The sequence below is a fragment of the Parapedobacter flavus genome, assembly GCF_035818675.1.
Lineage (GTDB): Bacteria > Bacteroidota > Bacteroidia > Sphingobacteriales > Sphingobacteriaceae > Parapedobacter > Parapedobacter flavus.
The window spans coordinates 173015-230685 of the sequence record NZ_JAYKZZ010000015.1 but is presented as its reverse complement, the minus strand read 5'-3'; the positions used below and the strand labels follow the sequence as shown (position 1 = coordinate 230685).

Here is a 57671-nt window from a genome sequence, read left to right as displayed (position 1 = left end):
GGGGAGGGCGGCCGCCTGTTGGTCCAGGGCGACCAGTAGGCGATCTGCAAACTGATTTAATGTGTGCGGGCCCGATGAGTCATCACGCAAAATGGTAAGCGGATAGGTCAGCAAGCGCGCGAACCACTGATACAGGTCGCCAAACGCCGACTGCCCGGCTTCCATGCCCAGCATGCCGGGTATGATGGAGCCGTCTACCTGACCGCAAATCCCGTTTACCAACTGGTTGGCATGCCGTTCCGCCGGTGCTACAAGCATATCACAGGTGGAGGTACCGATGACTTTCACCAACGCATAAGGTTTGATCATGGACCCTACAGCGCCCATATGGGCATCGAGCACACCCACGCCGATTTTGATATCGCGAGGCAAGCCGGTCCGATCGGCCCACTCGGGAGCGATGACACCGGCCGCTTCATCCGCGGTATAGGTTTGATGGAAGTGGCGATCGCGGATGCCCTCTAACCGGGGGTCGAGGGCGGTGAGGAAGTCTTGTGACGGGAGTCCGTCAAATTCAGCATGCCACATCGCCTTGTGGCCCGCGGCGCATCGGCTGCGCTTGATCGCCAACACGTCGGTAGTGCCACATAACAACGCCGGTATCCAATCACAATGTTCTAACCAGGAATAGGCGCCTTCCGCTACAGCGCGGTCGTGGCGGACAACATGGAGTAACTTTGCCCAAAACCACTCGGATGAATAGCTGCCACCGGAATACTGGGTATAGTCTACTTCCCAACGACGGGCCAGCTGGTTAATCTCTGCCGCTTCATCGATGGCGGTGTGGTCTTTCCACAACAGGAACATGGCATTGGGGTTGCTCTCGAATCCAGGCAATAAAGCCAACGGCGTGCCGTGACGGTCCACAGCCACCGGTGTGGAACCCGTCGTATCGACCGACAGCGCGCGGATACCTGCAATCACGTCGTCCGAAACACCGGCAAGTACGTTATGGATGACGGTCTCCATGGCGTCGATATGGTCGAGCGGATGCTGGCGGAATTGTGACCTGCCGTTGTCGCAGTATAACCCTTCGGCCCATCGCCGATAATGCGATACCGCACTACTGATTTCCCTACCGTTCGCCGCATCCAATAACAGGGCGCGTACGGAGTCTGTTCCGAAATCGAGCCCAATCACATAGTTCTGCTTGGCTTCATTCATTAGTCCAAATTTACGTTTCCACAAAGATGGACAACCATGCCGAGTTCATCAAGCGCGGCTGCCTTGATGCGGCAAGCCCGATGTGCCAGCGATTCGCTATCTGCGTACACGACATGGATGTGGTTGGCTTGATGGCGGGCCATCAATTGGTCGCGCCCTACCCCATCCAATACGGCATGCATGATGGGCCATTCGGGTGAGGTAGACTGCCACCGTCGTTGGGTTTCTGCTTCGGGCAGGGCCACCGCCCTCCCCATGCCCAAGTCGGCATGCAGCTGACCACCCTTGACGTAGATACGGCTCCATACGATGGGGCCGGGTTTGCTTACCCCACGCAGGGTACCGCCGCCCAGCCTGAAATACATGGGCGACTGCCGCCAGCTGCTGGCCGACGCATAGCCACCATCGAAATGCGCTGCTGGAACAGCGCCCGAAATGAGGAACACCCATACGAAATCGTCAATACCTTCGCCTTTGTAATGTTCACCCCAACGGATATCATGCAGTGTATTCTCGCCGGTCATGCCCAGCTCGTTCCAAAGCCGGTAGGTAACCAGGGCGTCGATACCGGCACATTCATCGACCTCATTGAAATGTGGAATGGCCGTCCCGGCGAATAGTTCTTGTCCGGTTTCGGAATAGACCGGCGGACGTTCCGTGTTATTGAGCAAACCTTCTACCAGGTCGCTGGCCACGGTAAGGTCCTTCAATCCCTGCTGGTACTGGATACCGATGGTATCGCATCCGAATTCGGCCGCGATGCGCACGGCAGCAATATACATTTTACATTGCTCTAGCGTTTGTCTACGGGTCAGCTCGGTTTCTTCATTATGGCCCCACTTAAACGCCATCCCCCGTGCCAGCAACCAGGCCAACACCGCTTCCGCTTCGTTATCATCCACGGATTGCATGCGGGCATACAAGGCAGACTGGCTGAGCCGCTCCTTGAATATACCAGTGGCATGGAGCAGTTCATCCGGAACAATGGCGTTATACATGCCCATGCACCCTTCGTCGAAAACGCCCATGATGGCCTTTGCATCGCGCATCCGGCGGGCAAAAGCCCGGCCTGACCCCTCATCGTCGGCAGGGATTTCCACCTTATTAAATGGGGTCACATGGCTCACATCGTGTTGCACGCGTCCCTTGTCCAACCATTCCTTGAGGCCGTCATTGAAAAAATCGTCACTGAAATCGACACTCCACAGTGTGCTATGAGTAACGCCAGCTTTGGTAAGCGACCCGTTGAGGTTGAGCATCCCAACCAAACCGGGCCACTGGCCACTCCAGTTGGCCGCGGTGAGGATGGGGCCACCGTGGGTGGTGAGCCCGGCCAGCACATGATGGGTGTATTGCCACACGCTTTCGGCAACGATCAATGGGGCATCGGTTGGTATGGTTTTGAATACCTCCATCCCCATGCGTTGGGAGTCGATAAAACCATGCTGCTTTTCCAGATCATAAGCATGTGCCCGCTTTACGGTCTTTCCTAATCTTTCGATGGCGGCAATAAGCTGCACTTCCATCGCTTCCTGCGCCTGCCAGCAACGTTGATTTGCCGCGAGCCGCAGGTCGCCACTCGCTACCAGCCAAACTTCTTGATGTTCCATTCTATCCATATCAGGTTTTACTATGGGTACAGCACAAAGGTGCGGGTAACGGCGCGAGGTTTGTTGGTGGTTATTACCTACTTATTGTACGATGTTATCATTCGTTTGGAAATCGAAATGCTATTGCATACTTTAGTACTCAGGTTATGAATGGGCATAATAGATTCCCATTCCAACAGCAAATTATAAACCCCTTTTTTCCGGCCGCAAAGGAAAAAACATTGATTATGCGTTATGAAGCCACTTTTCCACAAAGTACCTACCCAAATCCAGGCGTCGTTCAGTGCCCGCCACGATGTCCAACCCAATTTCGGATCGCTCTGGCATTACCATCCGGAATTGGAACTCCACCATGTTATCCGGGGCAAGGGCGTTCGCCTTATCGGTGATAATATCGGCAACTTTTCGGCAGGGGAAGTCCTCCTCCTGGGTGGCAACCTTCCCCATATGTGGCAGTCTAATGAAGAATATTACCAAAACCACCCCACGCGAAAAGTGGAAGCGATCGTCATCCAGTTTCTTCCCGATTGCATGGGGCGGGATTTCACGAACCTACCCGAGATGTACTTGTTGCCTAAACTATTTGAAAACGCCCGGAAAGGCATGAAATTTACCGGAAGAACCCGTGCACGGATTGTTGAATTGATGTACAAGGTTACCCAGGCCACGGAGATGGAGCGGTTGATTATGTTGTTGTCTATCCTCAAAACGATGGCCGAAACCGACGAATACCAATCGATCGCCTCGGCCCATGCGTTCTATAAATCGAACGAAATGGATGCCGTGCGCATTAATAAAGTATGCACTTATACGTTGAGCAACTATAAAAAGGAAATCAATCTGGAAGAGATTGCGGCCATTGCCAACCTCAGCGTTACCTCGTTTTGCCGTTATTTCAAACTGATGACCAAAAAAACGTTTTATGATTTCCTGATCGAGATACGCATTAGCCATGCATGCCGGTTGCTGGTGGAGGATATCCTACCCACCGAAGTGATCTGTTTCGAATGTGGGTTCAATAACGTGTCCAACTTTTACCGGCACTTCAAGAAAATAACCGACATGACCCCACTGGAGTACAAAAAGAAATACCTGTACAGCAAGGTGGCCGTTGGGTTTTAACCGCTAGGTATCGATCTTCGCATACTTCGCGTTGCGTTCGATAAATTCGCGGCGCGGCGCCACTTCGTCGCCCATAAGCATGGAGAAAATCCGGTCGCATTCCGCGGCGTTTTCAATGGTTACCTGCCGCAGGGTCCGCGTTTCGGGATTCATGGTGGTATCCCACAATTGCTCGGCGTTCATTTCCCCAAGACCTTTGTACCGCTGCACATGCACGCTATCTTCCTTACCAGCGCCTTTGAGGCGTTGTATGGCCGCATCCCGTTGGTCCTCATTCCAGGCGTACTGCTGTTCTTTCCCTTTCTTCACCAGATAAAGCGGTGGCGTTGCGATATAGACGTATCCGTTTTCAATCAGTTCTTTCATATATCGGAAGTAGAACGTGAGGATCAACGTGGTGATGTGTGATCCGTCAACGTCGGCATCCGTCATGATGATAACCCGATGGTAACGTAGTTTGTCGAGGTTCAGCGCTTTGGCATCGTCTTCGGTACCCACGCTCACACCGAGGGCGGTGAACATGTTCTTGATTTCCTCGTTTTCGTAGATTTTGTGCTCCATGGCCTTTTCCACGTTGAGGATTTTACCGCGCAGCGGCAATATCGCCTGGAACTCACGGTCGCGCCCCTGTTTGGCCGTCCCTCCCGCGGAGTCCCCTTCCACCAGGTATATCTCACATTTGGTGGGGTCGTTGTTGGAGCAGTCGGCCAATTTGCCGGGCAATCCGCTACCGCCCATCACGCTCTTGCGTTGTACTAGATCGCGGGCTTTGCGGGCAGCAGCTCGTGCCTGCGCTGCCAGAACGACTTTCTGTACGATGGTTTTGGCTTCTCTCGGATTCTCTTCGAGGTAATTGTTCAGGATTTCCCCCACAGCAACATCCACCGCGCCCATCACTTCACTATTGCCCAGTTTGGTTTTGGTCTGCCCTTCGAACTGCGGCTCGGCCACTTTGACCGAAATGACGGCTGTGAGCCCCTCTCGGAAATCGTCGCCGGTGATTTCCACTTTCATGTTCTTGAGCAGGCCCGACTTATCGGCATACGCTTTCAGGGTACGGGTAAGCCCACGGCGGAAACCGGCCACATGGGTACCGCCTTCTATGGTATTGATATTATTGACGTAAGAATGGACGTTTTCGGAATACGTCTCGTTATACTGCAGGGCAAGCTCAACGGGAATCCCTTGTTTGATGCCTTCCACATGGATAGGCTCCGGTATGAGCGGCTGGCGCGTACCATCCAGGAACCGCACGAACTCTTTTAAACCACCTTCGGACAAAAATGTCTCCTGCCGCAACGTGCCGTCTTCCAATTCCTCACGCTCGTCGAGCAGGGAAAGCGTTATTCCCTTGTTGAGGAATGCCAACTCGCGCAACCGGCTGGCTAATGTATCGTAGTTGTATACCGTGGTGGTGGTGAAAATAACAGGATCGGGAAGGAACGTAACTGTCGTGCCCGTACGATCACTTTCGCCGATGGTTTTGACGTCAAACTGCGGCTTCCCCTGCCGGTACTCTTGGGTGAATACTTTCCCCTCGCGGTATACCTCGGCGGTCAATACAATAGAGAGTGCATTCACACAGGAAACACCGACGCCGTGGAGACCGCCAGACACTTTGTACGTATCCTTATCAAATTTACCACCGGCATGCAGTACGGTCATCACCAGTTCGAGCGCCGATTTGTTTTCCTTTTTGTTGATGCCCGTTGGAATCCCCCGGCCGTTGTCTGCTACCGTGATGGAGTTATCTTTATGGATAATGACCTGGATATCGTCGCAGTAACCAGCTACGGCTTCGTCAATGGAGTTATCCACCACCTCATATACCAAATGGTGAAGCCCTTTAACACCGGTATCGCCGATATACATCGAAGGCCGCTTACGAACGGCCTCCAATCCTTCCAATACCTGGATATTATCTGCGGAATACGTTGAATTTTGCTTATTTTCTTCGCTCATTATCGTTTTTAAATTCGTCGCCCAAAGATACGAAAAAAGTACCACATAAGCGGGGATGGAGCACGGAAATATCGAATTTTTATCTTAGGTTTGCGCTTTGATTGAAAAGAAAACTAGAAAGACTATGAACAACGCATTCGCATGGATGGCAAAAGCTGGGATTGGCGTTTTTTTAATCGCCGGATTAATGTCTTGCAACCAGCAAGGTAAAGCACCGGCTTCCGTTTCAGCTATAGGTGATTCTACACAGGCAAACGCAGAAAAAATCGTCTACGTCAACGTGGATACGCTTTTGGAGAAATATGAGTATTTCAAAGACATCAGGACCAAGCTAGAGGAGAAAGCGAAGAAGGCGCAGGCCGACCTCCAGTCGCGCAGCAACGCGTTCCAGCGTGAGGTGGCCGATTACCAACAGAAGGCAGCAACCATGAGTGCGTCCGACCGGCAGAGCACGGAGGAGCGCCTTGCCCGTAAACAAGACGAGCTGGCCCGCCACAACCAGAACGCAAGCACTTCTTTCGCCCAGGAGGAAGCTTCTGAAAATGAAAAGCTGTATGGACGGATTACCGACTACCTGAAAAAACACGCAAAAGAAAACGGGTATAAATTCGTGCTCACCTATTCGGCAGCGAGCCCAGGCGTATTGTACGCCGATGAAAGCCTCGAAATCACCGATGAGGTGTTGACGGCGTTAAACGCGGAATACACCAAAGAGAAAGAATAATACAAGCCACGACGCGATCGATCAGCCCCGTTTAGGTGGGGTAGCCACGAAGTCCTTCAGGTAATAGGGCTCGAAATAAGCGACATCGACAAACTGTTGTTCCCGAAAGGCACAATCGGCTAAACGGCTCAGGTGGCTGGCCGAATTTTTGAAACCGGTTACGACCTCAATTGATGGGCTTTCCGCAAACAATTCCGTCAGCTTATCCGCACCGGTTCCAAAGAGGACGATACGATGCTTATCACCAAGGTACGCGAACGACTGTGAATCTACGATTACGGCGCTGGTCGGGCTGATCGATTGCAGTTGCCTGTCAAAAACGGCCGTGTACACTTCCATGCGCCGGGCATCGACCATCGGACATAGCCGGGTATTCGCATCGACAGCGCTACCACCCTGAGCGGCCGCAAAACCCGTTGCCATTGCGGCCAGTGTATCGATGCCGATCAGTGGCAAATCGGTCGCATAACACAACCCCTTAGCGGTAGAAACACCAATCCGCAGTCCCGTGTAAGACCCGGGACCCTTGCTGACGGCCACGGCCGATAGATCACCAAATGTAAGTCCAGTTTTCTGCAATAGCTCCTCCACCAATAGCGTGAGGCGCGAGGCGTGGACATTCGGCTCATCGATATCAATGTTCGCTACTGTTTCGCCGTTGACCGATAGGGCCGCGGAACACACCTGGGTGCCGGTCTCTAGTTGTAAAATATAGTGCGTGGACATACTGAACGGTAAAGTTAGCGATTTTATTTGTGCTGGTTAGTCGGTTTTCACGGCACAGGATCGTGGCCATGTCCACCCCAGGGGTGGCAACGGGTTATCCGTCTAATGGCTAACCAGCCGCCTTTGAACGGCCCATATTTGCGTATGGCTTCAATGGCGTATTGCGAACAGGTGGGAGTGTAGCGGCAGGAGGCACCCAGCATGGGTGAGAGCAGCAATTGATATGCGCGCACCAATAGGAGAAAAACACCCGCTATCGCTGCCTTAATCACGTCATTCCAGATGTAGCGTACCACCTTCATCACGCCTCATTGTGGAGCTTTTCCAACACGTCAGCCATCCGGTCGCGCATAAAGGAAAAGTCCAGCAGCTCTTTGCCCACGTATTGAATAGCAATAGCCAAGCCATATGGTTTACCTTCCATTGTGGGGTATAAGCGTTCGCCTTTCTGCAAGCGATAGCTTTCGCGCATGCGGCGTTTCAAGAGGTTGCGCTGTACAGCGTGCCGGAAACGGCGTTTGGACACAGACAGCAATACCTGCACCATTGCGGCGCCTTCAACCCGCATAAATACCACCCGGTAGGGGTAAACAAGAAAAGAAGAACCACTGTGGAAAAGGCTGTCAATCAACCTTTTGCTACACAATCGTTCTTCTTTTGAAAATGTTTTTCTTTCCATTATCGATGACCTACCCCCTATCCGGCAGAAAGCCCCGGGTGTGAGCGGTCACCGGCAATGTCTACGCTTAGGCTTTGTGGCGGCCTTCGTCCGATACCGACAGGCGCTTCCGCCCTTTTGCCCGCCTAGCGGTCAATACACGACGGCCATTGGCAGAGCTCATGCGCTCCCTAAACCCATGTTTATTCCTTCTTTTCCGTTGCGATGGCTGAAATGTTCTCTTCATGACGCTTGATATCTTTTTTTATTGTTGTCTCAAAATGAAAGCGCAAATGTACGGGTAAAACAGGTAATTATCAAATATAAGTGCCTAATTTTTCAATTCAACAACCGCACTAATGGGCAGATGGTCGGAAAGCTCCACCCTATTGGTGGTGGAAGAAACCACCTCCCATCCCGCTTTGGGGTAACAGAAAATATAATCAATGGTATTGCGCGGGTTGTTGGCCGGCACGGTGGGCTCTAGGTTCGACACAATTTTCCAATCCCCCATCCCTGCACTGATTTCTACGGCATCGGGCTGTGCATTGAAATCACCGGCCACGATAACCGGATAGCTGCTCTCCAACAACACCTCATTCAGCTTTTTTACCTGCCCCTGCCGTTCTTCGGTATTGGTATAATCCAGGTGGGTGCTGGCAAACGTGATGTATTTGCCTTCCTGGTATTCGACATCGGCAACCAATACGGCCCGTTGTTCCTTGCCGTTTGCGGTCTTAGGCAAATAAATGCGTTCTACTTTCGCCAATGGGTATTTTGACAAGATGGCAATCCCGTAGTACCCTCCCGCATAGGGAATGGTTTTTCCGTACGCCGGAATCATCCCTGTCCGAAAGGCGAGCTCGGTGGCGAAATCTTTGCCGTTCTGCGCCGGCGCCCGGTCGCGGTATGTACGGCAATCGACCTCCTGCAAGGCTACGATATCTGGCTTTTCCGCCGCAATGAAAGCAGCCAGTTCTTCCAGCGATGCAAGCTCGCCGAAGCGTAAATTATAGGAAAGGACCTTTAACTGAACGGATGATTGCTGGTCGCGCTCCGTCTCGAGTTGCGCGTATGACGAGCAGCTTACGGTAAGCAGTAGGCAGAGGAAAACGATTGGAGTTATTCTCATGAGCGATAAACTTTTTAATTAAATATGGCAAAGAAAAGGAAAACCTCCGGTTTGAAGAGGTTTTCCTTGGTTAAAATTTCACGTTACCAACTGATCAATTACCATCGTTGGTGGCGCCGTTTTCCCAGCCCGGATTTTGTTCCAACTGGGGATTTTGATTGAGCGCATCAACCGGAACGGGATAAAGATACTGTTTGGGGCCCCACACTTTCTTGTCGTCGTTGTTCGTAAACCAAGCGAGGTGGTAACCTGTGCCGTCGCCGGCCGCGTGTACCTGGATAATCTCCGCGTCGGGGTCGGTGCTTACCCGTACCCGGTACAGGTTGGTATTATTAGCGAGGGCTTCCGCCGCTGCCAACCCGGCGTCGTCAGTGTAGTAAATTACATCGTCCGAACCATTGTGATCAACGTCTAACGGCTGATTGATACCGGCGATATACATCCCTGTCCAGCTTTTCTTGAACAGATTGCCACGCCTCCATCGCCGAAGGTCGTCAAAACGGAATCCTTCGAGCGCCAATTCGACGGCACGCTCACGGCGGATTTCGAGGATCACGGGGTCGCTGATATCGGGGAAATAGTAATTCTTCAGGTAATCGTCTACAACCGTAGGTTTACTGTCGGTACCGCCCGTAATGCCTGCCCGTTCGCGCAGCGCACCGATTGTTGCTGCCCAATCGCCATCGGTGAGGGTGCCTTGTTCGGCCTTGGCCTCCGCATAGTTGAGCAGTACCTCACCGAAACGTACCAACTGGATGGCGTGGGTACTTTCGGACTGGCTGTCACCAACGGTCGCATCGACGGTCAGTTTCATCGGCTGGTACCCCAAACGGGCATAACCACTGAACACGGGCAGCGCCAATGTACCCTCCCGCTCGTAGCCGGGGTGACGCAGCGTCGCATTCAATCGTTCGTCGCGGTTCTGGAATTCTTCGTAGAAGTCTTCATATTGCCACCCCGGGCGGTCGGTGTAAGGCGTCCCGTCTTTTTGCAGGTAGGTGCAGACAAACGGCCGGATAAAGTTTAGGCCGGTACCATAGGTTTCGGATGTCCACCGCCAGTTGGCATTGTGCTTGATGCCCAATTCTGCACTTGAAGCGATGGCCAGCATCGTTTCAGACAATGGTGGGTCATCGCTGGTAAACAGGGCGCGGTAGCTGCTGTGCAGGGATTTTCCCGACTGTTGCATCACTACATAGGCGGCATCTTCCGCCCGCTTTAACCAGGTATCGGCGGAGGTGGCCAAATCCAGGTTATGGTATTTACGGAATGTTCCTTCAAACAAGGCGACCCGAGAAGCAAACGCATAGGCCACCCAATTGGTAACCATCGTTGCTTGTTTAGCATCAGCGGTACGCGTAATGTGCGCTGCGGCAAACATCAGGTCTTCGTAGACCTTTTCCATAACCAGTTCGCGCGAATCGCGCGTACCGTAAAGGATCTCCTCTTCGCTGGGATCCAACGGATGGTCTACCCACGGCACGTCACCAAACCGGCGTACCTTTTCGTAATAGAACCAGGCCCGGAAAAAACGGGCGAGGCCGATGTAGTTGTTCCTCACGGTTTCAGGAATGGCCGGATCGGTGCAGTTGGCTATAAAATAGTTGACGTTGCGTAGTTTCTCCCAATCTTGCCAGCGCCAGCCCGAAGCGTTATTCTCGCTGTACGAGTTGCGAAGCGTAAAGCCACTGAGTGTATTGGTGGCCCCGTAGTCGACCAGCGACTGTTCAACAATGGCTTGGTCATTCGCGCTGGGAAGCAGGTCGTAAAAGGAGATTGAATAAGCCGCGAGCCCTTCTTCGGAGCTGAAGACGGCATTTTTATCTGCATCGGTTATCGGTGGTTCGTCCATCTCACAGCCGGACAATAGGAAAACCACCGCTGACAAATATATGATGTATTGTTTCATCTCTTTTCTTTTTAAACGTTAGTAGGTGAACGAAAGACCAAATGACACGGTTTTCAATAGGGGGTAACTATTCCCCGCTCCTTGGTTATAGCTACTGTTCAAATCCGAATCGGAATCGCCGATGGCCGATGATACGTCCATAAAATTCTTGGCCCGTTTGTAAAGGGGCGACCAACTAGCGAGGTTCTCACCACTGAAATAAACACGGGCATTACGCATACCAATCTTCGAAACCCATTTATTGGGCAGGTTATAACCAACCTGCAGGTTTTTCATCCGGAGATACGACACCCGCTGCAAGTAACGATCATTCGGCACGTGGTTGGAGTAACCCAGCGTACCGTTATACTGCGCATACCGCGGCAGGTAGGCATCGGGATTTTCGGGCGTCCAGTAATTGCCCAGGTGCCATGCGGGCATCTGGTTATATCCGCGGTTATACTGCCCCCAGAAGGCGGTTTCCCTACCGGGGTACCAGTCTTGTTGACCGACGCCTTGGAAGAACGCGGAGAAGAAAATACCGTTCCAGTCGGCACCCAGCGTAAAGCTGTATTGGTAGCGTGGCTCCGTATTGCCGATGATGGTCATATCGCCGGGATTGGCGACTGTTTGTTCACCTTTGGTGATCATGTTATCCGCGCTTCCGTCACGGTTGCGTATTTTAAGATCACCTGCACGCCATACCGCATCGGCCGAGGCATTGAAAATGGTATTGATGTATTCGCTAGGGTCGGGATCTTCTTGGAACAGCCCGTCGGTTTCGAAACCCCACAGCTCGCCGATAACCTGTCCATCATAGTGTTCAGTAAACCTTTTGGTCGGATTATTGAATTTGTCGATCGTTGACACATAGTCAAATAGCGACCCCCGGATTTGATAGTTGAACGGCTTACCGGCCAGTGCAAACTGATCTTGCCAAGTCAGCGTGGCCTCAAACCCTTTGGTGGTCATGTCTGCGTAGTTGCCCTTCGGCGAAGGCGCACCGAAAATATTGGGCAATGTAGGGCCGAACACATACATATCGGTTGTTTTCCGGATGTAATAGTCGCCGCTGAAGCGCAGCTTCCCCTGCACCATCCCGAAATCGAGCCCCACATCGGTGGTCGTGGCGCGTTCCCAGGTAAGCCCGTCGGGAATGGGTTCGGGTGCACCGGTCCTCATATTTCGCACCCCGTCGAGCAAGCGCCCGGAGGTACTGATGCTCAACAGTTCGAGGAATTGATAGGGCGATATATTGCCATTGCCCAATGAACCGTAGGATCCCCGAAGCTTAATATCGGAAAAGATATCCTCGCTGACGTTCCAGAACGGCTCTTCCGACAACCGCCATCCCGCCGAGATGGACGGGAAAAAACCCCACTGCTGGTCGACCGGGAACCGCGATGAACCATCGTAACGACCGTTTATTTCGACCAGGTAACGGTCTTGGAAGCCGTAATTCAACCGGAAGAACATGCCCGCGGTTTTCCATCTGCTCGCGCTGGCACCTGGGGTGATCGACTCTCCTGTCGCCAGATCAACGCTCTCGGCATCCTCCAGCAGCAAACCATTACGCTGGATGCTATTGGCCTTATAAGCGGAGGTTTCGTAATTCCACCCGGCCATCGCTTTCAAGTAATGCTTTTCGGCGAAGGTATTTTCATACTCGGCATACAGGTTGGAGGCCGTATACATGGTGTGCCCAAGCCATTCGTAGATGACACCATTACGATCGCCCATGTAAGAGGGCGCTGCTGCGTCCGCTTTCTGGTAGTACGGTACTTTCACCCGCTTAGAAATTCGCGGTCGTCGTAACGAAAGGTGTAATCGCCGTTGATCCGGAAGGTGTTGTCGAAAAAATTGGTGGTGAAACCCACGGTATTCCTGAACAGGTTCCGCTGGTTGTTTTGGTAGTTATTGCCATCGACAAAAGCACCGAGTGTGGCCGCACCGCCGCGCGTATATGTACCGTCGGGATTATACATGGGCAGGCTGGGAAAGGCATTGACCTCGATATATCGCTGGATATTGGCGCTCCGGCCCTGTGCAGAAAACGGCATATGGTAACTGTTGGTAGAAAACTCCATGTTGTTGGTGATTTTCAACCACGGGTAGGCTTGCAGCGATCCCTTGGCCCGAAGGTTATAGGAACGATAGGTATCGGGATCGAAATTGTAGATACCATCGAAATCGTAGAAGCGCCCCGACACGTAGAAATCAGCCTTGTCGTTTCCACCGGAGAGGGTCAGGTTGTGGTCTTGCGTAAACGTACGGTCCTTAAACAGGAGGCCCAGCCAGTCGGTATTCGAATAATATTCGTAGTTGCCATTGGAAAGGACTTCGGTTTTCGGGCCTTCGCCCGATGCTTTCCATTCCCTCAACCGTTCCAGCCACTCATCACTGTAATACTGTGTGTTGTTATTGATGGAGGTTGGCACCGTTCCTTGCCGGTTGTAATAGGATTCCCTGAAATGTTCCACCCAGGTAACGGCGTCAGTGACGAACTCAGGCTTGCGGGCCTGCGATTGAACGGAGGTGTTGCCGGTATAATTGATTGTAGTGCGGCCTTTCTGCGGGCGCTTGGTGGTAATCAGCACCACGCCGAAAGACCCCCGTGCGCCATAAATTGCCGCCGATGCGGCGTCTTTCAATACACTGACGCTTTCAATGTCGTTCGGATTCAGGAACGAGGGGTCGCCTTCTACCCCATCGATAAGGATAAGGGCACTTCCCCCTTGACCGATGGATGTCCGCCCGCGTACATTGAACGATGCCGACCGTGTGGGTTTGCCGTCCTCCAATGAAATATTCAGGTTGGGTACGGCACCCTGCAGTGCTTGTGTCGTATTGGATGTCGACCGGTTTTCGAATACTTCACTACCCACGGATTCGACCGCACCGGTTAAGTTTACTTTGCGCTGCGTTCCGTACCCCACCACAACCACTTCTTCGAGGCTTTGATTATCGACATGGAGGGGCATATTGATCTTCGTATCGTTGCCGACGGCCCGTTCAGCCGTTAGGTAACCCATATAGGAAAAAATCAGGGTAGCGTCGTTGTTAGGTACGGTAAGGGTATATTCGCCCGACAAGTCAGTGACCACACCACCAGCCATACCTTTTACCTGCACACTCACCCCCGGCAAGGGCTCACCCCGTTCGTCAGTGACCATACCGGTAATACGGATTTCTTGTGCCACGGTAACGTCTTCCGTAATGATGACCATACCATTGTCGGCGAGTTTATACGACAGATCGTAGCCTTTCAATACTTCGCGCATAACCTGTTCGAAGCTTTTATTGCGCACCTTTACCGAAATCCGGCTGTCCATGACGGCGAGGTCGTCGCTCATAAAAAACCGCTTTCCGCTTGCCTTTTCCACCTGTCTCAATGCGTCGCGCATGGGCAGATCCTTAACGTCAATGCTCAATTTCGCGTTTTGGGAATAGACGCTGGCGTTTGCCGACAATAGTCCAACTAAAACTAGAAATAACGCTAATCTCATAATAAGGAAAAGTTTGGTTCTCCATAATATGGAGAGTTTGATATCATAATTATTATGCATAAGTTTAACATGTTAATTTTCACGAATTAATAAATGTCTAAACAGGACATGGAGCATCCGGGATGTGGCGCATCCCGATGCTTTTTTTTGTTATAATTGTTTCATCTTTTTTCCATAGGCACTCCTTTTTTTGGTTAGCAGCATACACATTAAATTCACATTGTTATTTCTCCGAAAAAACCACCGTTTTTCCCGTTACGGTATAGCGTATGGGCGATACCATACTCATCATCTTCAACACCTGCTCCAAAGGTTCATCGGGCAAGGTGCCATTGTATCGGAATGATTTTAAGTGATTGTCCACAAAAATGATCTGCACATTATAGCGACGTTCCAGTTTAACAGACAAATCACCGAGACTTTCCCGGTAAATCACCCATTCTTCATCTTTCCAAGAAACATTCGGTGCGGGGTCTATATGTTCTTGCTTAATAATATTCCGTGCGGGCTTTGACACCTGGCTCGTCCCGCCGACGGTCGATGCGGCAAAGGCTTCCTCGTCATCCGGCGAAACGTCGCGCTTGGCAACAATCAACTTTTGGTTGGGCAGAAGGGCAACTTCTTCGGGCAGATCCGACAACCCGCTCGTGTCTCTTACCAATACCTTACCCGAAATCAGCGTGGTCTCGACCTGGCCTTCCGACGAATACGCGCGCACATTGAACTCGGTACCTACTGCTTTGATCTGCACCGTACCGGAATGGACGATGAAGGGCATTTGCGACTTCTCGACGACAAAATAAGCTTCGCCATCGAGCCATATGTTGCGATGAGCCTCCCCAAAGTCTGTATTATAGCGTACAGTAGTACCTGCATTTACCGTGATGAGTGAACTGTCCGGCAAACGGATTTTCGAGCGGGACCCGTTGGGCACGATGATTTCCTGGTAGGAAACGGTTGCTTCGGTATAAATACCTACCTGGCCAACGTAATAAAAGGCGATACCCGTCAATAACGCAAAAATGACAACCGCTGCCGCCCATCGGTAAGATAAGGCGATTGATTTAGGCCTCACACGACTTGGCAGCGCATAGGAAGGCTCCGATATCGCTCTTTCGAAACGTTCAAATGCCGCCTCGCTATCGAATCGGACACGCTGATCAGCATTTGCAGCCAGCCAGATTTCTCGCAATTGATCAAATGCTCGCCGATTGGCTGCCGACAGGTCTACCCAGGCGGTTAGTTCCTGATATTCGACACGGGAAATCGTGCCGTTCAGGTATTTGACAGCGAGCAGTTCGATATGATTTGGGATATCCATAATAGATCTTACTTAATAATAGATGCAAAAATGAGGTTAGCGGGTGATGCGTAATTAAAAAAAGAAGGGAAACGTGGTGAACACGGCCATGATTGGGAGGTATTCTTTTAATGCATGGCGCAATCGGGACAAGGCTGTTTTCATTTGCGTTTTGACCGTGTTTTCCGAGACTTGCAATGCTTTCGCAATCTGAATATAACTCAGCTCTTCAACGCGGCTCAGGAGGAATACTTTTCGGCATTGCGGGGGTAATGCTTCAATGGCCTTATCGACGATGTTGGACAATTCCTTTTCAAAAAGTTGCCCTAACGGGTAATCGCTGCTCCAGGGAATGTGCGCTGCGACAAAGTCGTCGGTTAGGCTCTGCGTCTCCAGCTTCCGCTTACGGAGGTATTGCAAACAGGTATTCTGGGTCGACTTAATCAAGTAGTTTTTTACAGAGGTGGTGATCTGAAGCGACTCGCGCTTTTCCCACAACGCAAGGAATGTGTGGCTAACCATTTCCTCCGCTTGTATCTGATCGCGCGTGTATTCATAAGCGATCATGCAAAGCATGCTATAGTATGCTTTGTAGCACCGCTCAAAGTCTTCTACCCTTGACAATGATTCACAATCGGCCATACGCGTGTGTTCGGGCAAATCCGGAGTGGCGTTAAAAAACTTTTTCGGGGCGCGTTAGCGCCCCGATTTCTGCTATTCGTTTTATTTTGATTGCAACAAATCCCTGATTTCCGTAAGCAGTACCTCCTCCTTTGATGGTGCGGGCGGAGCCGCCGGAGCTGCTTCTTCCTTCCGTTTCATGGAATTGATCCCTTTGATGACGAGAAAAATACAGAATGCGATGATAATGAATTGAATGATCACATTGATGAAATTACCATACATAATAGCGACTTCGGCGATCTCATTGGCTTCGTCGGCGGGCTCAATGACATACTTCAACTCAGCGAAATCCATTCCGCCGGTGAGGTAACCGATAGGGGGCATGATTACATCATTGACCAAGGAGGTCACGATTTTGCCAAAGGCCCCGCCGATGACCACACCGACAGCAAGATCTACCACGCTGCCACGCATGGCGAACTCCTTGAATTCTTTCATAAATCCCATAAAACAATAAGGTTAATTTGTTAATAAAATATTTATCAACGTCTAAATTGGACATTTTCGTTGGCTAAACAAATTTTTTTCATCTGTTTCTACCCATTTGTTATTAAATTTAATCTAAAACACTGTTGCAATTATATTTTAACTTATATTTGCATTAATTGCGTGACTTACTTATGAAATAACCAACTGCTTGGATAGGGGGCATCTATGATAAACATTTAACAAATGACAGAGATATTGATAGCAGATGATCATGGAATCGTTAGGCTGGGCACGTCAATCGTGGTGAAAGAAGCATTGCCGCTTGCACGGGTTACCCAAGCTGAAGATTTCGACGAAATGATCAAGTTGTTGTCGGAAAAACCTTACGATCTTGTGCTTCTCGACATCAATATGCCGGGCGGGAACAATATCAAAATGGTTGAAAAAGTCCTACTTATCCAGCCAACCATAAAAATTTTGGTGTTTTCGTCGTATGATGAGACGCTTTATGCACTCCGTTACCTCCAGGCGGGTGCTGCGGGTTACCTGAACAAAAACACCTCGAAAGCGGACCTGAAAGAAGCCATCCTTTCTGTCATCCAACGGGGTAAATATATGAGTCCAGAAGTACGCGAGCTGTATTACAATACGCTGACCATGGGGAAATCCGTACTAAAGGCAGACAATCCGTTGAACCACCTTTCTAATCGGGAGGTCGATGTAGCAAAATACCTCGTGCAGGGATTGGGTATCATGGATGTATCGAAGGCGCTCAACCTCAGTACATCTACGGTGAGCACCTATAAAACGCGGATTTTCGAGAAGCTGCAGGTTGAAAACATCGCCGAACTGATCGAAAAATTCCGATTGCATTCGGGCGCTTGAGCCATTACAGCTGGTCGATCGTCGTGACCGAAATATTTCGCAGCGACGGCGGCGTAAGTGGCGAGCCGTGCAGGTATGTATAACCAAGATCTTCCTGAAGGTTCCAGACCATCGGTGCTAAAAACTGGACGGCCGCTTCATAACCTTGTATCGTTGCCGCAAGATTACCTGTATCTTTTGAATTTTTAGCCTCATTCTCGATCTCAAACGGCCCATTAAATCCCTTTTCCATAAGCCGATCAACGAATGCCCGCCAATCCATGCTATCCGAACCACCGAACCCGGGCAACATGGCCTCGTAATGGTGCCGATCCCAATCATTGGTAGGGATATCGACACCCGCTCTTTCGGCGAGCCCGGCATCTACACGTTGCATGGGGTACATACCGCCCCAATCCACACGTGCTTTCGTTTTAAGGTTACGGGTTGCCTTTACATGGATACGGTGCACTCGCGAGATGTCGGTCTGCGTGATTACATCCACCGGATCGGTATGTTGCCACACATCGTGGGATGGATCATATATCTCACCGTGTGCCCTACTGGGTATCATTTCATACATCAGTTTGCGTGCGGCAAGTACCCCTGGCAGGTTATTATATGTCGTGGTATAAGAGGCTGAACGCCAACCTTCCATCGGACAATTCTCATACAGTATGGTTACACCCAAGTCTTCGGCATACCGTAGAATGGGACCAAACACCCGCTTGTATTCCTCGAGGTTCTTTTGAAAGCCATCTGCCTGCACACCGAGCTCATGGTTGTACCCTACGAATGTTCCTACCTTCACGTTGTTGCCGTCGCCCCCCAACAGGTGGGCTATCCGTATGAGTTTAAGTAGGTGATTTTGGTTTTTTACGCGTTCTTCCGGGTCGCCACCTATCATATTCTCGAAAGCCCCCAGCGAGAGCCCCAGATTGGCCATATTGAAGCGATCGATCAGTATTTTTGCCATATCCGGCGTAAAATGGTCATAGTCCAAATGGGTAGCAGTGTGGTCCTGACGGGTTCCATCTCGCCGGAACACACACAGGTCGATGCCTTGTGCACCGATCCGCAACGTGGTGTCTATCAGTTCGGGCAACGCGAGCTTATCGAATGCAGAGCTCATCACCCAAATGGGGTTATTTCTTTTGTTAGCCATCATCTTCCGTTTGTTTGGAGCGATAATACGAAAAATAAGGGAGACCGTAAAGCGTTGATTACCTTAAAATGGCTACCGACCCCGACAACGGCTGTATCAATATATCGGAAGATAGGGTGTAATAGTATGTTCCCGTAGGCAATGGTGTGCCATTGTGCTGACCCTTCCATGGCATTGCGTATCCCCTTGACGAGAAAACCAACGTACCCCATCGGTTGAACACTTGCAAGTAAGCATTCGGATAGTTGGCCAGCCCTTTGATTTCCCACGCATCGTTGAAGCCGTCGTCATTGGGGGTAAAACTATTCGGTACAATGAGGTCATCCAGCACGGTAATGGTAACGCTTTCCATTTTTTCACAACCAAAAACATTACGGGCTGTCAGCGTGTATGTCGTTGTCTCCACGGGTGATGCGACCGGATACTGTGTGTTGTAATTATCCAAGCCGGGCTCATTGCTCCAATGGAATTGCGTGGCATTCGTTTGCGGCCGCAGCGTGGCGGTCTGCCCGGCGAGCATGATCACGTCCATCATCGGCTCGATGTATACCGTATCATGCACGGTAATGATTGCTTGGGACGATTGCTGGCACAGGACATCCGGTGGTGGTGAAAAAGTGATGGTGTGTGATCCAATACCTGCGACAGCCGGATAGAAAGTGCCATCGACCACACCCTTCCCGTGATACACGCCTGCCATACCGGCATTCCCATTGCTAATTTCGCCACCCGAAAGCAGCAGCGGACCATTATCCGCACACACCTCGGGCTGGGGCAACGTCAATGACGTACGTATTGTCTCCGGTACCTCCATTTGGAAAACATGGGTAATAAATGCCTCACCACAGCCGTTGATAGCCTGGCGGCATATGTAGAAGACACCTGGTCCGGACGCTTCAAATTCATACGTAACTGAGGTGGCTCCGGGTATCTCCGTGAGCCCTGTTTCGGTACGCAGTTGCCATTGATAAGTGAGGGAACCTACGCCGGTACCGACATACGGTGGCGGATCCAGCAAAACAGAACCGTCTACACATATCGGGGCTTTTACCACCACATCGGTGGTGTTGGGTTGAGGAACGAGCCTCGCAATGCGGATCGGCTCGGAGGAAATCCGGCACAGTGGTTTACCAAGATTATCTTCACTTGCTGCTGCCGTGAGCCTATACCATTGGTTGTGTGTGGGCATAACGGTCAGCTCTTCATTCCGCTCACCGGACATATCTATCCAATCGACCTCCTCTCCCGCGCGGGATTGCCACTGAAACGCCGGTTCTGCGGCATAGCTATCGTCGGCCGTGATGCTACCGCTTAGCGCGATAGGTTCGGTATCTCCATCGCAAAAGAACAGTGTATCCGCCTGCTTTAGCGTCTCATCCATAGCTAACGAAATCGGTGGCCCACAGGGCGTGAATTGAATATCATCGATGGCCAGGTCGTTGCCACAGCCACCGGGATTATCGTTGATGAGTACCAGATAAAACTCGGTCTGGTTACCGGTATCGAACTCGAAACCGTATTCCTGCCATCGTGGGGACGGAGTAGCGACGATATCCCGGGTAACATCATCAGTTGAATTCACTCGATTTCCATCCATATCCTCAATAACAAAGCGCACATTGGGCGGTATCGGGTTCCCGCCACACTCTTCCGCACGATTGGCATTCGCAATCCATGCGCTGAAACGGAAACGGGTGTTTTCACACAAATCCGACACGTGGATACGATAGAATTCGCCCGGATAATCATCGGCATTGAAAATCATCATCAGTCCACCCGCATCGCCAGTATGGTCTCGAAGGTTATGCCAGGAAGAAAGACCGTCATTGATATTGGACACCAGATTATACCAACCTTCACCTCGAGGAGATTGGCCCGGCGGAACGGCATCGTACGTGGTCTCCCCCCTTCCGATATCCGGATCATCAACCGTACCAAACGTAATATTAACAATCGGGTCGCCTGACGAGCCGCATTGGGCCAACACGGTATACGTCCCCGATACCGACAACACCAACGTAACCAATAGCATGGGGAATAACTGAAGAAGTGTTGCTCTCATCATCGTAAAATCGTTATCGTACCGCTCAACGGTTTTGGCAGTGCGTCGGAAGACAGGGTGTAATAGTACACGGCTGCCGGCAAACTCCGTCCGTTGGTGAACCCGGTCCAGGGTGTGGCGCTTCCTTTGAAGGTATGAACCACCACTCCCCAGCGGTTGAACACGTGGACAATCGTATTCGGATAGTCAGCTAACCCATCGATTACCCACGTATCGTTTACTCCGTCTCCGTTGGGTGTAAAGCTATTCGGTATGCGAAGCGGGGGGAGCACCCGAACCGTAACCGATGTGAAGTCGGTGCACCCCGCCTCATCACGAACGGTCAAATGGTACGTCGTGGTCGATTCGGGAGCAGCAAAAGGTGCCGGGTCCGTGTAGCTACTCAATCCGGGATATGCGCTATCCCATGTGAAGTGACTGCCATTGGTTTTTGGGATCAACCGGATACGTTGGCCGGCTAGCACCACGTGATCTACCATCGGTTCTACATAGACCGCTTCCCGCACCGTTATCATCGCCGTGGAGGGTACGGGACAAGCGACGCCGTTGGGCGGTGAATAGGTAATCGGGTGCTCTCCCACACCGGCCAGGGACGGATAAAAAACGCCATTCTCCACGCCCGGCCCGCTATAGACCCCGGCCTCACCCGAGGTTCCGAACGCTGCGGGGAAGCCTCCCGTTAACCGGACCTCGGGGCTGTTCAAGCAGAAGACGGCCGCGGGGAGGTCGAAAGAAGTTTCCGTTAAAGAGACGATTTCCAACTGGTAGGTATTGACCGGAAAACTGACGCCGCAGACATTCGTCGCCCGGCGTTGGAACCCGTAATTGCCGACTCCGCCGATTGGGGGAGCATACGAATCTGTGGCCCCATCGGCCAACATGCGCCAGTCACCGTTACGCCATTCGTACCATTGATAGGTCAGTGGTCCGCTGTCGGGCAGTTGGGCATCTTCGGGGCTAAGCAGCCGATTGTCACCTACACAAAGTTGCACGTGTTCGACCGCCGGCAGCGTCGTTGGCACCTCTGCAGGCGTTACGCGAAAGGCATCGGAAACCACACGGCATTTCTGGTTCCCGAGGCTTACCTCATTGGCGGCAACAGTAAGCCGATACGATGTGCCTTGCGCCGGGCTAACCGTCAGCGATGCCTGCCGCGCGTCCCGAATATCTCTCCACCCCTCTTCGACATCCTCCCGCTCCTGCCACTGGTATGCAGGTGTACCATAGCCTGCGCCCACCTGGCCTTGGAACGTCACCTCGTTCGCATCTTCACATAGGAATATCGTATTGTCTTGCGTTACCACTATGGAAGGCAGTAGCTGGAGTTCGGGGCCACATGGCCGGAATTGTATATCATCGATGGCCAGGTTGTTCCCGCAACCTCCGGGGCCAATGTTGCGCATAATCAATACCACGTCGGTATGGTCGCCTGTATTGAAAGAAAGACTGAAAGGTAGCCATTCGGCATTAGACCCGCTACGGATTTGGCCGGTTGGCTTACTGATTATCAACTCGCCGGTTGTTGTCCATATTTCAAATTGCACATTCGGATTCCATTGGGTATTATTTCCACCACAATTGAGGTTGGGCGGACTGGCATTAGCTATCCACGCACTGAATGTAAAATCGGTGTTTTGGCAAAGGCCGGATTGCGTTTCCGTATAGAATATGTCCGGTTCATAGTCTGCATTCACCAACAGCATTCCCCCACCGCGGTCGCCCGTGTGATCGGTAAACGAATGGAAAACCGAAGCACCGGCTGTATTTGCGTTTGCCGTAATGGTGTAGTGATTGGGCCGCATGAAAAAACCGTCATCCTGGTATAAATTATACGTAGTGACCTCATCGGCAAGCTGTGTGATGGGCGCTTCCGCACTACCAAAGGTAATGTGTATGATGGGATCGCCGAAGTTGGTACAGCCCTGCTGTCCAAACGCCCCTCCGGGTAGGCCCGCTACCAGCAGGGCACCGCCGATTACCAAGCGATTGTTGGGCATTTCGGTCCTTTTTGGTTGTTGAGATTAATGCCTAGGATGATTTCATGCGAGCCCAGTGAGTGCCGCCGAAGGTCGGAGTTGATGAAATCATACGCGTATGCGACGTTTAGGGTGGAGCTAACGAAAAAACCAGCCATGGCTGCAACTCCATCGCGATGCCGCCAGCTCAGTCCGGCCCAAAAAGCATCAGACACCTGTCCCTTCAGGTTGACATCGTAAGCTATGGGTGCGGGCTCGGCGAATTTAAGCATCAGGGATGGGGTGAGGTAGAAATCGCCAAACCGGAAACGATAACCCGCCGTTGCAAAATAGTGTCGCTCCATCGGCATGGTTAGCACATCTACAGACGACGATGCCAAACCATCTCCCAGCAGGTTCTGGGCCGATACGCCCACATACATATCATTGGTATACAACCACAGACCGGCACTGGCCGCGGGCGTAGCCTGCCTAAAATCATCCGTTCCATAAATAGGATCGTTAGGGTCTTCCAGCTGAACTTTGGAAAAATCGATCCGTCGGTAATTCACCCCCAGTCCTAGTCCAAACGACAGCCGATAGGCTTCATTGAGTGGTAGATGATAAGCCCCATTCAGCTCGGCAGTGGACAGCAGTATGGGCCCGGTCTGATCCACCAACACCTTGCCACCGATACCGACATTCCGCTTCCGGCCGTCGGACCTGCGCAACGGCATATTCAACGTGGCATATAACGTTTTGGGCGCATCGGCAATCCCTGTCCACTGTGACCGGGCCGATAACTTCAGGTCGGTATAATCTTCCAGTCCGGCCACGGCGGGGTTGAGGACGAAGTTATTCGCCATATACATGGTGTAATGGGGTTGTTGTTGGCCTACCGCTGCGGTGGGCAGGCCGGCCAAAAACAACAAGAGCACTTTTCCATAATTTATCACTGCATTGATCAATTGGAAGTGCTAATATACGCATTTAACGAAAAAAAGCCCTGAAATTCAGGGCTTTTTAGCTATTTGACAACGTCAAACAGTATGCTTATTTTGCATTCTTTGCGTCTTGAATTTCCAAGCGGATTGCTTGAGCCAGGTTCTTAACGTCTTGCAGGCCTTTTCTTACCCGAGTACCGGCTGCGTTGTTGCCTTTGTTGAAGAATTTGTCCGCATCCCCATCTAACCCTTCGATCAAACTCTTAAGCTCATTGAATTTTTGGATACTTGCCATAATAAATACTCCTTTTAGTTTTTAAATTAAATAAGTTAATAATCTACAGTGCGTTAAAAGTAGAATCTTTTTTTGGAAAAAAAAACTTTAAAACACCCAAAACAGGCTTTAAATGCACTTTTTTTTCCACAACCGCTGTTCCTAGGCGAGAACCTAGCAGCGCACAAACGATGCATTTACTTGACACACAGAATAATAACAAAAAAACTTTCGCAAGAAGCCCTCCTATTTATTCCGTGTTAGCGGTCTCATTATTTTTTCCTTTTTGCAGCGAAATTATTCGGATTGTAAAGAAACCACCTGTTTATAATCGCCAGCCTGTAGCTTTTCGCTAACAACGGTAAAGGCATCCAGCGTATATTCGACGTCCTCTTGGGTATGAACTGCCGTAGGGATAAGCCGCAATTCAATCAGGCCCTTGGGGATAACGGGGTATACCACTATCGAACAGAATATCCCATGTGTTTCACGCAAATCTCTGGTGAGTGCCGTCGCTTCGTGCAAATCACCCTTCAGGAATACCGGAGTTACCATCGTATCGGTAGCGCCGATATCGAATCCGCGCTCCTTCAATCCGAGTTGCAATGTCCGAGCAATAACCCAAAGCCGCTCGCGGAGGTTGGGGCTGTTCTTCAATAATTCAAATCGCTTCTTCAGTCCAATCACCATGGGCATGGGAAGTGATTTCGCGAAGGTTTGCGACCGCATATTGTACCGCAGGTAAGTAATCACCTCATCGGTGGAAGCTACGAATGCGCCAATCCCTGCCATCGATTTGGCGAACGTACCGAAATAAACATCGACATCCGATATGCAATCCTGGGCCTCGTGGGTACCCGCGCCTGTGGGGCCCATGGTCCCGAAACCATGCGCATCGTCTACCAACATCCGAAATGCATATTTGCTTTTCAGGGCTGCAATCTCTTTCAACTTGCCTTGGGCACCCGACATACCAAACACCCCTTCGGTAATCAATAATATGGAACCACCACTTATACGGGCCAACTTGGATGCCCGTATCAGTTGCCGCTCACAACTTTCGAGATCGTTATGCTGGTAAACAAAACGTTTTCCCATGTGCAGGCGTACGCCGTCTACTATACAGGCGTGTGATTCAGCGTCATAAACGATAATATCGTTGCGATCTACAAGGGCATCGATAATGGACACCATACCTTGGTAGCCATAATTGAGCAGGAATGCATCTTTCTTGCCCACATAACTAGCGAGGTCCTGTTCCAGTTCTTCATGGTGAATACTATTGCCCGACATCATCCGGGCACCCATGGGGTAAGCCATGCCGAAATCGGCGGCAGCTTGGGCATCCACCGCCCTCACCTCCGGATGATTGGCCAAGCCCAAGTAATTATTGAGACTCCATACCAAATGTTCCTTCCCGTTAAATAACATCCGGGGTGCTATTTCACCTTCTAGTTTCGGAAACGAAAAATAGCCATGCGACCACTCGTAATGCTGGCCTATCGGTCCTAGATTTTTCGCTATTTTATCAAATAAGTCCAATATCTATGTTGTATTATTAATGAGACAAAAATCGTTGCAAAGATAAACTTTAAATCAAAAGCTACCAATAAGACGGAATGGTGGCCCATACAAAAACTGCTTGGTCGGGTATCCCCACCAAGCAGTTCTTTCGTTTTGATATAAAAAAACCGAATAGGTCGAGATGCACTAATCTACATTATCGTGCAAAAACGAGTTATTGGGTCTGATTTCCGTGATGCCCTCTTCGGTCGACAGCGTAAATCTTGATACTTGCGACTCGGATGAGTGTGGTACATCGTCCAGCGCCATTTGTTTGCGCCGGTATGCGGGTTCCGTTTCCAACTCTTGTAAACCATTGGCAGATTTGAGTTTCATGCTCAATTCCTTCAGCCGTAGGATACGTTCCTTGGTTTTTAAAAGTTCTTTTTCCACGTGTTCGGGCGTCTTGTGCTCATCGGCCCCGCGACTTACCTCTCCTTTCACTCCATCTTCCCCTACAGCTGTATGGTCTTGTGCGGCAGGGTTGTTGCCGGCCGGCGTTACGTCGTGGGTTATTTCCTCACCAAAGGTTGTTGGCAGTTCAAAATGGAAAGCAGACGAAGTCGTTTTCACTTCGTAGCCATCGCTAGGGATATCGTCAGCTTCTGTTTCTTTCGGTTCGTCGCTTTCGGGAGCGAGTTTGTGGCGGATAATACCATCGCGATCGGGCGTATTATTACGCAGTTGCGGTTTGGATGAAGAAGCACTGAACAGGTCGGCCTGCTGTGCGGCAGAAGGCACGCCTCGTTGTTCGCCGACGGGCAAGGCGACCGGCTCCGGCGCATCGGCAGATGCGTTATCCGTTAACACAAACTGGTTAATCGGCTTTACATACGATGCCTTGGGTTCTTCGGGTGTGAGGGGAATTTCAACCCGTTCATTCTCTTTTTCCTTTATGCGTTCTTCCGAGGTCTGGAACCCTGTGGCGATAATGGTTACCGACAGCTCGTTTTCAAACCCTTCATTAATACAATTACCCCAGATCAAATCGGCTGACAAACCGGCCTTGTCTTGGATATAGTCGGTAATGATGGTTACTTCGTCCATGGTCACCTCCTGTTTCCCGGAAGTGATATTGAGCAAAATGTAACGTGCACCTTCAATCTCGTTGTCTTTAAGCAGCGGCGATGCCAATGCGCCTTCGACAGCGCGCAATGCACGGTCCTCACCCTCGGCAACATCGTTACCCATAATGGCGACGCCGCTATCGTTCATGACGGTCCGCACGTCTTTGAAGTCTACATTTACGTACCCCGGAATGGTGATGATCTCGGCAATCCCTTTCGCCGCGGTTGTTAAAATGTCATCGGCTTTTGCGAACGCAGCGGTCATGGTAAGGTTACCGAAGATATCACGTAAACGGTCGTTTGAAATAACCAGATAGGAGTCGACGTATTTCGTCAGTTCGCCCAATCCATCTTCGGCCTGCATACGGCGCCTTTTCCCTTCAAAAGCAAAGGGCGTGGTAACAATGGCTACCGTGAGGATACCGAGTTCTTTAGCCGCCTTTGCCAACACCGGACTGGCTCCCGTACCGGTGCCGCCCCCCATCCCCGCGGTTATAAACAACATCTTCGTATTGGAGCCCAGCATGCGTTTGATGTCTTCGATGCTCTCAATGGCCGAATTTTCGCCGACACTGGGATCGGCACCCGCTCCCATTCCCTCCGTTAGGCTAGCGCCCAATTGTACTTTATTGGGTATGGAACTTAACTCCAATGCCTGGGCATCTGTATTGCAAACGATGAAATCCACACCACTGATTCCTTGCTTATACATGTGGTTCACCGCATTTCCGCCACCTCCACCTACGCCAATTACCTTGATAATTGCCGACTGTTCCTTTAACATTTCAAATTTAAAAGACATATTTCAATCGTATTTTGCTCCAACAGAGCGTGATACAAAACTCTATTTCATTCAATATTCGTAGTGTAATAATAGCACTTTTTACACAATGGTTTTCCACAATTGTTAACAATGTGGAAAAAATAACGGTTGTTGAAAACTATCTCTTACCGAGGTAGGACGCATCGTCAATTTCATTTCCGTCTTTGATGATATCCTTAAACCAACCCAGTAATCCGGTTTTCTTGCTTTCGCGCTGCGCAATGTCTTTGATAGACATGCGATCGGCTTTATCTTCATCCATCTCCTCCTGTTCTTCTTCCGCTTGGATGCCTTTAATTAATAGACCGATGCCTGTGGCGTACAGGGGGCTCTTCAGTTCGTCATAGCTGGTTTTGGGCAATACTTCATTTTTGGCCAGATGCTCGTTCGGGAAACCGACGCGGCAATCGATGCCAGTGATGTATTCGACCAGTTGGACAAGGTGTTTCAACTGGGCGCCACCGCCGGTAATGACGATACCACCGATCAGCTTGTTTTCATAGCCCGACGATTTAATCTCGTAATAGACGTGCTCGATGATTTCCTCCATCCGTGCTTGAATAATATAAGCCAGATTCTTGACCGAAATTTCCTTCGCCTCGCGACCGCGTAGCCCAGGTACACTAATCACCTCGTTTTCCTTGTTCTCATCGGCCAGAGCCGATCCGAAACGGATTTTCAACAGTTCAGCTTGGTTGCGCAATACGGAGCATCCTTGTTTGATATCCTCGGTGACGATATTCCCGCCCAACGGAATCACAGCTGTGTGGCGGATAATGCTCTCATGGAATATAGCGACGTCGGTGGTACCGCCGCCGATATCGACCAGCACTACCCCGGCGTCTTTATCAGCTTCGTCAAGCACAGCTTCGGAAGAGGCCAGTGGCTCGAGGATCAGATCCTGCACCTCGAGTGAACCGTTATCGATGCATTTTTTGATATTCTTCACGGCACTCACAAGTCCAGAAATGATATGGAAGTTGGCTTCCATCCGACGCCCCGCCATACCGATGGGGTCTTTTATCCCCGGCTCATTGTCGATGGTAAACTCCTGGGGCAATACGTGGATGATCTCCTCGCCCGGAGGGAGTACCAGCTTATACATATCTTCGATAAGCCGCTCGATGTCCAGACGGTTAATCTCGCTGTCGTCCTTGCGCGTGAGAATACCCCGATGCTGGATACTCTTGATGTGCTGGCCGGCAATTCCGACATTGACAACTTTGATGTCTACGTTGGACTGGCCGGCAGCCTCTTCGACGGCCAGTTTGATACTGTTTACGGTCTTTTGGATATTGGCAACCACCCCACGGCTTACGCCAGATGATTCCGCTTTTCCAACACCGAGAATTTCAATTTTGTTCGTGCCACTCCGCCTGCCCACGGTGACGCATATTTTCGTCGTACCAATGTCAAGCCCCACGATGATTGGCGAGTCCTTTTCCGTTGTTACTTTTGCTTTCATAATTATTGTGTATTGTTGCTATTTATTGAATTTTGATGCGTTGAATCCGATAAAATAATAATGTCGTCGAGATTGAAATGAGGGCTCCGCTCACAGATAATCTGCCCTGCGTACTTTAGGTTTACCGACTTGTAAGCATTGATACCCGTTTTGGGGACAATTTTGCGGTAAAACAGCAGTAGTTTTTCGAATTTTCTATCCAGTGAATCGGCGTTACCCAAAATAATCTGTTGCCCACCTACACGGGGCACCAGTTCGATATCGTGATGCTCATTGACATAAAGCTGAACCACTTGGCTGCTCCATAGACTATCTGCGCTGATGTACTGCGCTGTTTCGAAAATAGCGGTCACCAACTGACTCTTCGTGCTGTCGAGCGTGCCGTCATAGGGTTCTGAAATAAAGCCATTCACTATGGGTACACGCGGGACGTATTTCGGCGAAACGGGCATCTTATGGCCTTGCAGATCGATATAAAAATCAGGACCGTCGCGGTTGATGACCCTTACCACAGCTTCCCGTTGCTTGACCCGTACGGTCAATAGTCCATCCATATCCGTCGTAACAATTGCCGAAAACACGTAGGGGATTTGCCGCAGATCGTCTTCGATTTGATGGATGGGGATACTTTCCAGCGTGCGACCTTCCAATTCGCCGAACTTATCGACCAAAAGAGCCGCGATATCTTTCTGTTCGATGAACGACTCATTACCTAATAAAATGACCCGTACCGCCGTGCAAGCCTGCTCGCTGCCTTTGGTATCGATGAAACTCATCAACACGATGGTTCCGGCAAGCCATACCAGGCCGATCGCCCCGTACCCGAGGCTACGCCAATTGAATCGGTATGGTACCCTATTATTCATGCTCCAATATGGCTTTCAATGGTTTCACCAATAAATCGATATCTCCCGCACCCACCGTTACCAGCAATTCGGGGCGCTTGTTACGCACGTACGTCTGTATGTTATCTGAACTCAAGACATGCTTATCGTCAATGGACACTTTCTCAAGCAGCATCCGTGCGTCAACGCCTTTAATGGGCATCTCCCGGGCTGGATAGATTTCCATCAATAGCAGGGTATCCACCGTACCAAGCGCTTGGGCAAAATCGGCGGCAAAATCACGTGTTCTGCTATATAAATGTGGCTGAAAGATGGCCGTCAGTTTCTTTCTGGGATACAGTTGCCGTACCGCTGAAAAAAATGCCTTCAATTCTTCGGGATGATGTGCATAGTCATCGATATAAACGGTATCCGCTGTTTTCACAATGTATTCGAATCGACGCTTCACCCCTGCGAACGACGACAATGCGTCGGTGATTTTCAACATAGGAATTTTCAGCAATTGCGCAACAACGATTGCCGCAATACTGTTTTCTACGTTGTGTTGTCCCGGCACGCCCAAGTGTATATCTGTTACACGCCCGCCCTTGTATACGTAATCAAAATAAAATTCACCGCCTTTTACGCGTATATTATCCGCATGGGCGTCGGCAGCTGTTGCCGCCGAATAATAAGTATCCGCTTCGAATGGCAGGTCTGCCTTGATGATACGTTTGCCCTCATCATGCAACTGGCCCAGAAACAACCGAAATGATTCATGAAGCTGGCTTCTGTCACCATAAATATCCAAATGGTCGGCATCGGCGGAAGTCACGATAGCAATATCGGGATACAACGTGAGAAACGATCGGTCAAACTCATCGGCCTCCACCACCATGATATCATTGTCGGAGAAAAGCACATTGGTATTGTAGTTTGTACTCAACCCGCCCAAGAAAGCTGAGCAGCCCAAACCACTGTCCGTTAGGATATGGGCGATCAGTGCTGTAGTGGTAGTTTTGCCATGCGTGCCCGCAACCGCAATGGTAAACTTATTTTGGCTGATCAGCCCCAACACTTGCGACCGCTTGAACAGTGTATGGCCCAATTCCTGAAATTGGTTGAGGATCCCCAACTCGCCGGGCACGGCGGGGGTATAGATAATCAGGCTATGCTCGTCGACCGATTTAAACACATCGTTGACCACACCAAAATCGTCGGTGTAATTTATGGTGATTCCTTCAGATACGAGCTGGCGTGTCAAATCGGTTTCCGTTTTGTCATATCCACCCACCAGACACCCCAAATGACGGAAGTAGCGCGCCAGGGCACTCATGCCAATGCCACCGATCCCGATGAGATATACTTGTCTGATGTTGCTTATATTCATTGTCTGTTGTCTATTGTCTGTTATCTGTCGTCTCACTCCTCATTTTTCCCTGCCAATTTCAACACTTCCTGCGCAATTACTTCGTCGGCATCCACGACGGCTAATTCTTTCAAATTTGAGCGCAATGTTTCGGACGCTTCGGGGTTGCTTAGCAAATCCAAAGCGGTGTCTATCAGTTTTTGTGGCGCTTCCGAATCAGTCACCATCAGTGCTGCTGTCTTATCCACCAACGCTTGGGCATTTTTGGTTTGATGATCTTCAGCCACATTTGGCGATGGCACCAGTATGCTTGGCTTGCCAACCACGCAAAGTTCCGCAATGGTGCCGGCACCGGCCCTTGCGATGATGATATCGGCAGCGGCGTAGGCAAAGTCCATGCGTTGGAGGAAAGCCGTCAGTTTTACGGTACGGTCGTACTTCGCGCCAACGGTTTCGCGCAGTGAATCGTAATAATACGCTCCACATTGCCAAATTACTTGTACATCGGCTGCCGCCAAACGATCCAACCCTTCCCACATGCTTTTATTCAATGTGCGTGCACCGAGGCTACCACCGGTGAGAAGAATGGTTTTCCTTTCGGGCGATAAACCCAATGATTCGATTGCCTGGGTGCGCTTATGCCGTATATCCACCGCATCACGGCGAATCGGGTTGCCGGTAAACAAAATTTTATCTTTGGGAAAAAACCTATCCATCCCCTCAAACGCTACACACACCTTTTCTGCTTTATCAGCCAGCCGCTTATTGGTGAGGCCTGCATAAGAATTCTGTTCCTGAATGAGACAGGGCACATTCATCCGCGCCGCAGCGTGCAGTAAAGGGCCGGAGGCATATCCGCCTACTCCTACTGCTGCATCCGGTCGGAAATCACGAATAATACGTCGTGCTTTACGGATACTCTTGTAGAGCTTAAAGGGTAGCGCAAGGTTCTTCCAAAGTGATGTCCTGTTGATCCCTTGGATATCGAGCCCTACAATTTCGTATCCCGCAGCCGGCACTTTCTCCATCTCCATTTTCCCATTTGCCCCCACGAAAAGCAGTACGGTATCGGGCGCCAAGCGTTTCAATGCATGGGCAATAGCGATGGCCGGAAAGATATGCCCTCCTGTACCCCCGCCGCTTATGATAATCCGCTTTGCCATTGTCGTTGATTTCGTTTACGTTACCCGTATATTTCTAGCTCATTGCCGGAATTTCGCCCACAATCACTTTCTTACTTTGTTCGTTTTGCGTGCCTACTGCCTTCATTTCATCGATATTACGACTTACGCTCAAGATAATACCAAAGGCGAGGCTGGTAAACAATATGGATGTGCCCCCCATACTCACGAGGGGGAGCGGAACGCCTGTTACGGGGCCCAAACCGACCGCGACGGCCATGTTGCCCAATGCCTGCAACGCGAGGCTGAACCCCAAGCCAGCAGCCAACAGTGCGCCGAATGCTTTGGGGCTTAAGGTAACGATGCGTATACATCGAAACATCAGCGCGACATACAGCGACACCAATATCACGCCTCCGACCGCGCCATATTCTTCAATGATGATGGCGAAGATAAAGTCGGAGTATGGGTGGGGCAGCACGTTTCGTTGTGTACTATTGCCCGGGCCTTTGCCAAACAACCCACCGGATGCGATAGCTATCTTTGCGTGGTCTGCCTGATAGGATCGGTCGGTATCTGCCTTTTCGCCGTTGAGATACGTTTCTACCCGCGACATGTACGTTTCCCGTCTGGGTCCCAGCGCCACAACCAACACCAATAACACGAACACGCCTAAGCACACATAGGCAATTTGCTTGATACTGATACGACCTATGATCAACAACAGCACGCTAACGCCAAACAACATCAGTGCAGTGGAAAGGTTTGCCGGAGCGATAAGGACAAATATGACACAAACCGACCCCATAATCGGCAGGAACGCCTTTTTGACATCTTTGATGTTTTCCTGCTTACGAGTCAATGTCCGTGCAAGAAAGGTAATCAGTGCCAGCTTGGCCAGATCGGAAGTCTGGAACGTCTGGTTGATCACCGGAATCGTTACCCACCGGCTCGCTTCATTGACGGTATTCCCAAAAAGCAACGTGTACAGCAATAGCGGGATGGTTATGATCATCAAAATCTTGGAAATACCAGCATACCAACGATAGTCGAGCAGATGCGAAAAATACATCAAAGCGAAACCACCGAAGATAAGCAGGGTATGCTTGATCAGATACACTTCCGTGCCCTTCCCTTCCTTATAAGCCAAGGTACCCACAGAGCTGTATACTGCAAGCAGTGACCATACCGATAACACGATGATGATGATCCATAACCATCGGTCTCCCTTCAATTTTGAAAATGCTTGTTCCATCTTATTTCAATTTGAAAATTTGAAAATTTGAAAATTCAGCAATTCATCTTCAAATCGCCGCATCTCCGCGTTTTCAAATCAACTCACAAATCCATCACCGCTTCCTTAAACTGGTCGCCCCGGTCTTCGAAATTCCGGAACCAATCAAAACTCGCACACGCTGGCGAAAGCAGCACTGTATCACCTTTCTGAGCCAAATGCGACGCTATCTCAACGGCATCACGCATACTCGAGCTGTTGACGATAATCTTCGCATCATCCTCCAAAGCGTCGTATATCCTTGAATTATCTTTACCGATACATACAATTGCACGTACTTTGGTTTTCACCAGGTCGCGCAGCATCTCGTAGTCATTGCCTTTATCCACGCCGCCCATTATCAATACGACCTGGGGTGCAAAGCTCTCCAGTGCATACCAAACCGCATTTACATTGGTTGCTTTTGAATCGTTGATATAATTGACGCCAGCGATACACGCCACGAATTCCAAGCGATGCGGAATGTTTTTGAACGACCCCATGCTTTCCTTCATGGAAGCGTTGCGAAGTTCTTGGGCCTTGGCCACCAGTCCGGAGGCCATGTTGTTGTACACATTGTGTTTACCCTGGAGGGAAAGTTCATTGATATCCATCGTAAATATATCTTGGTTTGGTACGTTAATTACAAGTTCATTGCTGCTATTGAGGAAGGCGCCTGGCTCTACCTTCATATGAAGGCTAAATGGCAACGCCTGCGCTGCGGTGTGGTGCTTTGGCAACGCTGCCATCGTAACGGGGTCGTCAGCGCAGTAAATAAAAAGATCTCCCGGCTGTTGGTTTTTAACAATACGGAATTTCGATTCTGTATATTTTTCCAATGTATATTCATATCGATCCAGGTGATCCGGGGTAATGTTAAGCAGCACCGCCACATCGGCACGGAAATAAAACATATCATCTAGCATAAAGCTGCTTAACTCCAATACGTAGTAGTCAAACTGCTCACGGGCGACCTGCCACGCAAAGCTCCGTCCGATATTACCAGCTAACCCCACGTTAAGCCCCGCTTGTTTCAAGATATGCCACGTCAACATTGTGGTGGTTGATTTCCCGTTCGAACCGGTAATACCGATTAGTTTGGCATCGGTATATTGTGCTGCGAACTCGATTTCCGAAATCACTGGCGTTTGTTGCGCTTTCAACTTTTGCACAATCGGTACGGTTGCCGGAATCCCCGGGCTCTTTATGGCAAGGGCAGCCTCCAAGATACGTGATGCGGTGTGCACCCCCTCCTCGAACGGTATACCGGCATCGCCGAGCACCTGTTTATAATTATCGGCAATCTTTCCGCTATCCGACACCCACACCTCAAACCCCTTTTTACGGGCCAATATAGCAGCACCTACACCACTCTCGCCTGCGCCGAGCACCGTAAGTTTTCCCTGTTGCGGATAATGATATGTGGGTATCGCTGCCATTTTGCTACCTAACTTTCAATGTCACGATGGTAAGAATAGCGAGTAGAATACTCAATATCCAAAAACGAGTAACAATCTTAGCCTCATGGTATCCCTTTTTTTGGTAGTGGTGGTGAAGGGGCGACATCCTGAATATCCGGCGCCCTTCGCCGTATTTCCGTTTCGTATATTTAAAATAAGACACCTGTATAAGGACCGACAGATTTTCGACAAGAAATACCCCACATAAAATCGGAATGAGCAACTCTTTCCTGATCAACACGGCAAACGCGGCGATAATCCCGCCGATGGCAAGACTTCCCGTATCGCCCATGAAGACCTGCGCGGGGTAGGAGTTGTACCACAGAAATCCGGTGCAAGCTCCCACAAACGCTCCAGCAAAGATAACGAGCTCACCGGAATTGGGGATATACATAATGTTGAGGTAGTCTGAAAAAATCACGTTACCCGATACATACGCAAGGATAGCGAGGGTGCCGCCGACAGTAGCGGAGGTACCCGTAGCAAGCCCATCGATGCCATCCGTAATATTGGCGCCGTTGGATACGGCAGCAACAATAAAAACAACGACAACTAAAAAGACGATGAATGTCAAGGTCGACTGATTGCCGCCGAACGAACCTAACACCTTAGCGTAATCGAATTCGTTGTTTTTGTAAAAGGGGATATTGGTCTTCGTCGATTTCACGTCTTTCGTATAATACGTCTGTCCGGTATCGTTCTTAACGTGTCGCTCCACGGTTGCACCCGGCGCAGGGTGGGCCACTGTCTCACGAACTACGATATCTGGATGGAAGTACATGGTACAGGCAATGATGATACCCAAACCTACCTGGCCGACGATCTTGAAGCGACCAGCCAACCCTTCTTTGTTTTTACGGAATACTTTGATGTAGTCATCTAAAAAACCGATGGCTCCCATCCATACGGTGGTGACCAACATGAGGATGACGTAAATATTCTCCAGCTTGGCGAAAAGAAGCGTTGGCACCAAAATCCCAGCAATAATGATCAGCCCGCCCATGGTTGGGGTACCTTGCTTCTCCTTTTCACCCTCAAGACCCAAATCGCGGATGGTCTCCCCCACTTGCTTGGCACGCAAAATACGGATGAGCCGACTACCATAACCTGTGGTGATGATCAGCGACACGATAACCGCCATAGCGGTACGGAATGAGATGTATTGCCACAACCCTGACCCGGGAACGCGGATATAGTCTTCTATCCAAGTAAACAAATAGTATAGCATAGCGTTATCGTTCGTCCAATGTTTTAATCAATATTTCCCGGTCGTCGAAAGCGTGTCGTTGACCATTCATCTCCTGATATTTTTCGTGCCCTTTACCAGCGACCAACACAATGTCGCCTGGTTGGGCGAGGTGGCATGCCGCCCGGATGGCCTCTCGCCTATCGGCAATGGAAAACGTGTTCCGTTTTTTTTCTTGCGGCACGCCCACTTCCATATCTTTTATAATTGCCAGCGGATCTTCAGACCGCGGGTTATCTGAGGTAATGATTACCTTATCACTATGATCGACTGCAACAGCCGCCATCTTAGGACGCTTTGCCCGGTCCCGGTCCCCGCCACAGCCGAGGACCGTAATAATCTGCTGGCTGCCTTTACGGAGGTCACGTACCGTTTCCAATACGTTCCGGACGGCATCCGGTGTATGAGCGTAGTCTACTATCCCAATAATTCCGTCCACTGAAATAACGGTCTCAAAACGGCCCTCGGCCCCCGAAATATTGCTCAGGGCAGTAAGTACCTTCATGGTTTCCTGCTCCAATAAAATAGCTGCGGCATACACTGCCGTGATATTATAGGCATTGAAACCGCCTACAAGCTTCACCCATACTTCGTTACCATCGAGCTGGAGCAACATGCCGTCGAAATGGCTTTCCATCACCTTCGCTTTGAAGTCGGCCATTCCTTTAAGTCCATACGTTCGCTTGTGTGCGAAGGTGTTTTGCAACATGACGGCGCCATTTTTATCATCAGCATTTGACAACGCAAATGCAAAACGGTCCAGATCATCGAAGAAACGTTTCTTGGCTTGGATATATGCATCAAACGTTTTATGGAAATCCAAGTGGTCGTGGGTGATATTAGAGAAAATACCACCCGCGAAATTCAGTCCAGCTATCCGTTGCTGTACGATGGCATGTGAGCTCACTTCCATAAAACAATAGTCACACCCGCTATCGACCATATCTTGCAGCAACGCATTCAACGCCATCGGATCCGGCGTAGTGTGCGTTGCAGCCACGATGCGGTTGCCCACTTGGTTTTGTACCGTAGAAATCAGTCCGGCCTCATATCCGAGTTGCCGGAAAAGTTTATAGAGCAGCGTAGCTATCGTGGTTTTGCCATTGGTTCCGGTAACCCCTACTAGCTTCAATTTAGTTGAAGGATTGTCGAAATAATTGGATGCCGACACTCCCAACGCAAAAGCGGTATCTTCAACTTGAATATAGGTAACGTCATCTTTCGTGGCTTCCGGCATCTTTTCACACAGCACCACGGATGCGCCGAACGTTATGGCTTGGTCCACATAATGGTGACCATCGACCTGTGTGCCTACCACCGCAACGAACAGGCTATCCGGCGTCGCATTTCGCGAGTCGAAGCACACGCCGGCGATTGCCACGTTGAGGTTGCCTACGACGTGATGCACCGGAATACCGTGTAATATATCTTTCAGCGCCTTCATTTCAGTTCGATTACGACCGAAGTCCCTGTTTCAACATGCTTGCCAGCGGCCAAAGACTGGGCAACCACTTTTCCTTTTCCATTTACAGTGGTTCGGTATCCCGAATTCTCAAGGGCATACATCGCATCGATGAGCCCCATTCCTTTTACATTGGGCACCACCCCGGCTTTTATTGTCCCGTCCGAAAAGGGAATTCCCTTTACCGTATCTACCTGCTGCATGGGCTCAACGGATGCATAGGTCGCTTTGACGCCCAGTGCATCATACACACGTAGGGTGGCAGCCTTAGAACCCTTAAGTGAGGGGGGTAACGCTGTATTGCCAACGAAACGCATGCGGTCAAAATCATCCTGAAGGTCGAGATCATTGGCATACACCATATCGGCCAGCTCACGGAACACCGGTCCGGCTACCGATGCACCGTAGTAACCATTCCGAGGGTTCTGCACTACCACGATCATCGAATATTTCGGGTTATCGGCTGGGAAATAGCCTGCAAACGACGACTGGTATTTACGGTTGCGGTAACCTGCCGCCCCATCCGCCATTTGTGCAGTTCCCGTTTTACCCGCCATCGGCAACTGCGGATTGCGCAACCGCTTACCGGTACCTTCTATCATTACGCCGGCCAGCATTGCCTGTAATTTACCGATGGTAGCATCCGAGGCAATATGTTCGTCGATGACACGCGTATCGAAATGCTCAATGGTGTTTCCCAGTCGACGGATTTCCTTAACGAAGAGCGGGGCCACCATCTTACCATCATTTGCTACCGCGTTGTATAAGCTCAACGTCTGCAAGGGTGTCAGTTTCAATTCATACCCGTAAGCCATCTGCACCAAGGAGAGGCCGCTCCAGCTTTTACTATCGGGTGTTTTGATCAGCGGGTTTCCTTCGCCCGGTATCTGTAGCCCCAATGGCTCGTTGAGGTGCAACTCGCGCAACCGCTTGGTGAATGCGGCCGGATTGTTTTTATAATAGGTATTGATGATTTTGGTAATGGCGACGTTGGATGATACTTCGAACGCCTTTTTTACCGATAGCGTACCATAAGCATGGGTATCGCGAATGGTGTGCCGGTGTACCCGGTAGGTACCATTTCCCGTTTCAACGATGGTGTTCGTATCGATTTTGCCGTCGTCAAGTGCCACAAGGTAGGAAGCCAACTTAAAGGTTGACCCCGGTTCGGCGCTTTGGGCGATGGCATAGTTGAATTTTTCGCGATAAACACCTTCTTCAATCCGCGTGAAATTGGCAACGGCACGTATCTCGCCAGTGGCAACCTCCATCAAAACGACGCAGCCATTGTCGGCATTACTCACAATTAACTGCTTTTCGAGCGCTCGTTGCGCCATGTCTTGCATGTTTACATCGATGGTGGAGATGATATCCGCGCCGTCGACCGGGGCCACTTCAATTTCCCGGTTCACCGGCATCCACACTCCACCGGCTATTCGCCTCACCAGGCGTTTACCGCTCTTCCCGTCGATATACTCTCCGTACGCTCCCTCTAAACCCACATGTACATCCTCCGCCGGCACCTTATAACCAATGGTCCTCGCAGCGAGGTTCATAAACGGCAAGATGCGTTTGTTACTACGTTCGGCAATCAAACCGCCTTTATATTTGCCTAAGTTGAAAATTGGAAATTCCTTGATTTCCTTCAGCTCCTGATGTCCTACGTCTCTTTTGAGCAGATAGTACCTATTCCCATCCTTACGCGCTTGCTTGAGCAACCGGGAATATTGTGCAGACGATTTATCTTTAAAGAACGCCGATAACCGAGCTGCCAGTGAATCGACTTTGGCATAAAAAACATCATCCGGTGCAATACCCGGGGCTAGTAAGTCCACACGAAGATCGTATTCGGGAACCGATGTAGCCAACAGACTACCGTCGTCCGAATAGATATTGCCGCGCACTGCTTCCACATCAACATATCGAGTAGAAAGGCTATCAGCCATCGCCCGCCATTCAGCACCCTCCACGTACTGCAGGTGGAAAAGCTTAGCCAGCACAGCGATAGCGAAAAGCACAATCAGCCCGAATGACAGGTAGACTCTTAGCAATATGTCGGTTCTGATGTTCATGCCTCTTGTATTTAGCTAACCTTAAATCAATTCGTTGTTCTGATGACCACAATTTTCTTGGGAGGTGCCTTCCGCTCCTTCAACCCCATGGTATCCACCCGTTTGGCTATTTCGCTTTGGGTGGTAAGCTTCATCAGATCGGCCGAGAGCGACTTGTAATCCCAGTTCATTTCCTTCACATCCTTACTTAAGTGATCGATCTGTCTGATCGTCCGTTCAGCGTAATGGCGGTTGGCGATGTAAAGGATGGCCAGCAGGCCAACAAAAGCAATGAACGGTATATACCCGACGAATGCAGACGACGAAAACCGCTCGGTAGAAAATAAAGCCTGGAAAAAGCTGCGAGTGGCGTCCGCCTTTTCTTCTACGGTTTCCTGCAATTCGGCTTGCTGCTCTTCACTCAGCGGCTGTCTTTTATATGCGTTTCTTGCCATATTTGTTTGCTTAAACTCGCTCGCTTAAACTTTCTCTGCTATCCGGAGCTTAGCGCTTCGGGCCCTGCTGTTACGAATCACCTCATCGTGGCCAGCCACCTGTGCTTTACGGCTGACAGCGTCCAATGGCTTGATCTCATTACCATAAAAATCTTTCTCCACTTCGCCCTTGAACTTACCTTTAGCTATAAAGTTCTTCACCAACCGATCTTCCAACGAATGGTAAGACATCACCACCAGTCGTCCGCCCGGCTTCAGTACCGCAACCGCTTGCTGCAGAAACTCCTGCAGGGCATCCAATTCACCATTCACTTCAATGCGCAGCGCCTGAAACAATTGTGCATGGTACTTATGCTCCTTACCACGGGGCGCAATATTTTTGACAACATCTTTCAGTTCATCTACCGTATTGATAGGCCGTATACGTCTTGCAGCAACGATGGTCTTTGCCAATGTACGTGCGTTATGAAGCTCCCCATACATACCGAAAATGCGATGCAGATCGGCTTCCGGATAAGCATTAAGCACCTGTTTGGCATCCAATGGCCCCGTGCGATCCATACGCATATCCAACTCGGCTTCGAAGCGTGTGGAAAATCCACGTTGAGCATCATCAAATTGATGAGACGACACGCCTAAATCCGCAAGGACGCCATCTACAGCTTTTACGCCGTGAAGCCGGAGGTTGTTTTTCAGGAACCGGAAATTCTGGTGTATGAGCACGAATCGCTCATCATCTATGGCGTTTCGCAACGCATCGGGGTCTTGATCAAAGGCATATAGTCTACCGTTGGAGCCCAAATGTTTCATGATTTCTTTTGAATGGCCGCCTCCCCCGAATGTCACGTCTACATACGTGCCGTCAGGCCTCATCGCCAATGCATCCATGCATTCGCGCAGCATTACCGGCACATGATATTCGCTATCCATCATCCTCGTCAGTTAATTCATCACCCATCACCTCTTCCGCCAACGCTGCGAAATCATCATCCTCATCGTCTTCCCACAATTTATGGTATGCCTCTTTAGACCAAACTTCAATCTTATTGAACTGACAAGACAGCACAACCTCCGTTTCAATCTGACCATATTCAAGTAGCGACTTAGGCAACAGCACACGGCCGGCTGAATCTAGCGACAACTCGGTAGCCCCCCGGGTAAAGTCACGGATAAATTTCCGGTTCCTTGCCTTATAGGTGTTCAGTTTCGCCAACTTATCGGTAATCTTATCCCACTCGCCCCTTGAATAAATAACGAGATGTTTTTCGAACCCGCGATTGACAACAAGCCCAGAGCGCTCAGCATCAGGCATCTGCCTCTTGAGCGCAGCCGGCAACACCATTCTTCCTTTGGTGTCTAGCTTACAATCAAATTCGCCTATCAAATGGCCCATAACTACACTTCTCGCAATAAATACGATGTAAAAGTAGGCATTTACTCCACTTTCCCCCACTTTTCCCCACAAAAAAGTTTTCCACATTCCCAATTCCCCACAACAGCCCCTATCTTCAGCATTCACACTTTCTTGCGACGACCCAATGAACGGATAGCATATGTAGTAGAATAGCTACAAAATCAAAAAATCCAATAAGGTTTATTGCCTTACAGCTTTCATTATCGGCATCTTTGCAGGGATTGTTCATCTCTTATTAGATTATGCGTTTAACCGGTATCGTCAGTTCATTATTAGTTGCCTCTGCCATCGTGCAGTCGTGCGACGAACGCCTGGAACTCACACCCGCGCATTGCAATTGCGATATTGATGGTGTACAATTAGATGAACAGCGCTCGGTCACCTATCAAGTGGCCGCACATGACGAAGCCTTTGTCTCGTCGATTACATACCACACGAACGATGGCCCGGTAACAACCAACCACCCTTCCCTGCCTTTCAGCACATCCGTTCAACTAGCTAAAGGCCAAACCGTTGCCTTAAAGGTTGAGGGTAACCCCGGAAAAGGAGCTATCGTGTTGTCCTATGACACCAACAATGATCCGCATACGCCGAACGTACTGAGCAGCAGCGCATCCAGGGTATGGGTTTTAGAAGACGGGATCTGTCGATAACGCTCAACTAAATCACACATAACACATTAATTACAACCCAATTACAGCGATGTAGACATATTACTACATCCCATTTAACCCAATCATACTACTTTTGTTCCGTCATCAGTGGTTCTTAATGAATCGGGGATGTAACGTTACCAAAACATCGTCAGTAGGATGAAAAAGAAAAAAATACTTATCGTAGAAGATCAGCTTATCATCACCATGGATCTGGAATATATGCTCCAGGAGCTGGGTTACGACGTTTGTGGCATTTGCACGAACTATGATGACGCCGTTTCACTCATCAAAACAGCCAAACCCGACCTTGTTTTAGTCGATATCATCTTATATGGTGAAAAAACGGGAATTGATTTGGCTCATGAAATCAACGCCACCTACCACATCCCCTTTATCTTCCTCACATCGCACGCAGACCGCAGCACCATCGAGGCCGCCAAGTCTACCAATCCTGCCGGTTACATTGTAAAACCCTTTAACCGGAATGATGTATACGCGTCTATCGAGATTGCGCTTAACCAAGTGGAGGCTAAAGAAGAAAGTCAGGTTATTTTCTTGCCAAACGGGAAACATAAGACCAAAATATCGATGGACGATATGATTTATGCACATGCCGAAGGCAATTACACCACTTTCATTACAAAAAACAAAAAAATCGTACTGCGGAAGTGCCTGAAGGAGGTCGCCGAGACCATCCTGACCAACAAGAAATTCGTTAGAATCCATAAATCGTATCTCATTAACACAGACGCCATCCGGGCACGCAGCGCATCCAACATTCTGCTAAACAATGGAGACAACCTCCCCCTGGGCCGAGCATACGTCGGAAGCTTGTGTTAATTTGAGAAAAAACCGCTATTTTTGCCGCTCTAGATAAAAAGAGCATGCATAGAACACATACTTGTGGAGAGTTGACCATTTCGGATTTGGGTAAAACCGTTGTACTTAGCGGATGGGTGCAGAAATCCCGCGATTTAGGCGGAATGACATTCATCGATGTACGGGACCGTTATGGTGTGACGCAATTGGTGTTTGACCCTGCCGACGATGAGTCGTTACGAGCTGACGCCCGTTCCCTCGGCCGTGAATACGTAATCAAAGTGACCGGTAAGGTCATCGAACGCGAAAGTAAGAACACCAAAATACCCACTGGCGAAATTGAAATCAAGGTGGCGCGGCTCGAGGTCCTGAATGCCGCAAAGCTCCCTCCTTTCACCATAGAGGACGATACGGATGGCGGCGACGACTTACGGATGAAATACCGTTATCTTGACCTCCGCCGCAACCCGTTGCGGAACAATCTCATTTTACGGCACCGACTTGCACAAGAAACCCGGAATTATCTTGACCGCCATCACTTCCTAGAGGTGGAAACCCCAGTGCTTATCAAGTCAACACCGGAAGGTGCGCGCGATTTCGTGGTGCCCAGCCGGATGAACGCCGGAGAGTTTTATGCGCTGCCCCAATCGCCACAGACGTTCAAGCAACTATTGATGGTGTCGGGTTTCGACCGCTATTTCCAAATTGTCAAGTGTTTCCGCGATGAAGACTTGCGAGCCGACCGCCAGCCGGAATTCACTCAGGTCGATTGCGAGATGGCCTTTGTAGAACAAGAAGATATCCTCCAACTGTTCGAAGGCTTAGTGAGACACCTCTTCAAACAGATAAAGCATATCGATTTAGACACCATCCCGCGCATGCCATACGACGAGGCCATGCGTCTATATGGATCCGACAAGCCGGATATTCGCTTCGGCATGCCTTTCGTTGAACTCAACCCGGTACTCCAAGGCGCTGGCTTTCCGGTATTTGACCAAGCAGAGCTCATTGTAGGCATCAATGCCCCCGGCTGCGCATCTTATACTAGAAAACAGCTCGATACATTGACAGATTTCGTGAAGCGGCCACAGATCGGCGCTTCGGGACTGGTGTATCTGCGGTGCAATGATGACGGTACATTCAAATCGTCGGTCGATAAATTCTATAGCCCCGAGCAACTAGCCGCATGGGCAAAGGCGTTTGACGCACAGCCCGGGGATTTACTGCTCGTTATGGCAGGCAATACGGACCGGGTGCGAAAACAATTGTGCGAACTTAGGCTTGAAATCGCCGCGCAACAGGGATTCCGCGATAAAAACACCTATGCACCGCTATGGGTAACGGATTTCCCCCTGCTTGAATGGGATGAAGAATCTGAACGCTACCATGCCATGCACCATCCGTTTACGTCGCCAAGAGTGGAAGACATCCCCTTATTGGAAACGCAGCCTGGGCGTGTTCGCGCCAATGCGTATGACTTGGTGATCAACGGCACCGAAATTGGCGGCGGTTCCATACGGATACACGATCGTGACCTGCAGTCGCTCCTATTCAAACATTTGGGCTTCACGCCCGAAGAGGCCCAAAAGCAATTTGGTTTCTTATTGGAAGCATTCACTTACGGCGCTCCCCCACACGGCGGCATTGCCTTCGGATTTGACCGATTGACTGCCATATTCGCCGGTCTTGACAGCATCCGTGACGTGATTGCGTTCCCGAAGAATAATGCCGGACGGGATGTGATGATCGACTCGCCGTCGGGAATCGCCGAGGCACAGCTGACTGAACTGGGCATCACGCTACGTTGAGCCACAACAGTTCGGCCTTTTTTGCGTTATTGATATAATAACACTTACTATGTCATCTGCACGAGAGACCACCTTCCTTAAAGAAAGTGCCGACAAGGCTTTTGAGCCTCGCCATCGGAAAATCATCAATTATAACATTGATAAGTACGACGATACGGTAAAACGGGGCCTACCCCAGTTCAACCACCTGGAGAACTCGAAACGGAAGGCCCATATCGTCAAATGGCGGGTAATGGAAAACCTCGATAAGCTATTGCCTGAATTCGAGGCCAATTTCCTGAGGAAAGGCGGCAAGGTTATCTGGGCCAATGATGCCGCAGAAGCCCGCGAGGAGATAGGTAAGATTTTAACGGACGTCGGAGCCAAGACGGTGGTGAAATCCAAATCGATGACTACGGAAGAAATCGAACTCAACGAATTTCTTACCGAAAACAACATCAAGGCCATCGAGACGGATCTGGGTGAATATATTGTGCAACTGCTCGGCCAGAAACCTTACCATATCGTAACACCGGCCATGCACCTCAGCTTGCCCGATATCCAAGCCCTTTTCCACCAACGCTTCGGAACCCCACCCCAGGCCACCGCGCAAGAGCTGACGTTGAAAGCACGTGAGCTGCTGCGAGAACAATATATCACAGCCGATGTGGGCATCACCGGTGGCAATTTCCTGATCGCGGATACCGGCAGTGTGGCCATAACAGAAAATGAAGGCAACGCCCGGCTTTCCACAACTTTCCCAAAGATCCATATTGCCATCGTAGGTATTGAGAAAATCATTCCGTCGCTCAACGATCTCGACCTGTTTTGGCCATTGCTATCTACACATGGTACGGGACAACGCCTCACGGTGTACAACAGCATCATCAGTGGGCCGCGGCAGGCAAATGAAACCGATGGCCCTGAAGAAATGTATGTGGTATTATTGGATAACGGCCGCACCGAGCTGTTGGCACAAAAAGACCAACGCCAAGGACTGTATTGCATCCGATGTGGCGCGTGTCTGAATGCCTGCCCCATTTACAAAAATGTGGGCGGCCATACGTACAACACTACTTATAGTGGTCCCATCGGGTCGCTGATTACACCGCACCTTCGGGGCATGTCCGAATTCAAGCACCTAAGCTATGCCTCCAGTCTTTGTGGTAAGTGTTCTGAGGTATGTCCGGTTAAGATAGACATTCATAAAATGCTGCTTCTCAACCGGCGCGACGCAGTCGCAAGCCATCTCCCCTCCAAAACGGAACGACTGGCGTGGAAAGGCTTCACCTATGCCATCACCAAGCGCAAGCTAATTGATTTCTTTGGCGGCAAGTTCAAGAATTTCTTTCTTCGGAATTTCTTCCGGAAAGCATGGGGCAAGCACCGCCAGCTTCCTCCCATCGCGGAGAAATCGTTCAGCCAGCAGTGGAAAGAACAAAACAAATAATCAATCGAGTTCGGCCGATTTCGCCCAGATATTTATCGAGCCGTCTTTTGCGTAATTATTGATTTCAGCTAACTCTGCATCAGAAAAATCAAGATTACCCAACGCACCTACGCAATCTACCACTTGTTCCGGCTTGCTTGCGCCAATCAATGCCGAGGTCACATGGCCGCCTCGCAGCACCCAAGCAATAGCCATTTGAGCCAATGTTTGTCCACGGCGCTCCGCGATGGCGTTTAGTGCATGGATGCGTTCCATATTTTCGGCGCTCAAGAACCCGGAACGGAAAGAGGGCCGCTTTTTCGCCCGGCTATCGGCCGGAACACCATCGAGGTATTTATCGGTAAGCATCCCCTGTGCCAAGGGCGAAAATACAATCGAGCCCATCCCTAAATCTGCCAACGTATCGAGCAAGCCATCGGTTTCCACCCAGCGGTTAAGCATGGAATAGCTCGGTTGGTGGATGAGGCAAGGTGTACCTAGCTCCCGCAAAATAGCTTCCGCCTCGACTGTACGCTTGGTATTATACGACGAGATGCCTACGTACAGAGCCCTCCCCGAACGGACGATGTGATCAAGTGCCATCATGGTTTCTTCCAAGGGCGTCTCGGGGTCGAACCGATGGGAATAGAAGATATCGACGTAATCGAGTCCCATTCGCTTAAGGCTTTGGTCGCAGCTCGCCACCAAATATTTACGGCTCCCCCATTCGCCATAAGGGCCCGGCCACATGTCATACCCGGCCTTCGATGAAATGATCAGCTGGTCGCGGTAGCCGGCAAAATCTTCTTTCAAGATACGGCCAAAGGCCAACTCGGCACTACCGGATGGCGGCCCGTAATTGTTGGCCAAATCGAAATGGGTAATACCCAAGTCAAACGCCTGCCTGCAGATCAATTGTTTGGTAAGGTGCGGCGTATCGTCGCCAAAGTTATTCCATAGGCCAAGGGATATGGCAGGAAGTTTCAGTCCGCTGCGGCCGCAACGGTTATAGACCATGCTTTTATAACGGTCAGTATCGGGTTTCCAATTCATCATATCATCATTTGTTCTTTTCTGCTTGTTTCCGCATTCAAATCGCATACCGTGCCATCGGCACAACCTCCTGTCCGACGAACGCCCGCGCGAGATATTTATGATGGCCGGCGATAGCAATCATAGCGGCGTTGTCTGTGCAATACTCGAAGCGCGGGACGAACACCGTCCATCCTTCCTTCTCGCCCAACGCCATCAACCCATTCCGTAGCCCCGAATTGGCAGACACGCCACCCGCAATCGCTATGTGAGACACGCGTGTTTCACGGGCTGCCCGCCGCAACTTGTTGAGCAAGATGGAAACAATACGCGACTGTACAGACGCACACACATCATTAAGGTGCGTCTCAAGGAAATCAGCGTGCTGAACCTGTTGCTGTTGCACAAAATAAAGAATGGCTGTCTTCAGTCCGCTGAAGCTGAAATTAAGTCCGGGCACCTGCGGCTCCGGAAACACAAATGCCTTGGGGTTGCCGTGCTGGGCGTGGCGATCAATCAACGGACCACCCGGATAAGGGAGCCCAAGGATCTTCGCTGTCTTGTCAAACGCCTCCCCTGCAGCATCGTCGAGTGTCTGACCCAACACCTTCATCTCGAAGTAGCTTTTTACCAAGACCAGCTGTGTGTGCCCCCCCGAAACCGTAAGGCATAAAAAAGGAAATTCGGGAACGGGTTCTTCGATGAAATGTGCCAAAATATGGGCCTGCATATGATTCACCTCAATAAGAGGAATGTTTTGAGCAAGCGCAAACGCTTTCGCGAAAGATGTCCCTACCAATAATGACCCCAACAGTCCCGGCCCACGTGTAAACGCTACTGCATCTATATCATTTTTATGTACTTTTGCATCGCGGATGGCCTGCTCAACGGTTGGTATGATATGCTGTTGATGTGCGCGCGATGCCAGTTCGGGCACCACGCCACCGAATTTTTCATGGATGGTCTGGTTTGCGATGACGTTCGAACATATCGTACCGTTGACGCTGATAGCGGCAGACGTTTCATCACATGAAGATTCAATGCCGAGGATAGTGGCCATGGTCGTTAATATTTCGCATTTAATGAAAGCAAAAATATCAAAAAAATCTTAAAAATATCGCTGTGGGCGCTGGCCGTTCTATTACTTGCATTAACGGTACTGACGTATGCGCTCCAATACCGACCTGTTCAGACTTATTTTGCCAAACGCGCTGCTAGCTACCTTTCCAACAAACTCCGCACCACCGTATCCTTGGATGGTCTTTATTTCAAACCATTCTCGTCGTTGGTTATCAGGGGGTTATATGTTGCCGATTTAGCTGGCGACACGCTGCTTTACACGGATCATTTAACAGCAAAGGTAAACCTTTGGAAAATACGTGATGGCGAGGTCATCATCAAGGAACTGGCGCTATCGGGCGGATCATTCTTTTTCCATCGACAAGGCGATAGCAGCAACCTTTCGTTTCTTGTCGATTATTTTCGACCTCACGCAGACAGTCGGGTCTCAAATGACCCGGGGCAGGTCAAACTCGAGGTCGGATCTGTAGACCTGTCCAACATCTCCCTTCGCTATGTACGCGGCGAGCACAGCGCAGCCGGGGGTATCAATTACCGGGATATCAGTGTCACCGAAATGAGTGGCCATTTTAACGATATCGACTTGAGCAGTCATATCTTTAAATCGAATATCGAAGGTCTTACCTTTCGAGAAAAGAGCGGATTCCGCCTTCGTGAAATGCGTGCGGCCATCGAAATCGACAGTACCTATATGGAACTTGGAGATCTCTATCTAGAGACGAACCGGAGCCGATTGGGTGATTACCTACGGTTTGAGTATGCCCAGCTTTCTGCATTTGAGCATTTCATGGATGAGGTAACCATTCAATTAAGGCTTAATCAAGCGCGAATCAACTCCAAAGACATCGAGTTTTTCGCTCCTGAGGTAGCCGTCACTCGTTTTGATATTTCCTTATCCGGCATGTTCACCGGAAAGGTATCGGACATTTCAGGGCAAGATGTCGTATTACGGATGGGCAACCGGACGCGGTTAATGGGCGATTTCGGTATCCACGGCTTACCGGATATCGAACATACCCTTTTCGATATGCAACTCCACCGACTAACCACGAACAGCGCAGACATCGAATCGCTGGTAGGCCAGTTGGGCCATACTCGTCCACTGGAATTACCCTCGATATTGGAGCGGATGGGCGAAGTAGCGTATCAAGGTGGGCTGGTGGGCACCTACCACACTTTCGAAGCTACCGGAACGCTGGAAACCTCCCTCGGCATTGCACATACGGCCCTCAACCTCAGCATCCGCGACGGAGGCCGGTATGCTGGAAAAATCACAACGCCCGAATTCGATTTGGGCACGTTACTCAAGTATCCACAGATTGGGTATAGCGGTTTTGACATCAACATTGCAGGCGAGGGGTTCGCCCCCCACGATATGAACAGCCATGTGGATGGCAACGTTTCGTATCTGGATTTAAAAGGTTACCGCTATACAGCCATCGATTTGGCGGGCGAATTTTCTGAAATGGAATTTGCGGGGAATATCGCGATAGACGACCCTAACTTGCGGCTACTTTTCGACGGCGGTATCAACTTTAATCCCGAACGACCCGAATATGCGTTTGACGCCACCGTTGCCTACGCCGATCTGACCAACCTCCATCTGTACCGAAAATCGCCGGTGGTGATCGAAAATGCAACAATTGAAAGCAACTTCAATGGTAATGCGCTAAACAACATGCAGGGCGACCTGTCTCTTTATGACGTTCGCTTTCAAACAGATTCGTCACATTATACCGTTGATTCGCTCGTAATCGAAGCCAGTGGTAATGAAGCTCATCGGGTACTTCATCTACGCTCAGACCTTGCAGAAGCCACCGTAAATGGCGAGATGGACCTGACCACGCTTACCAGCTATTTCAAATCGGTCGCTATGCAGTATGCGCCATCGCTCGCGCTGGCGATTGGCCCAATCGGAAAACAGGCGTTCGACCTCAACCTTGAACTCAAGGACACGGAACCGGTTACTGCCGTATTCGCCCCTAAACTCACCGTGGGCGCCGGTGCATTGATGAATGCCCGGTTCTCTTCCGGCGACCGTACGGCAACGATCAACTTCATCGTTCCGGAACTGTCGTATGGCTTGATTGACATTGACCGGTTAATCGTGGATGAATCGGCCGACGAAGGCGCTTTGCGATTGTTGGTCACAGCCGATCGAATTAGTGCCACCGATAGCTTGTACATCAATAACGTGAACCTGTCGAACGTGATGGCTGGCGATAGCCTTCGCTTTAACTTAAAACTGTCTGACATCACGGCGAGCAACCAACTGGATTTGAATGGCATAGTGAATTTCCAACGGGGTTTACCGACACAAGTACGCATGTTACCTTCTGCACTGGTGCTCAACAACGAACCCTGGCAGTTTAAAAACGAAGCGACCGCCTACATAAACAACAGCGAAATCGACGTACGTGGCTTCGAAATATCCAATCAGGGCCAAACAGCCCGCCTGGAAGGCATCATTTCGGGCGAAAGCGACCATCCTATTTCGTTTACGTTCAAAAATTTCAACCTAAGTACGTTCAACCCACTGATGGCATCATCATCGATCAAATTCAGCGGCATCCTCGATGGGCATATGGATGTATCTTCGGTATTGAACAACCCCGTTGCCGTAGCGGATATGGCCGCAACCGACATACATCTCAACCAAACGGCCATAGGCGACGCCGTGTTGCAGGCCGATTTCGATCGCGTGAGCGAACTGGTCAACGTCAACTTAAGGGCAGCGCGCGATGGGATAGAAACCGTTAGCGCGGTGGGTACATACGATGCCGCGGCCGAAATCGACAAACTCAACGTCAAGGCACATTTTAACCACAGTGAGTTGATTCTCTTTCAACCATTGCTTGGCAAACTCGTGTCCAACCTCAGCGGAACGGTCTCGGCCGATCTACAGGTTTCGGGCACGGCACTAGCACCCCAAATTAACGGCAGTTGCCAGCTGCATGATGCGGGCTTCACCGTTAACTACCTAAAGACACCTTACCGGATAGATGACGAGTTCATACTGACCAATAGCACCATCCATTTAAAAGATTTGGTGATCACAGACCCCGGGAATAACCGGGCTATTGCCAACGGACGTGTAGACATGAGCAATCCGTTGGTTCCCGACGTTCGCGTAACGGTGGATGCAACCAACTTCCTCGTATTGAACACCACCTTCCGCGATAACCCATCGTATTATGGAACCGCGTATGGAACCGGGAGGTTCTCCTTCAATGGCCCAACAAACGCGATGCAGATTAGCATTCAGGCCGGTACCGGTGCATCCACACGGTTTCATATTCCGCTCAATACGGTGGGCACAGTGAGTGACAACGATTTCATCCGGTTTATTAGCCACGACACGTCGAGTACGCCGCAAACACGCCCGCGGCTATTTCAAGGGCTTAGTATGAACATGGATCTGGAGGTCACACCCGACGCCGAAACCAGCCTCTACACCGATCTGGGCGAACTGACGGGCCGTGGAGAAGGTACGCTTTCCCTACGGATGTCGAGCTTGGGCGATTTCGAGATGTTTGGCGATTACACCATCAATACCGGTAAGTTCACGTTTACCGCACAGGACTTCATCAACAAAATATTCGAAATTGACGAAGGTGGAACTATCCGTTGGACCGGACAGCCCACGGATGCAACGATTAATCTCGCGGCTGTGTATGGCCAACGTACAAGCTTGGCGCCGCTGTACAATGCGGCCGGACGGGAAACCATTGAGCAACGGGTACTTGCCCACGCGGTTATGAACCTCAATGGCAACCTGATGCGGCCAGACATTACATTTGGGCTCCATTTCCCGAATGATCCGTATGTGAACGATGAGTTACAGAGCTACCTAAGCGACGCAAATAACGTGAACCAGCAGGCACTGAGCCTGATTGTGCGACGGAGTTTCTCGCCCGGCTCGGCAACGGATTTCAGCCGCGAACTAAACAATACATTGCTTAGTGCGGGCACCGAACTGGCTTTCAACCAACTGAACAATCTGATTTCACAATCGCTGAATATCAAGTTTGTCGACTTAAATATCCGTTCGCTCAACGATGCGAGCGCCTCCCTTCGCTTTTTCAATGATCGATTGATTTTTACAGGTGGCGTTGCCGACATGAGAAATGTCAACGACCTCAACGTATTCAGTGACCGTATCGTCACCGATGCTGAACTACGCTACCTTATCCGTAAAGACGGTCGCTTGGTATTACGGGGTTCCAACAGGTTGAACAGTCGGAATTTTCTACCACTTACGATCAACGAAAATTACGTGAGTGCGCTCGGATTGGTTTATCGACAGGAGTTCTATACATTTCAGGAATTTTTTAGACGCCTTGTAAGCATCCGCCAAAAGGGGGAAGAGACGGAAACGGCCACCAATCCGGAAGAAAAATCAGGCGTTCCTGAAGAAGATTAAACAACTTACACATAAGTTTATATAATTTATAATAATGAACTGATTAATAAAATATTATGAAATCTACTTAAAGTCATCATATTATACTTAACAAAACCACCACACTCAACTAAAAACCAACAACTTACTTAACGAAATCATGTCATAACGTCACAGACGCGTATCACCCCGTATCGGCGGTTCTGGGCGTACTCAAAAAAATCGTATCTTTGTGTGATTTTTAACTTAGGGAGAGACAACTATGTCAATTGTAAGAGAATCAGACCTGATTGGTATCGGCAAAAAATACCAGATTGAAACCGAGGCGGGGGATCACATGGTCGTGGTTATCCACGACGATGGTCGGCGGGAGCTTTACCGCTATGACCAGGAGGAAAGTGAGTCCAAATGTGTGATGACCCTTTCTGATGAAGAATCGCGCCAAGTGGCCGGAATCATCGGCGGACTATCCTACAAACCCAAAGCACTTGAGACCATCGAAGTCGCGCTTGACGACCTCAGCATCGAATGGATAAAAGTAAGCAAGGATTCGCCGAGTATCGGCAAGTCCATTGGTGAACTGGAAGTACGTAAGCGCACAGGCGCATCAATCATCGCCGCGATAAGAGAGGGCGACAGCATCATCAACCCGGGACCAGACTATGTAATGAATGCGGACACCACCATGGTGGTTGCAGGCAAACGTAACCACATCAAGGTGATCAAAGAAATACTATAGCAGAAAAAAGCGGATGGCGTCACACACTCTGATATTTGAAATCGGTATTGCCGTAGGTTTAGTCGCTCTCGTTGGATTGATTTCCAACAGGCTTCGGTTTTCGGTAATCCCCTTTTTCATATTGATTGGTATGGTGCTCGGACAGCACGCGCCTACGTTCGGGAATATAGACCTTACCTTTACGGAAAGCAAGCCATTCATCGACTTCATGGGGCGTTTGGGCGTGCTTTTCCTGCTCTTCTACCTCGGATTGGAGTTTTCGGTAGGCAGGCTCATCAAATCGGGGAAATCCATTGTCACCGGCGGTAGTTTTTATGTCGCCCTCAATTTTTGCTCCGGTCTACTCATTGGCTGGATGATGGGACTGCCCTTCAAGGAAGTCATGGTTCTTTGCGGCATCATGACCAGCTCTTCGACCGCCATCGTGGCCAAGGTATTGACCGACCTGAAACGGACGGCCAATCCCGAAACGGAGGTGATCATGGGCATGATTATGTTCGATGACCTCTTTATCGCCATGCATATCTCGTTCCTATCGGGCTTGATATTGACTGGGAGCAGCTCTTTTTGGACGGTGGCGGGCACGTCGCTGCTCGCTTTAGGATTCATTCTCGCCTTTCTGATCCTTGGCCGCAAATTGGTACCGGCCATTGACAAGGTGCTCCAGGATAAAACGTCTGAACTATTCGTTTTGGTCATCTTTGCCCTGCTCTTTATCGTCGCCGGTTTTTCGGAAACCATCCACGTGGCCGAAGCCATCGGTGCATTGATGGCCGGACTGGTACTCGCCGATTCGCAATACATTAAGCGCATTGAGCAGCTGGTCCTACCCTTCAAAGACTTCTTCGGTGCCATGTTCTTTTTCAGCTTCGGGCTCTCTATCGATCCCACGACCCTGAGCGGTGCCGTACTGTGGGCTTCCATCGCCGCGTTAGTGACCATCGTTTGCAACGTGGCTTCCGGCTATTTCGCTTCCCGTTTCTCGGGCTTAAAGAAACGCAATTCAGTAGATATCGGGTTCACCCTCGCGGCTCGAGGCGAATTCTCCATTATCATGGCCAATATCGGCAAGGCGGGCAAACTCCTCCCCGTCATCCAATCATTTGTCGTGGTGTATGTATTGATATTGTCTATTGTGGCCCCGCTGCTCACCAAAGAATCCCGCACCATCTGGAACACCTTATTTGGCAAAGGAAACGTTGATAAAAAGCCCGCGAAGACGCTAAGTGACCTCGAAAAACAAGCAAGTGACAACGAAAACAGATCATCATGAAACAGGTTTCCACCTTATTAATCCTGGCTGCGTTAGCCGCCTCCTGTGGCAACGCATCCAAGTCGGATAAAGGCAATCCCGACACCATCCCGCTGTTTCAAATTGTCAACAACCCTGAGCATCCAAAGCATATCGCTTTACGGCTCGTGAACCGCATGGACGGCGACACATCCATAACCTATGTTGCCAAAGGACTGTATCGAGAAGACACCGTTGGTTTTCATATCGAATTGGACAAACAGATCGCTGCTGGCATCAATACAGATGGGGCGGTAAACGAAGACAGTGGCTTCACAACCGGATCCATCACATTTATGCGTGCAGGCCCCGAAAGCGATCGGTTCACCGCCGCATTGGCCGAGTTATGGCATGTGGACGACGTGACCCGGATGAAAACTACTCCTGTAGAACCGTTGGTATTCTCGTCCAACCACATCGCACTAGACCACGATAAGTCGTTCACCTATAGTTTCAAGTTATTTTTTGCTCAAGATGCACCTGTGCCGGGAGAAGTATTCTTTACGTTCGACACATTCAAGAAGACCATCGAATTCCAGGAAAAAGATATGCAATACCGGTCGCAGATTGTCCACTCTCTTGGCGAATAGCACCTATAAAGAGGCCCAGGCCGAAAACGCGATTACATAAACCCGAGCTCCAGCCGGGCCACCTCGCTCATCATGCTTTTATCCCAAGCGGGATCAAACGTAAGTTCGACCAAGGCTTGGCTCACGCCCTCCACCGCCCCTACCTTACGCTGCACTTCGTCGATGATGTCGCCAGCCACTGGGCATCCGGGTGCAGTGAGCGTCATGACCACTTTGGCAATACCGCCCTCCTTGGTAATCAGCTCATATACCAAGCCCAGTTCAACAATATTAACGGGTATCTCCGGATCAAAAATGGTTTCCAGCGTTTCGGTAATGGCTGGAGCTAACTGTAAGGGGTCGTTGACAATCATGCTTTTCCTGTATTACGGTTCAACAAACTTAATGTATTTATTCGACTTCGTTGCCATGTTCTCCATTCTTGACATTTCGCCCATAAACCTGTACCTTTAATTAAACAAAGCGCGAGTGAAGAAATAAACAACGTATATGAAGACCATCATGACCGCTGCGCAAACGCGCGATGCAGACCGCCATACCATCGAGCAAACGCCCATCACCTCGCTGGACTTGATGGAAAATGCGGCAATGGCCTTCACCGCAGCGTTCATGCAGCTATACCCCGACAAGCACACCAGCATATTGGTATGTTGTGGCACCGGAAATAACGGTGGCGACGGCCTGGCTATCGCCAGATTGCTGCAAGCCAAAGGCTATGATACCATTGCCGTGTGGGTTGCGCGGTATGCCAACCATGAAAGCGACGGGTTTGCTGCAAATCTCTCCCGCCTGCACCTCACGCCCATACCCGTCACCGAATTTTTCCCTGCAGATGAATTCGCGGATATCCAACAACGGGTGATTATTGACGCATTGTTGGGTTCGGGACTAAACAAGTCTTTAAATGGCGATTGGCTACGACTTGCACAATACCTCAACCAAGCGCATCGGCATGCGGTTGCTGTAGATATCCCCTCCGGATTGCGCGCCGATGGTGTTATGCCGGCAAACGAGTATGCGGTCTATGCCGATGAAGTGATTACCTTCCACCGGCCTAAACTCAGTTTCTTTTTTCCCGAGTCGGCCCGCGCCATGGCTCGCTTCCACGTGGTCGACATCGGAATGGACAACAATTTCATTGAGCAATTGCCGTCCAACTACCGACTGGTGGAAACCGCCGACATCCAGCATATATATCGCCAACGGGAACAATTCTCCCATAAAGGCACATACGGCCATGCGTTGATTGTAGCAGGCTCGAGGAGTACCATGGGTGCGGCCATTCTTGCTTCCGGCGCGAGTGTATATGCCGGCGCCGGACTTACCTCGGCATGTACCCCCCAAGAGGGGTTGGCTGCACTGAACACCAGATATCCCGAAGTGATGTTCTGCAGCCACGAGGACGCAGACGCCTGGGAGAAGAAATTCGATGCAGTAGCCATAGGGCCTGGACTTGATGTACCGGACTTGAATATACAACCTACGCTCATCAACGGATCAAAACCGCTCGTTATCGATGCCGATGCATTATCCTTTCTTGGAAAAAAACCGAAGCTGCTTCAAAAACTACCCAAGCAAAGCATCCTTACCCCTCACATGAAGGAATTCGACCGACTGTTTGGCCAGCACAACAGTTGGTGGGAACGCTTACAAACGGCCCGCGAACAAGCCGTTGCCCTCGACGTAATCATCATCCTGAAAAACCGATACACCTTTATTGCCCTACCCGACGGCGATGTAGCCATTAACCCCACCGGCAATCCGGCCATGGCTAGCGGCGGCATGGGTGACGTGCTGACCGGCATATTGGTGTCATTTTTAGCACAGGGGTACGCTCCGCGGGAAGCTGCCTTACTGGGATGCTACCTGCACGGGCTCGCCGGCGACCGGCTGCATGCCGCTGGAATGGCAATCGTACCAGCAACACGCATCATCACAGAACTTCCTTATGCCATTGCTTCATTGAACGATTGACCGGCGACGGTAAAACCAAACAATCGATTGCATACCGAAAAACATTGCAAAACCCACATGCATTCCGTAGTATTGAGGAAATTATTAGACCAAGATGAATAAAAATTATA

The 57671-nt window shown here is 50.2% G+C and carries 49 protein-coding genes (2 of these 49 running past the window's edge); 13 read left to right on the top strand and 36 right to left on the bottom strand.

What is annotated here, in order from left to right; genetic code table 11:
• Window positions 1-1164, bottom strand: the 5' portion of a protein-coding gene (locus tag U9S71_RS13190; RefSeq protein ID WP_326327974.1) for a ribulokinase. The gene continues 498 nt to the left of window position 1, outside the view; 1164 of the gene's 1662 nt are visible here — the first part of the coding sequence; the start codon lies at window positions 1162-1164; its stop codon lies off the left edge, out of view.
• A complete protein-coding gene (locus U9S71_RS13185) occupies window positions 1164-2774 on the bottom strand; it encodes a fucose isomerase (protein ID WP_326327973.1) in 1611 nt (536 codons plus the stop codon). Before U9S71_RS13185 ends, U9S71_RS13190 begins: the two co-directional genes overlap by 1 nt.
• A 234-nt stretch (window positions 2775-3008) precedes the next feature.
• Between U9S71_RS13185 and U9S71_RS13180 the strand changes: the two genes are divergently transcribed.
• A complete protein-coding gene (locus U9S71_RS13180) occupies window positions 3009-3896 on the top strand; it encodes an AraC family transcriptional regulator (protein WP_326327972.1) in 888 nt (295 codons plus the stop codon).
• Window positions 3897-3899: 3 nt separating this feature from the next.
• On the opposite strand, the gene gyrB is transcribed toward U9S71_RS13180, so the two are convergent.
• Complete coding sequence (gene gyrB, locus U9S71_RS13175) at window positions 3900-5858, bottom strand: DNA topoisomerase (ATP-hydrolyzing) subunit B (RefSeq protein ID WP_326327971.1); 1959 nt, start codon at window positions 5856-5858, stop codon at window positions 3900-3902.
• Window positions 5859-5982: 124 nt separating this feature from the next.
• On the opposite strand from gyrB, the gene U9S71_RS13170 reads away from it, so the two are divergent.
• On the top strand, window positions 5983-6582 hold the full coding sequence (locus U9S71_RS13170) for an OmpH/Skp family outer membrane protein (protein WP_326327970.1): 600 nt from the start codon (window positions 5983-5985) through the stop codon (window positions 6580-6582).
• Between the two features lie 21 nt (window positions 6583-6603).
• Here the strand turns inward: U9S71_RS13170 and tsaB are convergent, their stop codons facing one another.
• From tsaB to mscL, 11 genes are all read right to left on the bottom strand, one after another.
• The gene (gene tsaB, locus U9S71_RS13165; protein WP_326327969.1) at window positions 6604-7308 is read right to left on the bottom strand and encodes a tRNA (adenosine(37)-N6)-threonylcarbamoyltransferase complex dimerization subunit type 1 TsaB; all 705 of its coding nucleotides are present in this window, start codon (window positions 7306-7308) and stop codon (window positions 6604-6606) included.
• 47 nt (window positions 7309-7355) lie between these two features.
• The gene (gene yidD, locus U9S71_RS13160; protein WP_326327968.1) at window positions 7356-7610 is read right to left on the bottom strand and encodes a membrane protein insertion efficiency factor YidD; all 255 of its coding nucleotides are present in this window, start codon (window positions 7608-7610) and stop codon (window positions 7356-7358) included.
• Window positions 7610-7987, bottom strand: a complete 378-nt coding sequence (locus U9S71_RS13155; protein WP_326327967.1) for a ribonuclease P protein component — start codon at window positions 7985-7987, stop codon at window positions 7610-7612. The genes yidD and U9S71_RS13155 overlap by 1 nt, the downstream gene beginning before the upstream one ends.
• Window positions 7988-8054: 67 nt before the next feature.
• On the bottom strand, window positions 8055-8213 hold the full coding sequence (gene rpmH / locus U9S71_RS13150) for a 50S ribosomal protein L34 (protein WP_326327966.1): 159 nt from the start codon (window positions 8211-8213) through the stop codon (window positions 8055-8057).
• An 84-nt stretch (window positions 8214-8297) separates the two neighbouring features.
• Window positions 8298-9098 (bottom strand): endonuclease/exonuclease/phosphatase family protein, encoded by an 801-nt coding sequence (locus tag U9S71_RS13145; protein WP_326327965.1) that lies wholly within the window; start codon window positions 9096-9098, stop codon window positions 8298-8300.
• Window positions 9099-9192: 94 nt separating this feature from the next.
• Entirely contained in the window at window positions 9193-11007 is a 1815-nt protein-coding gene (locus U9S71_RS13140; RefSeq protein ID WP_326327964.1) for a RagB/SusD family nutrient uptake outer membrane protein, read from the bottom strand.
• An 18-nt stretch (window positions 11008-11025) separates the two neighbouring features.
• Entirely contained in the window at window positions 11026-12774 is a 1749-nt protein-coding gene (locus U9S71_RS13135; RefSeq protein ID WP_326327963.1) for a SusC/RagA family TonB-linked outer membrane protein, read from the bottom strand.
• Window positions 12771-14492 carry a SusC/RagA family TonB-linked outer membrane protein gene (locus U9S71_RS13130; protein ID WP_326327962.1) on the bottom strand — a complete coding sequence of 574 codons (1722 nt, stop codon included), beginning with the start codon at window positions 14490-14492 and terminating at the stop codon, window positions 12771-12773. Before U9S71_RS13130 ends, U9S71_RS13135 begins: the two co-directional genes overlap by 4 nt.
• 223 nt (window positions 14493-14715) lie before the next feature.
• Window positions 14716-15813 (bottom strand): FecR family protein, encoded by a 1098-nt coding sequence (locus tag U9S71_RS13125; RefSeq protein WP_326327961.1) that lies wholly within the window; start codon window positions 15811-15813, stop codon window positions 14716-14718.
• Window positions 15814-15867: 54 nt separating this feature from the next.
• Window positions 15868-16434, bottom strand: a complete 567-nt coding sequence (locus U9S71_RS13120) for an RNA polymerase sigma-70 factor (RefSeq protein ID WP_326327998.1) — start codon at window positions 16432-16434, stop codon at window positions 15868-15870.
• Between the two features lie 81 nt (window positions 16435-16515).
• A complete protein-coding gene (mscL, locus tag U9S71_RS13115; protein ID WP_326327960.1) occupies window positions 16516-16923 on the bottom strand; it encodes a large-conductance mechanosensitive channel protein MscL in 408 nt (135 codons plus the stop codon).
• A gap of 225 nt (window positions 16924-17148) precedes the next feature.
• Here mscL and U9S71_RS13110 point away from each other — a divergent pair, with 225 nt between their 5' ends.
• A complete protein-coding gene (locus tag U9S71_RS13110; protein ID WP_326327959.1) occupies window positions 17149-17790 on the top strand; it encodes a response regulator transcription factor in 642 nt (213 codons plus the stop codon).
• Window positions 17791-17794: 4 nt separating this feature from the next.
• On the opposite strand, the gene U9S71_RS13105 is transcribed toward U9S71_RS13110, so the two are convergent.
• The 19 genes from U9S71_RS13105 to mraZ all read right to left on the bottom strand — a co-directional run bounded on the left by U9S71_RS13105 (window position 17795) and on the right by mraZ (window position 41741).
• A complete protein-coding gene (locus tag U9S71_RS13105) occupies window positions 17795-18937 on the bottom strand; it encodes a sugar phosphate isomerase/epimerase family protein (RefSeq protein WP_326327958.1) in 1143 nt (380 codons plus the stop codon).
• Between the two features lie 55 nt (window positions 18938-18992).
• Window positions 18993-20999: a T9SS type B sorting domain-containing protein gene (locus tag U9S71_RS13100; protein WP_326327957.1), complete on the bottom strand. Its 2007-nt coding sequence runs from the start codon at window positions 20997-20999 to the stop codon at window positions 18993-18995.
• A complete protein-coding gene (locus U9S71_RS13095; protein WP_326327956.1) occupies window positions 20996-22993 on the bottom strand; it encodes a T9SS type B sorting domain-containing protein in 1998 nt (665 codons plus the stop codon). Before U9S71_RS13095 ends, U9S71_RS13100 begins: the two co-directional genes overlap by 4 nt.
• Window positions 22972-23907 (bottom strand): PorP/SprF family type IX secretion system membrane protein, encoded by a 936-nt coding sequence (locus tag U9S71_RS13090; RefSeq protein ID WP_326327955.1) that lies wholly within the window; start codon window positions 23905-23907, stop codon window positions 22972-22974. The genes U9S71_RS13095 and U9S71_RS13090 overlap by 22 nt, the downstream gene beginning before the upstream one ends.
• Before the next feature lie 97 nt (window positions 23908-24004).
• Entirely contained in the window at window positions 24005-24190 is a 186-nt protein-coding gene (locus tag U9S71_RS13085) for a BF3379 family histone-like protein (RefSeq protein WP_090629460.1), read from the bottom strand.
• A 276-nt stretch (window positions 24191-24466) separates the two neighbouring features.
• Entirely contained in the window at window positions 24467-25711 is a 1245-nt protein-coding gene (locus U9S71_RS13080) for an aminotransferase class I/II-fold pyridoxal phosphate-dependent enzyme (protein ID WP_326327954.1), read from the bottom strand.
• A 168-nt stretch (window positions 25712-25879) separates the two neighbouring features.
• Window positions 25880-27601 carry a cell division protein FtsZ gene (gene ftsZ / locus U9S71_RS13075; protein WP_326327953.1) on the bottom strand — a complete coding sequence of 574 codons (1722 nt, stop codon included), beginning with the start codon at window positions 27599-27601 and terminating at the stop codon, window positions 25880-25882.
• A gap of 139 nt (window positions 27602-27740) precedes the next feature.
• On the bottom strand, window positions 27741-29087 hold the full coding sequence (gene ftsA / locus U9S71_RS13070) for a cell division protein FtsA (RefSeq protein ID WP_326327952.1): 1347 nt from the start codon (window positions 29085-29087) through the stop codon (window positions 27741-27743).
• Between the two features lie 2 nt (window positions 29088-29089).
• Window positions 29090-29953 (bottom strand): cell division protein FtsQ/DivIB, encoded by an 864-nt coding sequence (locus U9S71_RS13065; RefSeq protein WP_326327951.1) that lies wholly within the window; start codon window positions 29951-29953, stop codon window positions 29090-29092.
• Window positions 29946-31301, bottom strand: coding sequence for a UDP-N-acetylmuramate--L-alanine ligase (murC, locus tag U9S71_RS13060; RefSeq protein WP_326327950.1), 1356 nt, complete (start codon window positions 31299-31301; stop codon window positions 29946-29948). Before murC ends, U9S71_RS13065 begins: the two co-directional genes overlap by 8 nt.
• A 32-nt stretch (window positions 31302-31333) precedes the next feature.
• Window positions 31334-32443: an undecaprenyldiphospho-muramoylpentapeptide beta-N-acetylglucosaminyltransferase gene (gene murG / locus U9S71_RS13055; RefSeq protein ID WP_326327949.1), complete on the bottom strand. Its 1110-nt coding sequence runs from the start codon at window positions 32441-32443 to the stop codon at window positions 31334-31336.
• Between the two features lie 34 nt (window positions 32444-32477).
• Window positions 32478-33656, bottom strand: coding sequence for an FtsW/RodA/SpoVE family cell cycle protein (locus tag U9S71_RS13050; protein ID WP_326327948.1), 1179 nt, complete (start codon window positions 33654-33656; stop codon window positions 32478-32480).
• A gap of 83 nt (window positions 33657-33739) precedes the next feature.
• Window positions 33740-35113: a UDP-N-acetylmuramoyl-L-alanine--D-glutamate ligase gene (murD, locus tag U9S71_RS13045; protein ID WP_326327947.1), complete on the bottom strand. Its 1374-nt coding sequence runs from the start codon at window positions 35111-35113 to the stop codon at window positions 33740-33742.
• 4 nt (window positions 35114-35117) lie between these two features.
• Window positions 35118-36362 carry a phospho-N-acetylmuramoyl-pentapeptide-transferase gene (gene mraY / locus U9S71_RS13040; protein WP_326327946.1) on the bottom strand — a complete coding sequence of 415 codons (1245 nt, stop codon included), beginning with the start codon at window positions 36360-36362 and terminating at the stop codon, window positions 35118-35120.
• 4 nt (window positions 36363-36366) lie between these two features.
• Window positions 36367-37824, bottom strand: a complete 1458-nt coding sequence (locus U9S71_RS13035; RefSeq protein ID WP_326327945.1) for a UDP-N-acetylmuramoyl-L-alanyl-D-glutamate--2,6-diaminopimelate ligase — start codon at window positions 37822-37824, stop codon at window positions 36367-36369.
• Window positions 37821-39914: a penicillin-binding protein gene (locus U9S71_RS13030; RefSeq protein ID WP_326327944.1), complete on the bottom strand. Its 2094-nt coding sequence runs from the start codon at window positions 39912-39914 to the stop codon at window positions 37821-37823. The genes U9S71_RS13035 and U9S71_RS13030 overlap by 4 nt, the downstream gene beginning before the upstream one ends.
• A gap of 26 nt (window positions 39915-39940) precedes the next feature.
• Window positions 39941-40348: an FtsL-like putative cell division protein gene (locus tag U9S71_RS13025; protein WP_326327943.1), complete on the bottom strand. Its 408-nt coding sequence runs from the start codon at window positions 40346-40348 to the stop codon at window positions 39941-39943.
• A gap of 24 nt (window positions 40349-40372) precedes the next feature.
• A complete protein-coding gene (gene rsmH / locus U9S71_RS13020; RefSeq protein ID WP_326327997.1) occupies window positions 40373-41278 on the bottom strand; it encodes a 16S rRNA (cytosine(1402)-N(4))-methyltransferase RsmH in 906 nt (301 codons plus the stop codon).
• Window positions 41271-41741 carry a division/cell wall cluster transcriptional repressor MraZ gene (gene mraZ, locus U9S71_RS13015; protein ID WP_326327942.1) on the bottom strand — a complete coding sequence of 157 codons (471 nt, stop codon included), beginning with the start codon at window positions 41739-41741 and terminating at the stop codon, window positions 41271-41273. Before mraZ ends, rsmH begins: the two co-directional genes overlap by 8 nt.
• Window positions 41742-42004: 263 nt before the next feature.
• On the opposite strand from mraZ, the gene U9S71_RS13010 reads away from it, so the two are divergent.
• The 4 genes from U9S71_RS13010 to U9S71_RS12995 all read left to right on the top strand — a co-directional run bounded on the left by U9S71_RS13010 (window position 42005) and on the right by U9S71_RS12995 (window position 46474).
• A complete protein-coding gene (locus U9S71_RS13010) occupies window positions 42005-42415 on the top strand; it encodes a hypothetical protein (RefSeq protein WP_326327941.1) in 411 nt (136 codons plus the stop codon).
• 159 nt (window positions 42416-42574) lie between these two features.
• Entirely contained in the window at window positions 42575-43258 is a 684-nt protein-coding gene (locus U9S71_RS13005; protein WP_326327940.1) for a response regulator, read from the top strand.
• A gap of 44 nt (window positions 43259-43302) precedes the next feature.
• Entirely contained in the window at window positions 43303-45045 is a 1743-nt protein-coding gene (gene aspS, locus U9S71_RS13000) for an aspartate--tRNA ligase (RefSeq protein ID WP_326327939.1), read from the top strand.
• Window positions 45046-45094: 49 nt separating this feature from the next.
• Complete coding sequence (locus tag U9S71_RS12995; RefSeq protein WP_326327938.1) at window positions 45095-46474, top strand: lactate utilization protein B; 1380 nt, start codon at window positions 45095-45097, stop codon at window positions 46472-46474.
• Here U9S71_RS12995 and mgrA read toward each other — a convergent pair whose 3' ends face one another.
• Window positions 46475-47506 carry an L-glyceraldehyde 3-phosphate reductase gene (gene mgrA / locus U9S71_RS12990; protein ID WP_326327996.1) on the bottom strand — a complete coding sequence of 344 codons (1032 nt, stop codon included), beginning with the start codon at window positions 47504-47506 and terminating at the stop codon, window positions 46475-46477.
• 37 nt (window positions 47507-47543) lie between these two features.
• On the bottom strand, window positions 47544-48545 hold the full coding sequence (gene tsaD / locus U9S71_RS12985) for a tRNA (adenosine(37)-N6)-threonylcarbamoyltransferase complex transferase subunit TsaD (RefSeq protein ID WP_326327937.1): 1002 nt from the start codon (window positions 48543-48545) through the stop codon (window positions 47544-47546).
• Between the two features lie 192 nt (window positions 48546-48737).
• Here tsaD and U9S71_RS12980 point away from each other — a divergent pair, with 192 nt between their 5' ends.
• From U9S71_RS12980 to U9S71_RS12965, 4 genes are all read left to right on the top strand, one after another.
• Window positions 48738-52988 carry a translocation/assembly module TamB domain-containing protein gene (locus U9S71_RS12980; protein WP_326327936.1) on the top strand — a complete coding sequence of 1417 codons (4251 nt, stop codon included), beginning with the start codon at window positions 48738-48740 and terminating at the stop codon, window positions 52986-52988.
• A gap of 241 nt (window positions 52989-53229) precedes the next feature.
• On the top strand, window positions 53230-53706 hold the full coding sequence (locus tag U9S71_RS12975; RefSeq protein WP_326327935.1) for a cation:proton antiporter regulatory subunit: 477 nt from the start codon (window positions 53230-53232) through the stop codon (window positions 53704-53706).
• 13 nt (window positions 53707-53719) lie between these two features.
• Window positions 53720-54979, top strand: coding sequence for a cation:proton antiporter (locus tag U9S71_RS12970; RefSeq protein WP_326327934.1), 1260 nt, complete (start codon window positions 53720-53722; stop codon window positions 54977-54979).
• Complete coding sequence (locus U9S71_RS12965) at window positions 54976-55587, top strand: hypothetical protein (protein WP_326327933.1); 612 nt, start codon at window positions 54976-54978, stop codon at window positions 55585-55587. The genes U9S71_RS12970 and U9S71_RS12965 overlap by 4 nt, the downstream gene beginning before the upstream one ends.
• A gap of 32 nt (window positions 55588-55619) precedes the next feature.
• Here the strand turns inward: U9S71_RS12965 and U9S71_RS12960 are convergent, their stop codons facing one another.
• Complete coding sequence (locus tag U9S71_RS12960; RefSeq protein WP_326327932.1) at window positions 55620-55940, bottom strand: iron-sulfur cluster assembly protein; 321 nt, start codon at window positions 55938-55940, stop codon at window positions 55620-55622.
• Between the two features lie 136 nt (window positions 55941-56076).
• Between U9S71_RS12960 and U9S71_RS12955 the strand changes: the two genes are divergently transcribed.
• Both U9S71_RS12955 and U9S71_RS12950 read left to right on the top strand, forming a co-directional pair.
• The gene (locus U9S71_RS12955; RefSeq protein WP_326327931.1) at window positions 56077-57561 is read left to right on the top strand and encodes an NAD(P)H-hydrate dehydratase; all 1485 of its coding nucleotides are present in this window, start codon (window positions 56077-56079) and stop codon (window positions 57559-57561) included.
• A 94-nt stretch (window positions 57562-57655) separates the two neighbouring features.
• Window positions 57656-57671, top strand: the 5' end (the start) of a protein-coding gene (locus tag U9S71_RS12950; protein ID WP_326327930.1) for a DUF4091 domain-containing protein. The gene runs 1739 nt beyond the window's last position; the window shows 16 of its 1755 coding nt (coding positions 1-16); the start codon lies at window positions 57656-57658; its stop codon lies off the right edge, out of view.

Bases quoted from the DNA above. Each gene is read 5' to 3' on its own strand.
- U9S71_RS13030 (WP_326327944.1), bottom strand. From the start codon at position 39,914: ATGAACATCAGAACCGACATATTGCTAAGAGTCTACCTGTCATTCGGG.
- U9S71_RS13035 (WP_326327945.1), bottom strand. From the start codon at position 37,824: ATGAAGGCGCTGAAAGATATATTACACGGTATTCCGGTGCATCACGTC.
- U9S71_RS13110 (WP_326327959.1), top strand. From the start codon at position 17,149: ATGACAGAGATATTGATAGCAGATGATCATGGAATCGTTAGGCTGGGC.
- tsaB (WP_326327969.1), bottom strand. From the start codon at position 7,308: ATGTCCACGCACTATATTTTACAACTAGAGACCGGCACCCAGGTGTGT.
- U9S71_RS12975 (WP_326327935.1), top strand. From the start codon at position 53,230: ATGTCAATTGTAAGAGAATCAGACCTGATTGGTATCGGCAAAAAATAC.
- rpmH (WP_326327966.1), bottom strand. From the start codon at position 8,213: ATGAAGAGAACATTTCAGCCATCGCAACGGAAAAGAAGGAATAAACAT.
- U9S71_RS13025 (WP_326327943.1), bottom strand. From the start codon at position 40,348: ATGGCAAGAAACGCATATAAAAGACAGCCGCTGAGTGAAGAGCAGCAA.
- yidD (WP_326327968.1), bottom strand. From the start codon at position 7,610: ATGAAGGTGGTACGCTACATCTGGAATGACGTGATTAAGGCAGCGATA.
- U9S71_RS13065 (WP_326327951.1), bottom strand. From the start codon at position 29,953: ATGAATAATAGGGTACCATACCGATTCAATTGGCGTAGCCTCGGGTAC.
- mgrA (WP_326327996.1), bottom strand. From the start codon at position 47,506: ATGAATTGGAAACCCGATACTGACCGTTATAAAAGCATGGTCTATAAC.
- U9S71_RS13105 (WP_326327958.1), bottom strand. From the start codon at position 18,937: ATGATGGCTAACAAAAGAAATAACCCCATTTGGGTGATGAGCTCTGCA.
- U9S71_RS13095 (WP_326327956.1), bottom strand. From the start codon at position 22,993: ATGCCCAACAATCGCTTGGTAATCGGCGGTGCCCTGCTGGTAGCGGGC.
- aspS (WP_326327939.1), top strand. From the start codon at position 43,303: ATGCATAGAACACATACTTGTGGAGAGTTGACCATTTCGGATTTGGGT.
- U9S71_RS13125 (WP_326327961.1), bottom strand. From the start codon at position 15,813: ATGGATATCCCAAATCATATCGAACTGCTCGCTGTCAAATACCTGAAC.
- U9S71_RS12960 (WP_326327932.1), bottom strand. From the start codon at position 55,940: ATGATTGTCAACGACCCCTTACAGTTAGCTCCAGCCATTACCGAAACG.
- U9S71_RS12995 (WP_326327938.1), top strand. From the start codon at position 45,095: ATGTCATCTGCACGAGAGACCACCTTCCTTAAAGAAAGTGCCGACAAG.
- U9S71_RS13050 (WP_326327948.1), bottom strand. From the start codon at position 33,656: ATGGAACAAGCATTTTCAAAATTGAAGGGAGACCGATGGTTATGGATC.
- rsmH (WP_326327997.1), bottom strand. From the start codon at position 41,278: ATGGATAGCGAATATCATGTGCCGGTAATGCTGCGCGAATGCATGGAT.
- U9S71_RS12965 (WP_326327933.1), top strand. From the start codon at position 54,976: ATGAAACAGGTTTCCACCTTATTAATCCTGGCTGCGTTAGCCGCCTCC.
- murD (WP_326327947.1), bottom strand. From the start codon at position 35,113: ATGGCAGCGATACCCACATATCATTATCCGCAACAGGGAAAACTTACG.
- U9S71_RS13010 (WP_326327941.1), top strand. From the start codon at position 42,005: ATGCGTTTAACCGGTATCGTCAGTTCATTATTAGTTGCCTCTGCCATC.
- murG (WP_326327949.1), bottom strand. From the start codon at position 32,443: ATGGCAAAGCGGATTATCATAAGCGGCGGGGGTACAGGAGGGCATATC.
- U9S71_RS13140 (WP_326327964.1), bottom strand. From the start codon at position 11,007: ATGAAACAATACATCATATATTTGTCAGCGGTGGTTTTCCTATTGTCC.
- tsaD (WP_326327937.1), bottom strand. From the start codon at position 48,545: ATGGCCACTATCCTCGGCATTGAATCTTCATGTGATGAAACGTCTGCC.
- mraY (WP_326327946.1), bottom strand. From the start codon at position 36,362: ATGCTATACTATTTGTTTACTTGGATAGAAGACTATATCCGCGTTCCC.
- murC (WP_326327950.1), bottom strand. From the start codon at position 31,301: ATGAATATAAGCAACATCAGACAAGTATATCTCATCGGGATCGGTGGC.
- ftsZ (WP_326327953.1), bottom strand. From the start codon at position 27,601: ATGTCTTTTAAATTTGAAATGTTAAAGGAACAGTCGGCAATTATCAAG.
- U9S71_RS13085 (WP_090629460.1), bottom strand. From the start codon at position 24,190: ATGGCAAGTATCCAAAAATTCAATGAGCTTAAGAGTTTGATCGAAGGG.
- U9S71_RS13130 (WP_326327962.1), bottom strand. From the start codon at position 14,492: ATGAGATTAGCGTTATTTCTAGTTTTAGTTGGACTATTGTCGGCAAAC.
- gyrB (WP_326327971.1), bottom strand. From the start codon at position 5,858: ATGAGCGAAGAAAATAAGCAAAATTCAACGTATTCCGCAGATAATATC.
- ftsA (WP_326327952.1), bottom strand. From the start codon at position 29,087: ATGAAAGCAAAAGTAACAACGGAAAAGGACTCGCCAATCATCGTGGGG.
- mraZ (WP_326327942.1), bottom strand. From the start codon at position 41,741: ATGGGCCATTTGATAGGCGAATTTGATTGTAAGCTAGACACCAAAGGA.
- U9S71_RS13005 (WP_326327940.1), top strand. From the start codon at position 42,575: ATGAAAAAGAAAAAAATACTTATCGTAGAAGATCAGCTTATCATCACC.
- U9S71_RS13155 (WP_326327967.1), bottom strand. From the start codon at position 7,987: ATGGAAAGAAAAACATTTTCAAAAGAAGAACGATTGTGTAGCAAAAGG.
- U9S71_RS13145 (WP_326327965.1), bottom strand. From the start codon at position 9,098: ATGAGAATAACTCCAATCGTTTTCCTCTGCCTACTGCTTACCGTAAGC.
- U9S71_RS12955 (WP_326327931.1), top strand. From the start codon at position 56,077: ATGAAGACCATCATGACCGCTGCGCAAACGCGCGATGCAGACCGCCAT.
- U9S71_RS13185 (WP_326327973.1), bottom strand. From the start codon at position 2,774: ATGGAACATCAAGAAGTTTGGCTGGTAGCGAGTGGCGACCTGCGGCTC.
- U9S71_RS12970 (WP_326327934.1), top strand. From the start codon at position 53,720: ATGGCGTCACACACTCTGATATTTGAAATCGGTATTGCCGTAGGTTTA.
- U9S71_RS13100 (WP_326327957.1), bottom strand. From the start codon at position 20,999: ATGATGAGAGCAACACTTCTTCAGTTATTCCCCATGCTATTGGTTACG.
- mscL (WP_326327960.1), bottom strand. From the start codon at position 16,923: ATGGGATTTATGAAAGAATTCAAGGAGTTCGCCATGCGTGGCAGCGTG.
- U9S71_RS13180 (WP_326327972.1), top strand. From the start codon at position 3,009: ATGAAGCCACTTTTCCACAAAGTACCTACCCAAATCCAGGCGTCGTTC.
- U9S71_RS13120 (WP_326327998.1), bottom strand. From the start codon at position 16,434: ATGGCCGATTGTGAATCATTGTCAAGGGTAGAAGACTTTGAGCGGTGC.
- U9S71_RS13170 (WP_326327970.1), top strand. From the start codon at position 5,983: ATGAACAACGCATTCGCATGGATGGCAAAAGCTGGGATTGGCGTTTTT.